This is a genomic window from Amycolatopsis sp. NPDC024027 (assembly GCF_040638975.1).
In the GTDB taxonomy this organism is placed as follows: Bacteria; Actinomycetota; Actinomycetes; order Mycobacteriales; family Pseudonocardiaceae; genus Amycolatopsis.
Genome location: NZ_JBEZYY010000016.1, coordinates 194,942 through 246,860, shown reverse-complemented (window position 1 = coordinate 246,860; position 51,919 = coordinate 194,942). Strand labels below are relative to the sequence as shown.

General features: G+C 71.7%; 44 protein-coding genes and 1 rRNA gene. 32 read left to right on the top strand and 13 right to left on the bottom strand.

Going from position 1 to position 51,919, the window contains the following annotated elements; translation table 11 throughout:
• The 7 genes from rrf to recN all read left to right on the top strand — a co-directional run.
• A 5S ribosomal RNA gene (gene rrf, locus AB0F52_RS33830) occupies positions 1-92 on the top strand; the annotation flags it as partial.
• A gap of 97 nt (positions 93-189) precedes the next feature.
• Complete coding sequence (locus AB0F52_RS33825) at positions 190-2,511, top strand: hypothetical protein (RefSeq protein ID WP_360179851.1); 2,322 nt, start codon at positions 190-192, stop codon at positions 2,509-2,511.
• Entirely contained in the window at positions 2,504-3,475 is a 972-nt protein-coding gene (locus AB0F52_RS33820) for an HAD-IIA family hydrolase (RefSeq protein WP_360179849.1), read from the top strand. Before AB0F52_RS33825 ends, AB0F52_RS33820 begins: the two co-directional genes overlap by 8 nt.
• Positions 3,476-3,492: 17 nt before the next feature.
• Positions 3,493-3,690 carry a hypothetical protein gene (locus tag AB0F52_RS33815; RefSeq protein ID WP_360179847.1) on the top strand — a complete coding sequence of 66 codons (198 nt, stop codon included), beginning with the start codon at positions 3,493-3,495 and terminating at the stop codon, positions 3,688-3,690.
• Between the two features lie 5 nt (positions 3,691-3,695).
• Positions 3,696-4,523 carry a TlyA family RNA methyltransferase gene (locus AB0F52_RS33810; RefSeq protein WP_360179845.1) on the top strand — a complete coding sequence of 276 codons (828 nt, stop codon included), beginning with the start codon at positions 3,696-3,698 and terminating at the stop codon, positions 4,521-4,523.
• Positions 4,520-5,446, top strand: a complete 927-nt coding sequence (locus AB0F52_RS33805; RefSeq protein ID WP_360179843.1) for an NAD kinase — start codon at positions 4,520-4,522, stop codon at positions 5,444-5,446. The genes AB0F52_RS33810 and AB0F52_RS33805 overlap by 4 nt, the downstream gene beginning before the upstream one ends.
• 88 nt (positions 5,447-5,534) lie before the next feature.
• Positions 5,535-7,313, top strand: a complete 1,779-nt coding sequence (gene recN / locus AB0F52_RS33800; RefSeq protein ID WP_360179879.1) for a DNA repair protein RecN — start codon at positions 5,535-5,537, stop codon at positions 7,311-7,313.
• A 102-nt stretch (positions 7,314-7,415) separates the two neighbouring features.
• Here the strand turns inward: recN and AB0F52_RS33795 are convergent, their stop codons facing one another.
• The gene (locus AB0F52_RS33795) at positions 7,416-7,862 is read right to left on the bottom strand and encodes a MarR family transcriptional regulator (protein WP_360179841.1); all 447 of its coding nucleotides are present in this window, start codon (positions 7,860-7,862) and stop codon (positions 7,416-7,418) included.
• 65 nt (positions 7,863-7,927) lie between these two features.
• On the opposite strand from AB0F52_RS33795, the gene AB0F52_RS33790 reads away from it, so the two are divergent.
• The 4 genes from AB0F52_RS33790 (at position 7,928) to AB0F52_RS33775 (ending at position 12,306) form a co-directional block, all read left to right on the top strand.
• The gene (locus tag AB0F52_RS33790; protein WP_360179839.1) at positions 7,928-8,914 is read left to right on the top strand and encodes a zinc-binding alcohol dehydrogenase family protein; all 987 of its coding nucleotides are present in this window, start codon (positions 7,928-7,930) and stop codon (positions 8,912-8,914) included.
• A complete protein-coding gene (locus AB0F52_RS33785) occupies positions 8,911-10,086 on the top strand; it encodes a DUF1266 domain-containing protein (protein WP_360179837.1) in 1,176 nt (391 codons plus the stop codon). Before AB0F52_RS33790 ends, AB0F52_RS33785 begins: the two co-directional genes overlap by 4 nt.
• A gap of 88 nt (positions 10,087-10,174) precedes the next feature.
• A complete protein-coding gene (steA, locus tag AB0F52_RS33780; RefSeq protein WP_360179835.1) occupies positions 10,175-11,359 on the top strand; it encodes a putative cytokinetic ring protein SteA in 1,185 nt (394 codons plus the stop codon).
• Positions 11,356-12,306, top strand: coding sequence for a copper transporter (locus tag AB0F52_RS33775; RefSeq protein WP_360179833.1), 951 nt, complete (start codon positions 11,356-11,358; stop codon positions 12,304-12,306). Before steA ends, AB0F52_RS33775 begins: the two co-directional genes overlap by 4 nt.
• Before the next feature lie 23 nt (positions 12,307-12,329).
• Here the strand turns inward: AB0F52_RS33775 and AB0F52_RS33770 are convergent, their stop codons facing one another.
• From AB0F52_RS33770 to AB0F52_RS33755, 4 genes are all read right to left on the bottom strand, one after another.
• A complete protein-coding gene (locus tag AB0F52_RS33770; protein WP_360179831.1) occupies positions 12,330-12,758 on the bottom strand; it encodes a peptidase inhibitor family I36 protein in 429 nt (142 codons plus the stop codon).
• 105 nt (positions 12,759-12,863) lie between these two features.
• Entirely contained in the window at positions 12,864-14,189 is a 1,326-nt protein-coding gene (locus AB0F52_RS33765) for an alginate lyase family protein (RefSeq protein ID WP_360179829.1), read from the bottom strand.
• A gap of 90 nt (positions 14,190-14,279) precedes the next feature.
• A complete protein-coding gene (locus tag AB0F52_RS33760; RefSeq protein ID WP_360179827.1) occupies positions 14,280-14,987 on the bottom strand; it encodes an aspartate/glutamate racemase family protein in 708 nt (235 codons plus the stop codon).
• Positions 14,984-16,405 carry an NCS1 family nucleobase:cation symporter-1 gene (locus AB0F52_RS33755; RefSeq protein WP_360179825.1) on the bottom strand — a complete coding sequence of 474 codons (1,422 nt, stop codon included), beginning with the start codon at positions 16,403-16,405 and terminating at the stop codon, positions 14,984-14,986. The genes AB0F52_RS33760 and AB0F52_RS33755 overlap by 4 nt, the downstream gene beginning before the upstream one ends.
• A 148-nt stretch (positions 16,406-16,553) precedes the next feature.
• Between AB0F52_RS33755 and AB0F52_RS33750 the strand changes: the two genes are divergently transcribed.
• The 4 genes from AB0F52_RS33750 to AB0F52_RS33735 all read left to right on the top strand — a co-directional run bounded on the left by AB0F52_RS33750 (position 16,554) and on the right by AB0F52_RS33735 (position 20,989).
• Positions 16,554-17,207 carry a GntR family transcriptional regulator gene (locus tag AB0F52_RS33750; protein WP_360179823.1) on the top strand — a complete coding sequence of 218 codons (654 nt, stop codon included), beginning with the start codon at positions 16,554-16,556 and terminating at the stop codon, positions 17,205-17,207.
• A gap of 205 nt (positions 17,208-17,412) precedes the next feature.
• A complete protein-coding gene (locus AB0F52_RS33745; protein WP_360179821.1) occupies positions 17,413-18,573 on the top strand; it encodes an acyltransferase in 1,161 nt (386 codons plus the stop codon).
• An 89-nt stretch (positions 18,574-18,662) separates the two neighbouring features.
• Complete coding sequence (locus AB0F52_RS33740; RefSeq protein ID WP_360179819.1) at positions 18,663-20,363, top strand: CTP synthase; 1,701 nt, start codon at positions 18,663-18,665, stop codon at positions 20,361-20,363.
• Positions 20,360-20,989 (top strand): NUDIX hydrolase, encoded by a 630-nt coding sequence (locus AB0F52_RS33735; RefSeq protein ID WP_360179817.1) that lies wholly within the window; start codon positions 20,360-20,362, stop codon positions 20,987-20,989. Before AB0F52_RS33740 ends, AB0F52_RS33735 begins: the two co-directional genes overlap by 4 nt.
• A gap of 78 nt (positions 20,990-21,067) precedes the next feature.
• On the opposite strand, the gene AB0F52_RS33730 is transcribed toward AB0F52_RS33735, so the two are convergent.
• Positions 21,068-21,589, bottom strand: coding sequence for a DUF1707 domain-containing protein (locus tag AB0F52_RS33730; RefSeq protein ID WP_360179815.1), 522 nt, complete (start codon positions 21,587-21,589; stop codon positions 21,068-21,070).
• A 104-nt stretch (positions 21,590-21,693) separates the two neighbouring features.
• On the opposite strand from AB0F52_RS33730, the gene xerD reads away from it, so the two are divergent.
• From xerD to AB0F52_RS33700, 6 genes are all read left to right on the top strand, one after another.
• Positions 21,694-22,596: a site-specific tyrosine recombinase XerD gene (gene xerD, locus AB0F52_RS33725; RefSeq protein ID WP_103338639.1), complete on the top strand. Its 903-nt coding sequence runs from the start codon at positions 21,694-21,696 to the stop codon at positions 22,594-22,596.
• Positions 22,597-22,742: 146 nt separating this feature from the next.
• Complete coding sequence (locus AB0F52_RS33720; RefSeq protein ID WP_103338601.1) at positions 22,743-23,714, top strand: ParA family protein; 972 nt, start codon at positions 22,743-22,745, stop codon at positions 23,712-23,714.
• The gene (locus tag AB0F52_RS33715; protein WP_360179813.1) at positions 23,711-24,130 is read left to right on the top strand and encodes a cobyrinic acid a,c-diamide synthase; all 420 of its coding nucleotides are present in this window, start codon (positions 23,711-23,713) and stop codon (positions 24,128-24,130) included. Before AB0F52_RS33720 ends, AB0F52_RS33715 begins: the two co-directional genes overlap by 4 nt.
• Complete coding sequence (locus AB0F52_RS33710; protein ID WP_103338603.1) at positions 24,130-25,026, top strand: segregation/condensation protein A; 897 nt, start codon at positions 24,130-24,132, stop codon at positions 25,024-25,026. The genes AB0F52_RS33715 and AB0F52_RS33710 overlap by 1 nt, the downstream gene beginning before the upstream one ends.
• A gap of 362 nt (positions 25,027-25,388) precedes the next feature.
• Positions 25,389-26,057 carry an SMC-Scp complex subunit ScpB gene (scpB, locus tag AB0F52_RS33705; protein ID WP_360179877.1) on the top strand — a complete coding sequence of 223 codons (669 nt, stop codon included), beginning with the start codon at positions 25,389-25,391 and terminating at the stop codon, positions 26,055-26,057.
• Positions 26,044-26,796 (top strand): pseudouridine synthase, encoded by a 753-nt coding sequence (locus tag AB0F52_RS33700; protein ID WP_103338605.1) that lies wholly within the window; start codon positions 26,044-26,046, stop codon positions 26,794-26,796. Before scpB ends, AB0F52_RS33700 begins: the two co-directional genes overlap by 14 nt.
• 17 nt (positions 26,797-26,813) lie before the next feature.
• On the opposite strand, the gene AB0F52_RS33695 is transcribed toward AB0F52_RS33700, so the two are convergent.
• Complete coding sequence (locus tag AB0F52_RS33695) at positions 26,814-27,632, bottom strand: SAM-dependent methyltransferase (protein WP_360179810.1); 819 nt, start codon at positions 27,630-27,632, stop codon at positions 26,814-26,816.
• Positions 27,633-27,699: 67 nt separating this feature from the next.
• Here AB0F52_RS33695 and AB0F52_RS33690 point away from each other — a divergent pair, with 67 nt between their 5' ends.
• Positions 27,700-29,547, top strand: a complete 1,848-nt coding sequence (locus AB0F52_RS33690) for a Xaa-Pro dipeptidyl-peptidase (protein ID WP_360179808.1) — start codon at positions 27,700-27,702, stop codon at positions 29,545-29,547.
• Here AB0F52_RS33690 and AB0F52_RS33685 read toward each other — a convergent pair.
• Genes AB0F52_RS33685 through AB0F52_RS33675 form a run of 3 tightly spaced genes read right to left on the bottom strand, consistent with a single transcriptional unit; the run spans position 29,544 to position 31,633 of the window.
• Positions 29,544-30,737 carry a cation:proton antiporter gene (locus tag AB0F52_RS33685; RefSeq protein ID WP_360179806.1) on the bottom strand — a complete coding sequence of 398 codons (1,194 nt, stop codon included), beginning with the start codon at positions 30,735-30,737 and terminating at the stop codon, positions 29,544-29,546. The genes AB0F52_RS33690 and AB0F52_RS33685 overlap by 4 nt on opposite strands.
• A 7-nt stretch (positions 30,738-30,744) precedes the next feature.
• Positions 30,745-31,227 (bottom strand): cation:proton antiporter regulatory subunit, encoded by a 483-nt coding sequence (locus tag AB0F52_RS33680; protein ID WP_167384818.1) that lies wholly within the window; start codon positions 31,225-31,227, stop codon positions 30,745-30,747.
• A 37-nt stretch (positions 31,228-31,264) separates the two neighbouring features.
• Positions 31,265-31,633 (bottom strand): DUF4267 domain-containing protein, encoded by a 369-nt coding sequence (locus AB0F52_RS33675; RefSeq protein ID WP_360179804.1) that lies wholly within the window; start codon positions 31,631-31,633, stop codon positions 31,265-31,267.
• Positions 31,634-31,724: 91 nt separating this feature from the next.
• Between AB0F52_RS33675 and AB0F52_RS33670 the strand changes: the two genes are divergently transcribed.
• From AB0F52_RS33670 to AB0F52_RS33645, 6 genes are all read left to right on the top strand, one after another.
• Positions 31,725-32,291: a TetR-like C-terminal domain-containing protein gene (locus AB0F52_RS33670; RefSeq protein WP_360179802.1), complete on the top strand. Its 567-nt coding sequence runs from the start codon at positions 31,725-31,727 to the stop codon at positions 32,289-32,291.
• Between the two features lie 90 nt (positions 32,292-32,381).
• Positions 32,382-33,086 carry a (d)CMP kinase gene (gene cmk, locus AB0F52_RS33665; RefSeq protein WP_360179875.1) on the top strand — a complete coding sequence of 235 codons (705 nt, stop codon included), beginning with the start codon at positions 32,382-32,384 and terminating at the stop codon, positions 33,084-33,086.
• A complete protein-coding gene (locus AB0F52_RS33660) occupies positions 33,083-33,742 on the top strand; it encodes a lysophospholipid acyltransferase family protein (RefSeq protein WP_360179800.1) in 660 nt (219 codons plus the stop codon). Before cmk ends, AB0F52_RS33660 begins: the two co-directional genes overlap by 4 nt.
• Positions 33,743-33,758: 16 nt before the next feature.
• A complete protein-coding gene (der, locus tag AB0F52_RS33655; protein WP_360179798.1) occupies positions 33,759-35,258 on the top strand; it encodes a ribosome biogenesis GTPase Der in 1,500 nt (499 codons plus the stop codon).
• Between the two features lie 334 nt (positions 35,259-35,592).
• Positions 35,593-39,498 carry a Pls/PosA family non-ribosomal peptide synthetase gene (locus tag AB0F52_RS33650; protein WP_360179796.1) on the top strand — a complete coding sequence of 1,302 codons (3,906 nt, stop codon included), beginning with the start codon at positions 35,593-35,595 and terminating at the stop codon, positions 39,496-39,498.
• Between the two features lie 80 nt (positions 39,499-39,578).
• On the top strand, positions 39,579-40,994 hold the full coding sequence (locus AB0F52_RS33645; RefSeq protein WP_360179794.1) for a M1 family metallopeptidase: 1,416 nt from the start codon (positions 39,579-39,581) through the stop codon (positions 40,992-40,994).
• 13 nt (positions 40,995-41,007) lie between these two features.
• On the opposite strand, the gene AB0F52_RS33640 is transcribed toward AB0F52_RS33645, so the two are convergent.
• Complete coding sequence (locus AB0F52_RS33640) at positions 41,008-41,844, bottom strand: methyltransferase domain-containing protein (protein ID WP_360179792.1); 837 nt, start codon at positions 41,842-41,844, stop codon at positions 41,008-41,010.
• A gap of 56 nt (positions 41,845-41,900) precedes the next feature.
• Between AB0F52_RS33640 and AB0F52_RS33635 the strand changes: the two genes are divergently transcribed.
• The 4 genes from AB0F52_RS33635 (at position 41,901) to AB0F52_RS33620 (ending at position 48,270) form a co-directional block, all read left to right on the top strand.
• Positions 41,901-42,542, top strand: a complete 642-nt coding sequence (locus AB0F52_RS33635; RefSeq protein ID WP_360179790.1) for a helix-turn-helix domain-containing protein — start codon at positions 41,901-41,903, stop codon at positions 42,540-42,542.
• Between the two features lie 131 nt (positions 42,543-42,673).
• Positions 42,674-44,968 carry a glycoside hydrolase family 95-like protein gene (locus AB0F52_RS33630; RefSeq protein WP_360179788.1) on the top strand — a complete coding sequence of 765 codons (2,295 nt, stop codon included), beginning with the start codon at positions 42,674-42,676 and terminating at the stop codon, positions 44,966-44,968.
• Positions 44,969-45,006: 38 nt separating this feature from the next.
• Positions 45,007-47,292, top strand: a complete 2,286-nt coding sequence (locus AB0F52_RS33625) for a Tat pathway signal sequence domain protein (RefSeq protein ID WP_360179786.1) — start codon at positions 45,007-45,009, stop codon at positions 47,290-47,292.
• A gap of 66 nt (positions 47,293-47,358) precedes the next feature.
• Positions 47,359-48,270, top strand: a complete 912-nt coding sequence (locus AB0F52_RS33620) for a peptidylprolyl isomerase (RefSeq protein WP_360179784.1) — start codon at positions 47,359-47,361, stop codon at positions 48,268-48,270.
• Positions 48,271-48,388: 118 nt separating this feature from the next.
• Here AB0F52_RS33620 and AB0F52_RS33615 read toward each other — a convergent pair whose 3' ends face one another.
• On the bottom strand, positions 48,389-50,134 hold the full coding sequence (locus tag AB0F52_RS33615) for an FAD-dependent monooxygenase (protein WP_360179782.1): 1,746 nt from the start codon (positions 50,132-50,134) through the stop codon (positions 48,389-48,391).
• Positions 50,131-51,882, bottom strand: coding sequence for a maleylacetate reductase and hydroxyquinol 1,2-dioxygenase domain-containing protein (locus tag AB0F52_RS33610; protein WP_360179780.1), 1,752 nt, complete (start codon positions 51,880-51,882; stop codon positions 50,131-50,133). Before AB0F52_RS33610 ends, AB0F52_RS33615 begins: the two co-directional genes overlap by 4 nt.
• Positions 51,883-51,919 lie beyond the last annotated feature (37 nt).

Sequence of the window (51,919 nt, the reverse complement as noted above, 5' to 3'; positions counted from 1 at the left end):
CGCCCGGTCCCATTCCGAACCCGGAAGCTAAGCCTGACAGCGCCGATGGTACTGCAACCGAAGGGTTGTGGGAGAGTAGGACACCGCCGAACTTACCTTCCGTACGGCCCGTTAGGATAGCCAGTTGGCTGCCCTGACGGGCCGTACGCGTATGTCCAGAACAAGATTTTTTCCATGGCAGGAGGCCAGGTGTCCGAGTTCGGTCGACGAGACTCAAGCGATGATGGGTCCGGCCGGTCGGCACGCCGGGACGAAGGCTCCCGGGGCCGATCGGACGGATCCGGGGGAGACCGGCGCGGCGCGCGGCAGGACCGCGGCGGCCGCGACAGCACGCACCAGGGGCGCCCGCGCCGTGACGACCACGGCGTCCGCGGCGGCGGCAAGCCCTTCCGCGGCGGCGACGGTCCCCGTGACCGCGATCAGCGCGGAGGATCCGCAGGTCAGAGCCGCAGCGGCGGCCGCAGCTTCAGCGACCGCGACGATCGCAAGGGCGGCTACGGCAAGCGCGACTCCGCCGGCCGCCCGTCCGGCGGCCGCCCGGGTGGCAGCCGCTTCTCCGATGGCCCGAGCCGCTCCGGCGGCGCCCGCTCCGACGACCGTGGCACCGGCCGGCCGGGGAGCCGGTACGAGGACCGGGGCAACAGCCGTTCGGGTACCCGCAACGACAGCTCGGGCCGCGGCTACGAAGACCGGGGCGGCCGGCCGCAGGGCAAGTCGTCCTACGGCGACCGCAAGCCCCGCTGGGAAGACCGCGGCGGTTCCGCCCGCCGCGACGACGACCGCGGCAGCCGCCCGGGAGGCTTCCGTTCGGACGACCGCGGCCGCGGCGGCCAAGACCGCGACGATTCGCGCGGCGCCCGGACCGGTGGCTTCCGTTCGGGTGGCAGCGACCGTCGTGACAGTTCGAGTGGTGGTTACCAGCGTCGCGATGACCGCGGTGGCAGCACCGGTGGCTTCCGCTCGGGTGGCAGCGACCGTCGCGACGATTCGCGTGGCAGCTACCAGCGCCGCGACGATCGCGGTAGCGGCACCGGTGGTTTCCGCTCAGGTGGCAGCGACCGTCGTGACAGTTCGAGTGGTGGTTACCAGCGTCGCGACGACCGCGGTGGCAGTACCAGCGGATCGCGCTCGGATGACCGCGGTGGCAGCACCGGCGGTTTCCGCTCGGACGATCGGGGCCGTGGTGGCAGCGACCGTCGCGACGATTCGCGTGGCAGCTACCAGCGCCGCGACGATCGCGGTGGCAGCACCGGTGGCTCCCGCTCGGGTGGCAGCGACCGGCGTGACAGTTCAAGTGGCGGCTACCAGCGCCGTGATGACCGCGGCAGCAGCACCGGCGGTTTCCGTTCGGATGACCGGGGCCGTGGTGGCAGCGACCGTCGCGAAGACTCGCGTGGCAGCTACCAGCGCCGTGATGACCGCGGTGGCAGCACCGGTGGCCCACGCTCCGATGACCGGCGCGATGATTCGCGCGGTGAGCGTGGCAGTTACCAGCGTCGCGACGATGACCGTGGTACCCGGACGGGTGCTGCCCGTTCGGACGACCGCGGGCGTGGTGGCAGCGACCGCCGCGACGACTCGCGTGGTGAGCGCAGCAGCTACCAGCGGCGCGACGACTCCCGCAGCGACAGCCGGGACAACCGTGGCGAGCGCACCGGCGGTGGCTTCCGCGACAGCCGCGGCCAGAGTGACCGGCCCCGCCGGGACCCGCGGCCGAAGGTCGGCGCCCCGCTCGACGACGAGGCGCTCGCCAGGGAACTCCTCGAAGCGCCCGAGCTTCCCGAGGACATCGAGTTCTCCGACCTCGACGAGGAAGCCCGCCGCGAGCTGCGGACGCTGCCGAAGGGCTTGGCCGAGACCGTCGGGAAGCACCTCGTCGCCGCCGGTGGCCTGATCGACAGCGATCCCGAGGCCGCCCTCGAGCACGCCAAGTACGCCAAGGCCAAGGCCTCGCGCGTGCCGATCGTGCGCGAAGCCCTCGGCCTGGTCGCCTACCACGCCGGCAACTGGTCCGAAGCCCTCTCCGAACTGCGGGCCGTCCGCCGGATGACCCGCAGCGACGACCACATCGCCATCATCGCCGACGCCGAGCGGGCGCTCGGCCGTCCGGAGCGGGCGCTCGACCTCGCGAAGGAAGCCGACACGACGAAGCTGGGCAAGGCCATCCAGGTCGAGCTCGCGATCGTCGCGGCCGGGGCGCGGCGGGACCTCGGGCAGCTGGACGCCGCCGTCGTCTCGCTGCAGGGTGACGACCTCAAGGCCGAGAAGCGCGACCCGTGGAGCGCGCGGCTCTTCTACGCCTACGCCGACAACCTCGCGGCCGCCGGGCGCAAGGACGAGGCCATCCGGTGGTTCCTCAACGCCGCCGAGGCCGACGCCGAGGACGAGACCGACGCCGCGGAGCGCGCCGCCGACCTGTCGAACGAGAACGCCGACGAAAAGGCCACCAAGGAAAAGAACACCGTGGAAAAGGCCGCCGAGGAAAAGGACACCGAAGCGACCGATGAGTGACGCTCTCCTCGCGGCCTACGACGCGGTCCTCTTCGACCTCGACGGCACCGTCTACCACGGCACCCGGGTGATCCCGGGTGCCCCGGAGACGGTGCGGGCCGCGCGGGAGCACGGCACGCCCGTCCGGTTCGTCACGAACAACGCCTCGAAGGCGCCGGACGAGGTCGTCGCGCACCTCACCGGTCTCGGCATGCCCGCCGAGACCGGCGAGGTGCACACCAGCGCCCAGGCCGGCGTCCAGTTGCTGAAGGAACGGCTCGAGCCCGGCGCCGAGGTCCTCGTCGTCGGGACCGAGTCGCTCGCCGCCGAAGTCTCCGGGGCCGGCCTGACGCCGGTGCGGGAGAACGGCGACGGTGTCCGGGCCGTCGTCCAGGGGCACTCGCCGGACAACACCTGGGCCGCGCTGGCCGAGGCCTGCCTGGCCATCCGCGCCGGCGCGTTGTGGGTGGCCTGCAACGTCGACGCGACGCTGCCCAGCGAGCGCGGCCTGCTGCCCGGCAACGGCTCGATGGTCGCCGCGCTGCGCACCGCCACCGATGTCGAACCGCTGGTCGCGGGGAAGCCGCAGCCGCTGCTGTTCGACACCGCCGCGCGGTCGGCCGGCGCGGAGCGGCCGCTGGTCGTCGGCGACCGGCTCGACACCGACATCGCCGGCGCGGTCGCCGCGGGCATCGACTCCCTGGTCGTCCTGTCCGGCGTGGCGACGCCGAAGCAGCTGATCGAGGCGGTCCCGGCCGAGCGGGCCACCTACCTCGCCCACGACCTCACGGCGCTCACCCAGCCGGCCGAAGACCTCAAGATCGGTCCCCGGCCGGGCTGGACCGTCAGCACCGAGGGCGGCGTCCTCACCGCGACGGGTGACGGCGACGACCTGGACCTGCTCCGAGCTCTCTGCCACACGGCCTGGGAAACCGGCGTCACGGAGCTCGGCGGCGACGCCGAGGCGCGGCTGGGCGACCGCTGACTGATACCGTTTGCACCGTGCAGGACCATCCCTCTCCCGTCCCGGGCCCGCCGCCCGGTTCGTTCTCGCAGCAGACCGACCCGCGGGCCGGCATCGACGAAGCCGTCGCCGGGCTGGCCGACCTGGACGCGCTGCCGCTCGCGGAGCACGTCGAGCGCTTCGACGCCGTGCACACCGAGCTGACGGTCGCCCTGTCCAGCATCGACAAGGTCTGATCAGCGTGCCCAAGCGGGCCCGCCTCGACGCGGAACTGGTTCGGCGCGGCCTCGCCCGCTCGCGCGAGCAGGCCTCCGCCCTGATCGCCGGCGGCAAGGTCACCGTCCGCGGCATGGTCGCGACCAAGCCCGCCACCGGCGTGGAATCCGGCGCGCCGATCGTCGTCAAGGACGAAGACGACCCCGGCTGGGCCTCGCGCGGCGCGCACAAGCTCCTCGGCGCGCTGGCGGCGTTCACGGACCTGAGCGCCGAGGGCAAGCGCTGCCTCGACGCCGGCGCGTCCACCGGCGGCTTCACCGACGTCCTGCTCCGCAACGGTGCCGCGACCGTCATCGCCGCCGACGTCGGCCGGGGGCTGCTCGACTGGCGGATCCGCACCGACGAACGTGTCGTGGTCATGGATCGCACCAACGTCCGCAACCTCACCCCTGAAGACCTCGGCGGCCAGGTCGACCTGATCGTCGGGGACCTGAGCTTCATCTCGCTCAAGCTCGTGCTGCCCGCGCTCGCGGCCTGCGCGCGCGAAGGCGCCGATCTGGTGCCGATGGTGAAGCCGCAGTTCGAGGTGGGCAAGGACCGCCTCGGCAGCGGCGGCGTGGTCCGGGACCCCGAGCTGCGCGCCGGATCGGTGCTCACCGTCATCGACGAGGCCGCGAAACTCGGGCTCGCGCTGCGCGGGGTGACCGCCAGCCCGCTGCCCGGGCCGTCCGGGAACGTCGAGTACTTCGTGTGGCTGACGAAAACCAACGTGGCCGAGTCCACTGTGGACACAGTAGACAGGTCTGAGGCCGAGCGGCTCGTCCGGACCGCCGTCGAGGAAGGGCCCGCATGACCACCGAACGTGAAGTGCTCCTGTTGGTGCACCCCGATCGCGAAGCGACGGGCGAAGCCGCGCGCGAGGTTTCGGCGCGCTTCGCCAAGGCCGGCATCCGGATCCGGGTGACCGAGCACGACGTCTGCGCGCTGATCAGCCCCGAGGAGCACGGCCTCGGCGCGACCTGCACGGTCGTCGACCCGGACGACAACCCCGCCGACGGCGTCGAGCTGGTCTTCGTCCTCGGCGGCGACGGCACGCTGCTGCGCGCGGCCGAGCTGGCCCGGCCGGCCGGCGTGCCGGTGCTGGGCGTGAACCTCGGGCGCGTCGGCTTCCTCGCCGAAGCCGACTCCGACGCGCTGGCCGACACCGTCCAGCGGGTGGTCGACGGCGACTACCAGGTCGAAGAGCGGATGACCATCGACGTCTCGGTCACCCACGACGGCGAAGAGGTCGCCCGCACCTGGGCGCTCAACGAAGCCAGCGTGGAGAAGAGCACCCGGGAGCGGGTGCTGGACGCGCTGATCGAGGTCGACGGCCGCCCGGTGTCCGCCTTCGGCTGCGACGGTGTGCTGTGCGCCACACCGACCGGCTCGACCGCGTACGCGTTTTCGGCGGGCGGCCCGATCATCTGGCCGGACGTCCAGGCGCTGCTGGTGGTGCCGAGCAACGCGCACGCGATGTTCGCGCGCCCGCTGGTCGTCTCCCGCGACTCCGTGATCACCGTCGGGATCGACCCGGACGGCTCGTCCGCGGTGCTGACCTGCGACGGGACCCGGCCCATCGATCTGCTGCCGGGCGCGCGGGTGCGCGTGACCTGCGGCAAGACCCCGGTGCGGCTGGTCCGGCTCTGGGACGGCCCGTTCACCGACCGCCTGGTGCAGAAGTTCTCCCTGCCGGTGAAGAGCTGGCGCGAGCGGCACGCGCGTCCCTGCGACTGACCCGCTCGGCGCAATATTCGAACATATCGGCGACGCGCCGGGGTGGCGGGCGCGCAGAGTGTCGGTGGTGGCCGCTACCGTAGGCGGCGTGCTGGCCGAGATGCGCATCCAGGGCCTCGGAGTCATCGAGGACGCCCTGCTGGAACTGCACGCGGGCTTCACCGTCGTGACCGGTGAGACGGGTGCGGGCAAGACCATGGTCGTCACCGGACTGCACCTGCTGTCCGGGGGCCGAGCCGAGGTGTCCAAGGTCCGGACGGGAATGCTCAAAGCGTTCGTCGAAGGGCGGTTCACCTACGCCGGCGTCGAAGGCGCCGAGCGGATCGTCGTCGATTCGGGCGCGGACGTGGACGAGGACGGCAGCGTGATCGCGCTGCGCGCGGTCGCTGTCGACGGGCGGTCCCGCGCCCACCTCGGGGGCCGGTCCGTGCCGGTCGGCGTGCTCGCGGAGCTGTCGGAACAGCTGATCGCGGTGCACGGGCAGAACGACCAGCTGCGGCTGCTGCGGCCGGCCGAGCAGCGCGCGGTGATCGACCGGTTCGCCGGCGATTCGGTGGCGAAGCCGTTGCGCACGTACCAGGAGATCCGGTCGGAGTGGCTGGCGGTGATCGCGGAGCTGACCGAGCGGTCGACGCGCTCGCGGGAGATGGCCCAGCAGGCCGACCTGCTCAAGCACGGGCTGACCGAGATCGACGCCGTCGCACCGCAGCCGGGCGAGGACGTCGAGCTCACCGACCAGATCAAGCGGCTCGCGGCGGTCGACGAGCTGCGCGCGACGGCGACCGAAGCGCACGTCGCGGTGTCCGGCTCCCCGGACGGCGACCCGGACGCACCGGGCGCGATGGGCCTGGTTTCGGAGGCGCTGCGGCGCCTTTCGACGGCGGAGGACGCCGCGCTGCGGGAGCTGGCGCCGCGGCTGGAAGAGGCGTCGGTGCTGCTCACCGACGTCGGGGCCGAGCTGGGCAACTACGTCGAGACGCTGGACGCCGACCCGGCACTGCTGGAGAAGGTGCTGGCCCGCCAGGCCGACCTCAAGCGGCTGACGCGCAAGTACGCGGCGGACGTCGACGGCGTGCTCGCCTGGGCCGACGACGCCCGGCGCCGGCTGGAAACCATGGACACGTCGGAGGAGGCGCTCGCCGAGCTGGCGCTGCGGCGCGACCAGCTCGCGATCCAGCTGGCCGCGCACGCGTCCGAAGTGTCGGCGGCGCGAGTCGACGCCGCCGCGGCGCTGGCGGCGGAAATCACCAGCGAGCTGTCCGGGCTGGCGATGGGCCAGGCGGCGATCGAGGTGACGGTCGAGCAGCGCCCGGCCGAGCACGGCGACACGCACGCGCTGACCATCGACGGCCGCGCGGTGCACGCGGGCCCGGACGGCGTCGACGACGTCGAGTTGCTGCTGCGCGCGCACGACGGCGCGCCGCCGCTGCCGGTCCACAAGGCCGCCTCGGGTGGCGAGCTGTCGCGGGTGATGCTGGCGATCGAAGTGGTCCTCGCGCACGCGGACACGGTCCAGACACTGGTGTTCGACGAGGTCGACGCGGGTGTCGGCGGCCGCGCGGCGGTCGAGATCGGCCGCCGGCTGGCCCGGCTGGCCCGGACCCACCAGGTTCTGGTGGTGACGCACCTGCCGCAGGTCGCGGCGTTCGCGGACCAGCACCTGGTGGTGGACAAGGGCCACACCGGCGGGGTGACCCGAAGCGGTGTGAAGAACCTGAGCCAGACCGAGCGGGTCAGTGAGCTGGCCCGGATGCTCGCGGGCATGGACAACGAGACGGGCCGGGCCCACGCGGAGGAACTGCTGGCCACGGCGGAGAAGGACAAGACGGAGTTCGAGCCGAAGAAGAAGCGGGCCAAAAAGAAGTAGCTCACCGCCCGGCCGGGGTGGTGGGTCGCCGGGAAAGGTCGCGAATGACTCATTCGCGACCTCGGACGTCCCGAATGAGTCATTCGCGACGCTGCGGACAGGTCAGCGGTCTTCGAGGTCGGTGTTGATGCCGCCGAACACCTTCGCCAGCACGCGCGCCTGCTCACCGGTCATCCGGTCCGCGAAGTGCCGCTGGACTCCGCGCACGTGGGTCGGCCACGCTCGCTCCAGCGCCGCCAGGCCTTCGCCGGTCAGCACCACCAGCGTCGACCGGCGGTTCGCCGGGTCCGGCTCGCGGCGCGCGTAACCCGACGACTCGAGGCCGTCGACGATCCGGGTCAGGCCGCTCGCGCTGTGCACCAAGGCCGCGGCCAGGTCCTTCATGTGCAGCCGCCGGTCCGGGGCCTCCGACAGCTGCACCAGTGCGTCGTACGTGCGGTGCGACATCCCGTGTGCGGCGCGCAGCTCGGCGTCCAGCACCCGCAGCAGCAGCGCCGAAGACCGCAGGAATCCTCGCCAGGCCGCATCGTGCTCTGGGGAAAGGCTCACCCGGGAATACTACTCGCGCGAACAGTTGTTGTGCGGACTGTTCGCTTGCGAAGAAAGGACCCAGGATGCGCGCGGTAGTACTCCGGGAACCCGGTCCCGTCGAAAACCTCGAACTCACCGACCTCCCGCTGCCCGAGGTCAAACCCGGCTGGGTCCGGATCGCCGTCAAGGCGTTCGGTCTCAACCGGTCCGAGCTGCACACCCGGCTCGGGCTGGCCGAAGGCGTCACCTTCCCGCGCGTGCCCGGGATCGAGGCTGTCGGGATCGTCGACGCCGGCGGTGGCTTCACGCCCGGCCAGCAGGTCGCCACCATGATGGGCGGCATGGGCCGCACCTTCGACGGCGGCTACGCCGAATACACGCTGGTGCCCGAAAATCAGGTCATCCCGTTCCGCTCCGGCCTGCCCTGGGCGGTCCTCGGCCAGGTCCCGGAGACGCTGCAGACCGCGTACGGCTCGCTCACCACCGGCCTCGACCTGAAGGACGGCCAGACGCTGCTGATCCGCGGGGGCACGTCCGCGCTCGGGTTCGCCACCGCGACCCTGGCGAAAGACTTCGGCGCCACCGTCTTCGCGACCACGCGGCAGCCCGGACGCATCGAAACCCTGCGCGAACACGGCGTCGACCACCCCCTGCTGGACGACGGGAATGTCGCCGAACAGGTCCGTAAGATCGTGCCCGGCGGCGTCGACGCCGCGCTCGAACTCGTCGGCACCCCGACCCTGCCGGACACCCTGAACGCCACCCGCGTGCACGGGACCGTCTGCTTCAGCGGCATGCTGTCCAACCAGTGGACGATCTCGAACTTCTATCCGATCGGCTACCTTCCCACCGGCGTGCGGTTGACCGCTTATGGTGGTGAGGCGGACGACCTGCCGGCCTCCGTCCTCCAGCGCCACCTCGACCGGATCGCCGACGGCGAAGCGACCCTCGGCCCGGCCAAGGTGTACGCCATGGACGAGATCCGGCAGGCGCACGACGACTTGGAGCACAACCGGACGGCGGGCAAGCTCGTCGTGCTGACCGGCCGAGCGGAGGGAGCCGCCCCGTGATCCTGCCGCCGCCCGCCGATGTCGAAGCCCAGCTCGCCGCCGCGCGGCGGGACGGCGACCTCGACCGCTACCTCGGCCTGCTCGCGGGCGAGGAGCTGTTCGTGCCGATCCGGCGGGTGGACGCCCGCAGCATCCTCGACGAGCGGGCGGAGACCTTCCCGAACGTCTACTTCGAGACCGGCGGCGACGAGTTCCTCCAGGTCTTCAGCCGCGGCGCGCTGCCGGACTTCGGCTCGGACGTCGTCGCCATGAGCGGCGCGCTCGACTGGGCGGTCGACGGCGTCGGGCGGCACGAGCGCGTGGTGTTCAACCGTGGCACCCGCGCGGAGTGGCGGCTGTCGGGGGCGACGCTGCAGCCGTGGCTCGACGCGCACGCGGGCGACGTCACGCCGCTCGAGGAGCAGGTCGAGCGGCTGATCACCGCGCCGTACGGGCACCTCGAGGGGCCGATCGCGCACGCGCTGGCCTGCGGCGCCCACTTGGCCGTGCTCAACGCGGCGCCCTGGAACCTCCTCGACGGCCGCTACCACGACTACGTCGCCGAGGTGCGCAGCCTGCGGGACTGGTGGGGCGTGCCCGACCCGGCCGGCTGGCGCGCGACCATGACCGACCTGGTCGGCGACGGCTACGCGCTGACGCCCGGCAACCTGGTCCTCATGCTGCGCCTGCGGTTCGCCGCCGAGTACGGGCTGCCGGGTGCCGAGTTCGACCCGCTGACCTGGGCGCAGCTGGTGGACCGGTGGTGCGCGGAGAACGACGCCGCGGACCAGGCCGACGAGCTGCGGGACACCGTCCGCCGGGTGTCCCGGTACGAGCGGCGGCTGCGCGCCGACGGTCTGGTCGACCCGGACGGCTGCGTGACGACGGCGCTGTCCTGGGACGTCGGCCGGGCGGTCACCATCGCCCGCGGGGGCTTGGCGGCCGGCTACTGCGACGCGCTGAGCGCCGAGCTGATGGTGCTCGAAGCCGGTTCCCTCGCGCGCCGCTACCACCAGTCATGGGCCGACCTGTCGGCGGGGTACGTCATGGGCCGGGTGCTGGACGCCGGCGAGGACGAGTTCGGCGAGTGGTACCCGGCGGCCGTGCGCGTCCACCACCAGCTCCTTCAGGATCCGGCCAGCCCCTGGCTGAACCTCGATTTCGGCTCGCTGTCGGAGGAGTCCGAGGCCTGACCCGTGCGGGGGAGGTCACCACAATGAGTCACCCCGGCTACGGCGTGGCGTACCTCGTCCCACGAGCAAATTTGTCACCATCGGCCACATGAAGCTCACGGGTCTGCTCACGCGGAATCAAGAACCCCTGCCGGGGATCACCGGGGTCGCCCGGGTCGACCGCCGCACCCGGGAGCTGCTGCGCCGGATCAGTCCCGGCGACATCGTCGTGCTCGACCAGCTGGACCTCGACCGCGCGACGGCCGACGCCCTGGTCGAGGCCGAGGTCGCGGGCGTGGTCAACGCGTCGCCGTCGATCTCCGGCCGGTTCCCCAACATGGGCCCGGAGATCCTCGTCGCGGCCGGCATCCCGCTCGTCGATTCGGTCGGCGGCGAGCTGCTGCGCTCGATCAAGGACGGCACGAAGCTGCGGCTGCTCGACGGCGTCGTCTACATCGGCGAACGGCAGGTCGCCTCCGGCATCGAGCAGACCACCGAGAGCGTCGCCGACCAGATGATCGAGGCGAAGGCGGGGATGTCGACGCAGCTGGAGGCGTTCTCGGCCAACACCATCGAATTCCTGCGCCGCGAGCGCACCCTGATCCTCGACGGCGTCGGCGTCCCCGAGCTGAAGGTGCCGCTGCGGGACCGGCACGTCCTGGTCGTCGCGGGCGGCAACGGGCACGCCGAGGACCTGAAGAAGCTCAAGAAGTACATCGTCGAGCACCGCCCGGTGCTGATCGGCGTCGACGCCGGCGCCGACACCCTGCGCGTGCAGGGCTACCAGCCGGACGTCATCGTCGGCGACCCCACCGGCATCGGCACCGCGACCCTGCGCGGCGGCGGCGAGGTCGTCGTGCCCGCCCAGCCCGACGGGCACGCGCCGGGTGTCGAGCGCATCCAGGACCTCGGCATCGGCGCGGTGACGTTCCCCGCGTCCGGCAACGCCGAAGACCTCGCCCTGCTGCTGGCCGACGCGCACGGCGCGACCCTGGTCGTCACCGTCGGCTTCCAGGCCACGCTGCGCGAATTCCTCGACCACGGCCGGTCCGGTTCGAACCCGTCGACGTTCCTGACCCGGCTGAAGCTGGGCACGAAGCTCGTCGACGGCAAGGCGGTGGCGACGCTGCACCGCAACCGGGTGTCGATCGGCGCGGTCGTCCTGCTCGTCCTCGCCGCCGTGGTGGTGGTCGCCGCGGCGCTGCTGGTGTCCGACGTGGGCTCGGTCTACCTCGACTGGCTCCGGCACACCTGGAATTCGTTCTTCGCCTGGGCCAAGGGATTGTTCACGTGATTTCGCTCCGCTACCACGTAGTTTCCATCGCCGCCTGCTTCCTCGCGCTGGCCGTCGGCGTCGTGCTCGGCTCGACGGCGCTCAACGGCTCGCTGCTGTCCGGGCTGGCGGGGGAGAAGAAGGACCTCGGCAGCCAGGTCGCCGACCTGGAGGCGCAGCGCAACGCGCTCAACGCCCGGCTGGCCGACGCCGACGCCTTCGCCGGCTCGATGGGCCCGAAGGTCGTCGCCGGCGTGCTCGACAAGCGGTCGGTCGTGCTGGTGACCACCGAAGACGCGCGCCCGGCCGACCGGGACGCGGTCAAGCAGCTGATCGGCCAGGCCGGGGCTTCGGTGACCGGTGAGGTGCAGCTGACGGCGGCGTTCCCCGACCCCCGGAAGGCCGACCAGCTCCGCGACGTCGTCACGCGGCTGCAGCCGGCCGGTTCGAAGTTCCCGACCGCGGGCGACTCCGGCACGCTGGCCGGCGCGCTGCTCGGTTCGGTGCTGCTGCTGGACAAGACGACGGCGAAACCGCAGTCCTCGCCGGAGGAGCTGGCGGCCGCGCTGAGCGGCCTCACCGATGGCGGCTTCGTCAAGGCGAGCCAGGACGTCAAGCCGGCGCAGCTGGCGATCGTGCTCACCGGCGCCCAGGCGACCGGCGACGGGGCGGGCGACCGCGCGGCGACGATCGCCCGGGTCGCGACGCAGCTCGACCGCAGTGGCGCGGGCGCGGTCCTGGCGGGCGACGCCGGTTCCGCGGACGGCACCGGCGCGCTGGGCGTGGTCCGGGCGGACACGTCGGCGACGTCGATCCTGTCCACAGTGGACAACGCGGACACGTCGGCGGGCCGGGTGAGCACGGTGCTGGCGTTGAAGGAACAGCTCGACGGCGGCGCGGGCCGCTACGGCGTGGCGGGCAACGCGCAGGCCCCGGCGCCGGGCGTCACCGCACCGGCCGGGAACTGACCCGGCCGGCGCGTTTTCCCGCTTCAGCTGACGAGCTCGAAATCGTGTGAGGCGTTTTCGTTGGTGATGTATTCGAGACCCCCTTCGCCGCCGGGGTTGTAGCTGACGTGCCTGCCGCCGTAATAGCTGTTGTAGTAGATCTTCACCACGTAGCTCCGGGTGTTGTTCCGCGCTGATTTGGCGTGGTTCTTCACGCACAGCCCGTGGCCGGAGCCCGGTCCTTTGAACTCGTAGCAGCCCGGCTGGGTGCTGCCGTAGTTCGGGATCGGCCCGCTGAAGTCCGAGACCGAGCCGGTTTCGTCGGGGCCGTAGTACAAGCAGAACTCGCCCGTTTCACAGATTCCGTTGCGGGCCGTCGCCGCGCTCGCCGCGGGCGCGGCCGCGGCGAGCAGAACGACGGCTCCGCCGGTGGCGAGCACCGCCCGGAACAGACGTTTGCCGGTGGTTCCCAAAGTGACCTCCCGAGTCGCTGGTGGCGCGGGTGCGCCTTGCCGTGACCACGCCTCGGCCGGTCTCCCGGTTGAGGGCCGGCGGGGACGATCACCCGATCGGCCGGTTCACTTCAGGGGCGGGTCGAGCGGGAAGCAGGACACCCGCACCGGCCACGTGTCGCCACCCGCCGGCAACGGCATCTGCTTGAGTGCCTTCGCCGTGTCCGTGTCGTGGGCTTCCTCGGCCGCCGCGTGGAAGATGTCCGCCGCGATCGACTGGTCGAACACGCCGATCTGCTGGTGGGGCCAGACTTCCGCGCCGTGCAGCGCGGCCGGGATCAGCTGGTCGACGACCTTCCGCAACGTCACGCCGTTCGCCGCCCGGTACTTCCAGACGTCGACGCCCAGGTTCCTGCCGACCTCCGCCAGCCGGCCCCACGCCGTCAGGTTGAAGTTGACGTAGTGCCACGACATCGTGCGCGAGAGCTCGAGCGGCTGGCTGCCGTCCGCGGCGAACTGCACCGGGAACCGCCTCTGCTCCGCGTCCACCACGATCTTCTTCGCTTCGGAACGCTTCCCCAGGTAGGCCGAGATCGTCGCGTTCTGCATGTCGAGGAACGTGCCGTGGTTGTTGGTGGCGGCCAGTTCCAGCTTGGCCTGCGGGCTGGTCTGCATCCAGCTCAGGTACTGCGTCAGCCAGGCCTTGATCCCGGAGCGGTCCGTCCCGGTCCAGCCCGGCGCGCCGCCGTCGAGGAGCGCGAACGCGTCCATCAGCTGGCTGAACGACTGGGTGGAGTCGATGATCCCCGTGCCGCTCACGGTGTTGCGGCACGGCACGATCTGCGAATACGCCATGTTCGGGTTCATCCGGGTGGCCGGGTCGAGGAACCACGTCCGGATGTCCAGCGCCGCCCGCTTCGCGTACTTCGCGTCCCCGGTGTAGTACCAGGCCAGCGAGAGGTAGTACATCGCGTCCCAGGCCCACATCCGGTAGGTGTGGTCGGTGATCGCGTCGGCCTCCGGGTTGCGCTGGCCGTCCTTGCTGACGTACGGGCAGCCCTGCGGGTTCTCCGGTGTCTTCGGCTGGCTCGCCCACCAGTAGGGCGCTTGGCTCGTGTAGTCGTGCTTGTCGCCGCTCGGCGGCGCGGACGGCTTGTCCATGACCGACCACGGTCCGGCCGTGAGCGCGGTGTCCGCCTTGGCCAGCACCGCCTTCAGCGCGTCGCGCTGGGCCTTGGTCGCGTGGCCACCGCGGATCGCTTGCTTGACGTTCGCGAGCTTGGCGCCGTCGGTGACGATGGTGTGCGGGGCCCCGCCCCGGCCGGGGGCTCCGCCACCCGGACCCCCGAAAGAATCCGTGGTGTGCGGTGGCGACGCGGCCACCGCCGTCCCGCTCACCGGCACCAGGACCACGCTCACCGACAACGCCAGTGCGCCCAAAACCCTTCGCACTTCGACCGCCTTTTCGGGGACGTCAAATCCCCACTCGTCACCGGGCGGCGGTACGGCTGCGGGGATTCTGACCGGGCGAAGCGGCGGGTGTCAATCAGGCCAGGTACGGCGCTTGTCCAGCGGCTTCGCGTACGACCCCGCGCGGCTCGTCTTGAGTCCCAGCGCCACCAGCGACTCCGCGAGCCGGACGGCGGCCGCGACGCCGTCGATGACGGGAATGTCCAGCATCGTCGCGATCTTCCGGTCCAGCCCGGTCATCCCCGCGCAGCCGAGCACCAGCACCTCGGCCCCGGCGTCCCGCGCCCGGCGGCCCGCGGTGAGCAACGCCGACTCGGTCCGGCGGCCGTCGGTCAGCTCCAGCACGCCGAGCCCGGCGCCGGTGACCGCGACGCAGTTCTGCGCGACGCCGGCGGCGTGCAGGCTGTCCTCGATCAGCCCGCACGTCCGGTCCAAAGTGGTCACCACGCCGTAGCGGCGGCCGAGCAGGCAGGCCAGGTGCGCGGCGGCCTCGGTGATGTCGACGACCGGGACGTCCAGCAGCTCGCGCGCGCCCTCGCGGCCGTGCTCGCCGAACCCGGCGAGCACCACGGCGTCGAACGGCTCGTCCAGGCCCCGCAACAGGTCCAGCACGGCCGCGGCGGACAGGAAGCTGTCCAGCCAGCCCTCGGCCGACTCCGGACCCCAGCGTGGCGTCCGGGCGAGGATCTCGGTGCCGGGGCTCGCGGCCGCGCGGGCCCCGGCTTCGATCTCCTTCGTCATCGCCTCGGTGGTGTTGCAGTTGGTGACGACGATCCTCATCGATGCTTCCTGGAAACCGCGTAGTACAGGGCAGCCGACGACGCCGTGCCGATGAACCACGAGTACGGCGCGGCCGGCGCGAAGTACGGCACCAGCGCGATCACCGCGGCCAGCGCGGCGGTCGGGAAGAACGTCACCAGCGCGCGCGGGTTCACCCGCGGGTACATCCCGCCGTCGACGAACAGTTGCGCGACGTCGACCTCGCCGCGGCGGATCAGGTAGTAGTCGACGATCATGATGCCGAACAGCGGGCCGAGGAACGCGCCGAGGCCGCCGAGGAAGTAGTTGACCACCGCCGGCGAGGAGTACAGCTTCCACGGCAGCACGCACAGGGCCGCGACCGCGCTGATCATCCCGCCGACGGTGAAGCTGATCCGCTTGGGCCAGATGTTGGCCAGGTCGTAGGCGGGGGAGACGAAGTTCGCGACGATGTTGACGCCCATGGTCGCCACCGCGAACGTCAGCGCGCCGACGATGAGCACCGGCGTGTTGTGCACCTTGGACAGCAGCTCGGCCGGGTCGGTGATCGCCTCGCCGAACACCTGCATGCTGCCCGCGGTGACGACCACCGACAGCAGCGCGAACGCCGTCGAGTTGATCGGCAGGCCCCAGAAGTTGCCGCGCCGCACGGTCTTCTGGTCCGGGGCGAAGCGGGAGAAGTCGCAGAAGTTGAGCATGAGCGTGCCGTAGGTGGCCAGGATGAGCCCGGCCGCGCCGAACCACTGCCGGATCTGCTCGCCGGTGGACAGCTGCTTCGGGCTGCTGGTGAAGGAGATGTTCCAGTGCCCGGCGGCGAGGATCCAGCCGGCGAGCGCGATCATCACGACCCAGATCGCCGGGCCGCACCAGTCCTGGAACTTGCGCACCGACTCCATACCGCGGGTCAGGATCAGCGCCTGGACCGCCCACAGCGCGACGAAGCAGATCCAGCCGAGGGCGTGCAGGCCGAGGAAGCCGTGTTCGGTCAGGGGTTTCAGGCCCGGGTCGATGGCGAGCACGAGCAGCGTGATGGCGACGCTCGCGAGGTAGGTCTGGATGCCATACCAGAAGATCGCGATGACCGCCCGGATCAGCGCGGGCAGGTTGGCGCCGAACGTGCCGAAGCTGATCCGCGCCACGACCGGGAACGGCACGCCGGTGCGCTGGCCGATCCGGCCCATCAGGTTCATGCCGGCGTAGATGATGACGAACCCGAACAGCAGCGCGGTGAACACCTGCCACGCCGACAGGCCGAGCACGAACAGGCCGGCCGCGAAGGTGTAGTTGCCGAGGTTGTGCACGTCGGACATCCACAGCGCGAAGATGTCGTAGACCTTCCACCGGCGTTCCTTCGCGGGGCCCAGGTCTTCGTTCCAGAGGCGGGGATCGGGCGGCGGGGTGGTTTCTTGCGAGGGTTCGGTGAGCGGGGCGGCGGTCATGATGGTCCTCCGATCGACGTGCAGGGACGGCGATTTGGGATACCAAACTTTGGAATCCCAAATATCACCCCGGCGTCCGCCCGAGTCAACCCTCCGGCCGATAAACTCGTGTAACGGCCGGTTACGGCGGTGTTGAAGGAGGGGCGCGGTGAACGAGCGGCAACCCCTCGCGGCCACCCGGCAGCGGGTGCGCGAGGAGCTGCGCGAACGGATCCTGACCGGCCGGCTCCGCCCGGGTGACCGGCTGGTGGAGCGCGAGCTGGCCGAGGACCTCGGCGTCTCCCGCGTCCCGGTCCGTGAGGCCATCCGCAGCCTGGAGGCCGAAGGGTTCCTCGTCGTCCAGTCGCCGCGCCGGGTCGTCGTCCGGCAGCTGGCCCGGGTCGACGTCGAGGAGCTGTTCGACGTCCGGGAGGCCCTCGAAGGGCTGGCCGCCGGGCTGGCGGCGGCCCGCGCGGGCGCGGCGGAGCTGAAGCGGCTCGACCGCGTGCTCGCCGACGCCGCCCGCGCGACGGCCCGCGGTGACGCCGCCCGGATCACCGTGCTGAACTCGCGCTTCCACGACGAGATCGTCGCCATCGCGGGCAACGCGCTGCTCACGACCATGCTCCAGCCCCTCGAAGGCCGGCTCCGCTGGCTCACGAGCCAGAACGAGCACTGGGCGGAGCTGCTCGACGAACACCGGCGGCTCTACGAGGCGATCGCGTCGGGGGACGCCGAGCGCGCCAAGGCGTCCGCGGTGGAGCACGTGCGGGTCAATCGGGACGTCACGCTGAGGTCGCTCTTTCCCCAGGTCACAGCTTGATGACGAAGGTCACGCTGCGTACCTGACAACTCACGCGTTAACATGATCGCGGGGCCCTCGCTCCTTGAGCGGCAGTGGCATATCCGACAGTGCGGAACAGCCCGGCCAACAGGCGCTTCCCAGCGGCTTCATGGGAAATTCACAGAATGGGTGGCAAGTCTGACAACGTGAACCACGCCGACGACGGTGCCGGATCGGCGGCACGATGACGACTGCCCAGGCCACGCTCGAGGCCCCCGCCCCCGCTACGAGACCGGGCGGCAAAGCGCCCTACCTCCACCAGATCGACCTCTTCCGGTTGGTCACCTTCGCCTGCGTCATCCTCATCCACGTGGTGGGCGCGACGAACTTCGCGCAGGACGTCGGGGCCAACGCCGTCGAGACGCCGCTGCACTTCACCCGGGAAGCCTTCTTCGCGCTCACCGGGTTCGTGCTGGTGTTCCAGAACCGCCGCCGCGAGTTCACCGCGGGTGACTTCTGGCGGCGGCGGCTCCCGCTGGTCGCCACGCCGTACCTCGCGTGGTCGATGTTCTTCTGGGCGTACGGCCTGGTGACCGGCGAGCAGCAGCCGGGCTCGCTCGAGGCGTCGATGCGCCTGCTGCTCAAGGACCTCGTCACCGGCGGTGCCTGGTACCACCTGTACTTCCTGCTCGTGACGATGCAGGTCTACCTGCTGTTCCCGGCGCTGATGAAGCTGCTTCGGGCGACCGAGGGCAAGCACAAGTGGCTGCTGCTCGGCAGTGGGCTGCTGCAGGTCGGCGTGACGCTGTTCATGACCTACCAGCCGCTCGGCGTGAGCTACGAGACGATCACCCACCTGTACGGCACGATCGTGCCGTACCAGTTCTACACGCTGTTCGGCGCGGTGGTGGCCATGCACTTCGAGACCGTGCACGCCTGGGCCGGGCGGCACCGGCTGCTGCTCGGCGGCGCGGTGGTGGCGGTGCTGGCCGGCACCGAGTGGTACTACTTCCGGACCGTCCACAGTGGAACTTTCCCGCAGGTGGCCAGCGACCCGTTCCAGCCGTACCTGATCCCGTGGTTCCTCACCGTGATCGCGGCGATCTACGCGCTGGCGACGAGGTGGGCGGCGCGCCGCCGGGAAGGCAGCCGCGGGGCCCGGGTGGTCTCGTGGGCGGCGAACCGGTCGTTCAGCATCTTCCTCGTGCACCCGCTCGCCCTGGCGCTGCTCGGGCCGGCGATCCCGCACGTCGCGGAGCGGTTCGGCGCACCGTGGCTGAGCGTGATCATCTACGCGGGGACGATCGCCCTGACCGTCCTGATCGTGGAGGTCCTGCGGCGGCTGCCCGGGAGCCGGGCGCTCACCGGCCGGCCGCGGCTGCGTCCGGTGAAGGTTGCGGCTTAAGTCACCCGGGTGGGTGGCTCAGGTCATATCGGAAGGTTCGGGCATGTCTGAACGCGCGGATCCGCAGCGGTGGGATATGCTGGCGGCCCGTGGGACTTCAGTCACGGGCAACCAAGTACGTTTTTGTCACCGGAGGCGTTGCCTCCTCTCTGGGTAAGGGACTCACGGCTTCCAGCCTGGGTCAGCTCCTTACCGCACGCGGGCTTCGCGTCACGATGCAGAAGCTCGACCCCTATCTCAACGTCGACCCCGGGACGATGAACCCGTTCCAGCACGGTGAGGTGTTCGTCACCGACGACGGCGCCGAGACCGACCTCGACATCGGCCACTACGAGCGGTTCCTCGACCGCGATCTCGACGGCAAGGCCAACGTCACCACCGGCCAGGTCTACTCCGAGGTGATCGCCAAGGAGCGCCGCGGCGAGTACCTCGGCGACACCGTGCAGGTCATCCCGCACATCACCGACGAGATCAAGGCCCGGATCACCGCCGCGGCCGAGCCGGACGAAAACGGCCAGTCGCCGGACGTCGTCATCACCGAGGTCGGCGGCACGGTCGGCGACATCGAGTCGCTGCCGTTCCTGGAGGCCTGCCGCCAGGTCCGCCACGACGTCGGCCGGGACCACTGCTTCTTCCTGCACGTCTCGCTGGTGCCGTACCTGGCGCCGTCGGGCGAGCTCAAGACGAAGCCGACCCAGCACTCGGTCGCCGCGCTGCGCAACATCGGCATCCAGCCCGACGCGCTGGTCTGCCGGGCCGACCGGGAGATCCCCGAGGACCTCAAGCGCAAGATCGGCCTGATGTGCGACGTCGACACCGAGGCCGTCATCGCCTGCCCGGACGCGCGGTCGATCTACGACATCCCGAAGGTGCTGCACGGCGAGGCGCTCGACGCCTACGTCGTCCGCCGCCTCGGGCTGCCGTTCCGCGACGTCGACTGGACGGTGTGGGGCGACCTGCTCGACCGGGTGCACAACCCCAGCGAGATCGTGCGGATCGCGGTCGTCGGCAAGTACATCGACCTGCCGGACGCCTACCTGTCGGTCACCGAGGCCCTGCGCGCGGGCGGGTTCGCCCACCGCGCGAAGGTCGAGATCGTCTGGGTCGCCTCCGACGACGCGCAGACCGCGTCCGGGGCGGCTTCCGTGCTGTCCGATGTGGACGGTGTGCTGATCCCGGGCGGGTTCGGCATCCGCGGCATCGAGGGCAAGGTCGGCGCGATCGAGTACGCGCGCACCCGCGGCGTCCCGCTGCTCGGCCTGTGTCTCGGCCTGCAGTGCATGGTCATCGAGGCCGCCCGGCACCTGGCCGGCATCGAGGACGCGGGCTCGTCGGAGTTCGACGAGAACACCAAGCACCCGGTGATCTCGACCATGGCCGACCAGCGCGACGTCGTCGCGGGCGAGCGGGACATGGGCGGCACCATGCGGCTCGGCGCCTACCCGGCGAAGCTCAAGGCGGGTTCGCAGGTCGCGAAGGCCTACGGCACCACCGAGGTCTCCGAACGGCACCGGCACCGCTACGAGGTGAACAACGCCTACCGCAAGCAGCTCGCGGACGCGGGCCTGGTCTTCTCCGGCACGTCGCCGGACGACCGCCTGGTCGAGTTCGTCGAGCTGCCCGCCGACAAGCACCCGTTCTTCGTCGGCACCCAGGCGCACCCCGAGCTCAAGAGCCGCCCGACCCGGCCGCACCCGCTGTTCAGCGCGTTCGTCAAGGCCGTCGTCGACCGCAAGGTCGCCGAGCGGCTGCCGGTCGAGCTGCCCGAAGCCCCGGTGGCGGCCCGATGACCGCGCCGGGCGAGCACGAGTTCAGCGTCGCGGCCAGCCGGGACGTCCACATCGGACGCGTCGTCGGCCTGCGGATCGACGACGTCGTGATGCCGGGCGGGGACACCGCGGTCCGCGAGGTGATCGAGCACCTCGGCGCGGTGGCGATCGTCGCGCTGGACGAGGAGGAGCAGGTCACGCTCATCCACCAGTACCGGCACCCGATCGGGCACCGGCTGTGGGAGCTGCCCGCGGGCCTGATCGACCACCTCGGCGAGGACCCGGTCGGCACGGCCAAGCGCGAGCTGGTCGAGGAGGTCGGCCTGGCCGCGTCGGACTGGGTGACCCTGGTCGACGTCGCGGCGTCGCCGGGCTTCACCGACGAGGTCGTGCGGGTGTTCCTGGCCCGTGGGCTGTCCGATGTGGACCGCGAGGTGCTCGGCGAGGAGGAGGCGGACCTGGTCATCCGCAAGTTCCCGCTCGCCGAGGCGGTCCGGATGGCCCTGGCGGGCGAGCTGCTCAACGGCGCCACCGTCTCCGGCGTGCTGGCCACCCACGCGGTGCTCACCGGCGTGGCCTCGCCGCGTCCGGCGGACGCTCCGTGGGAGGACCGCCCGACCGCGTTCGCCAAGCGCAAGCAAGCCTGACCCCGGGCTTCGCCGCAGTGAATGACTCATTCCTGTCATCGGACGACAGGAATGAGTCATTCACTGCATTCGGCGAGCTCAGGGACGCAGCGGGCGGCCCTCGGCGTCCGAGCCGCCGTTGACCAGGAGCACGATGCCGTCGATGATCGGCCACAGCACGCCGACGCCGGTGCAGAACGTGGCGAAGAGCTGAGCCACGCCCAGCGCGGTCTGGCCGGTGTAGAACCGGCCGACGCCGAAGGGCAGCACGATCTGCAGCACGCCGGCCACCGTCTTCGACCGGGGCGAGTACGGCAGGGGCATCGACGGCGCGTACGGCACCGGGGCCGGTGGCGCATACGGGTCCGGCCCGTACACCGGCAGCTGCGCGGTGGCCTGCGGGTACAGCGGTGCCGGCGGCGCCCCGAAGAACCCCGGGTGCGGCTGTGGGAGGTCGCGGAACAGCGGCCGCAGGTCGCCCAGGGTGGTGGCCGCGTAGGCGTCGGTCACCCGCGTCTCGTACTCGTCCGGCGTGATGCGGCCCATGCCGAAGTGGTCGGCGAGCAGCCTCGCGGCTTCTTCGCGCTCGGCCGTCCCGATGCGGAGTTCGTCGGACCCCATGGCTCCACGGTAACCGCGTGCCGCCGGGAACGGGGTTTCTCCCGGGTCACGACCGCCGCGCGGCCTAAGGTGACGGCGTGGTAGCCGCGGGCAGCACCGACGGCGTGATCGCCGCGTACCTCGACCACCTGGTCGTCGAACGCGGGACCGCGCGCAACACCCTGGACAGCTACGCCCGCGACCTGCGCCGGTACGCCGCGCACCTGGACGGCCTGGGCGTCGCGAAGATCGCCGACGTCACGTCCGCGCACGTCACGGCCTTCGGTGCCGCCCTGCGTGAAGGCGACGACGAGCACCAGCCCCTGGCCGCGTCGTCGGCCGCCCGGGCCCTGGTCGCCGTGCGGGGCCTGCACAAGTTCGCGCACGCCGAGGGCCTCACCGAGCACAACCCGGCCCGCGAAGTCCGGCCGCCGACGCCGGCGAAGCGGCTGCCCAAGGCGCTGCCGGTCGACGACGTGCTGCGGCTGCTCGAGACCCCGCCGCCCGACGGCGAGCGCCCGCTTCGGGACCGGGCGCTGCTGGAACTGCTCTACTCCACCGGGGCGCGGATCTCCGAGGCGGTCGGCCTGGACGTCGACGACGTCGACGACACCGAGCGCACCGTGCTGCTCGACGGCAAGGGCGGCAAGCAGCGGCTGGTGCCGATCGGCCGTCCGGCGCTCGCCGCGCTGAGCGCCTACACCGTCCGCGCGCGGCCGGCGCTCGCGGCTCACGGCCGGGGCACGGCGGCGCTGTTCCTCAACGCCCGCGGCAGCCGGCTGTCGCGGCAGAGCGCGTGGCAGGTCCTCAAGGACACCGCCGGGCGGGCGGGCATCACCGCCGTCGTGTCGCCGCACACCCTCCGCCACTCCTTCGCCACGCACCTGCTCGAAGGCGGCGCCGATGTCCGGGTCGTCCAAGAACTTCTCGGCCACGCGTCGGTGACGACGACCCAGGTGTACACGCTGGTCACGGTCAACACTTTGCGCGAGGTGTACGCCACGGCGCACCCGCGAGCGTTGGGCTAGACGGCCCTGTAAACGGCGAACAGCCTTGCCAGCCTGCACTGACGGTCGAGTGACATTGACCCGTCGAGTCCGGCGCGTTGCTTTGCCGGGGCTCCGACTCCGGACATAGGCTGCGGCGACGCTGACGAACAAGGAGCTTTCGCGCCATGTCGACACCGAACCAGCCGGCCGTACCGGCCGAGTCCGCCGGGTCGGCGGCGGCGAACCTCAGCCAGGTCACCATCGCCACGCCCGCGATCCACGACGGCGACGAGCAGCCGGAGCGCAACGGCAAGAAGGTGAAGCTCGAGGGCATCGGCCCGACCGGCCGCCCGATCCGCGAGCACCCCGATCCGGCGCCGCTCGACAAGCACGGCCCGGCCAAGATCATGGCGATGTGCAACCAGAAGGGCGGCGTCGGCAAGACGACGTCGACCATCAACCTGGGTGCCGCCCTCGCCGAGTACGGCCGCAAGGTGCTGCTCGTCGACTTCGACCCGCAGGGCGCGCTCGCCGTCGGCCTCGGCATCCAGCCGCACGAGCTGGACCAGACGGTCTACAACGCCATCATGGAGCGCTCGGTCAGTGCCACCGACGTGCTGATGAAAACCCGCGTCGACGGCGTTGACCTGCTGCCGAGCAACATCGACCTGTCCGCGGCGGAGGTCCAGCTCGTCGCGGAGGTAGGGCGCGAGCACACGTTGTTACGGGTCCTGCGTCCGGTCATGAACGACTACGACTATGTTCTTGTCGACTGCCAGCCCTCGCTCGGCTTGCTCACGGTGAACGCGCTGACCGCCGCGGACGGCGTGATCATCCCGCTGGAGTGCGAGTTCTTCAGTCTGCGAGGCGTCGCCCTCCTGATCGACACCATCGAGAAGGTCCAGGAACGCCTCAACCCCAAACTGGACATAGTCGGGATTCTCGCCACCATGTACGACCCGAGAACCCTGCATTCGAAGGAGGTCATGGCTCGCGTGGTGGAGGCATTCGGCGAGACCGTGTTCGACACGGTCATCAACCGCACGGTGCGGTTCCCCGAGACGACGGTCGCGGGTGAGCCGATCACGACCTGGGCGCCCAAGTCGGCCGGCGCGGCGGCGTACCGCCAACTGGCCCGCGAGGTGATCGCTCGGTGAGCAGGCGCGCTTCCCTGCCCGGAGCGTCGGAACTCTTCAGGATTACGACCAGCACCGCCAGCCCCGCCCTCGATCTCCCTCCCCAGGCACCGCCCGAGCCCGTCGAGAAGCCCCAGCCGAAGCCCGCGGGCAACGTCCGGCCCGACCAGCTCGCGCGCAGCGCGGCCCCGCACGGCTCGGGCCGGACCAAGCACGACGCGAAGATCACCGTGTACGTCTCCGGCGACGAGCTCGTCGCCATGGAGCAGGCCCGGCTGACGCTGCGCGCGAAGCACGACCTGGTCGTCGACCGCGGCCGGCTGGTGCGTGAAGCGGTGGCGGTGCTGCTGGCCGACTTCGACCAGAACGGCGAGGAATCGGTGCTGGTGCAGCGGCTGCGGGTGGTCGGCTCAGACGGCGGCGAAACCGAGGACTGATGGACGAGCCGGCACCGGCTCCGGAGGTCCCCGAAGAGCACCAGACAGTGCACGGCGGGATGATCCCCGAAGGCGTCAACACCGAAGAACTGAGCACGTCGAAGTTCAAGGTGCGGCTGGCCAACTTCGAAGGACCGTTCGACCTGCTGCTGCAGCTGATCTCGCAGCACCAGCTCGACGTCACCGAAGTGGCGTTGCACCGGGTCACCGACGACTTCATCGCGTACACCCGCGCGCTGGGCACCGACTGGAACCTCGACGAGACCACGGAGTTCCTGGTCATCGCGGCGACCCTGCTCGACCTCAAGGCGGCGCGGCTGCTGCCGTCGGCCGAGGTGGAGAACGAGGACGACCTCGCCCTGCTCGAGGCCCGCGACCTGCTGTTCGCGCGGATCCTGCAGTACCGCGCGTACAAGCAGGTGGCGGCCCTGTTCGGCGAGCTGGAACAGAACGCGCTGCGGCGCTACCCGCGGTCGGTGGCGCTGGAGGAGCGGTTCATCGGGTTGCTGCCCGAGGTGATGCTGGGCGTGACGCCGCAGAAGTTCGCCGACATCGCGGTGGCCGTGTTCCGGCCGAAGCCGCCGCCGACGGTGTCGATCGCCCACATCCACATGGGCCGCATCTCGGTGCGCGAGCACGCGGCGATCCTGCGGGTGATGCTGGCCGAACGCGGCCAGGCGACGTTCGGCGAGCTGGTCGACGACTGCGAGCACACGGTGGAGATCGTGGCACGCTTTCTGGCGCTGCTGGAGCTCTACCGCGAAGCGACGGTGCAGTTCGAGCAGAGCGAGGCACTGGCCGAGCTGCACGTCCGCTGGACGGGCGGCTCGAAGGAAGAAGCCTCCGCGGCGGCCGAGCTGGACCGCACCGCCGGAGACGAAGAGGAGTACGGGTGAATCCCGAGAACGACGAAGTGGCCGAGGCGCCGCGGGCACCGGAGCCGCCCACGGGCGAGCCGGAGGAGGCCGCGGCGGAGCTGGCCCTGGACGAGGCACTCTCCGGCGAGCCGGTGACCGAGGACGGCGACCCGGTGGAGCCGCTGGTCGAGGACGACGCTGCCGCTGAGCGGGATGCGCCCGCTGAGCCGGAAGCTGCTGCTGGGTTGGGCGAGGATGCGCCCGCCGAGCCTGAAGCCGTTGCCGACCCGGACCAGCCTGCGCCGGCTGAGCCGGAAGCCGCTGCTGCGCCGGAGGAGCCTGCCGAGGAGGCCACCGCTGCGCTGGAGGAGCCTGTCGAGGAGGCCGCCGCCGAGGCGGAAGTGCCTGTCGAGGAAGCCGCCGCCGAGGCGGAAGTGCCTGTCGAGGGAGCCGCGGCCGAGCCCGGCCCGGCCGATCCCGAGTCCGGCTTGGTCGCCGCCGGGGATGCCGATGCCCTGCCGGACGTCACCTCCGACGAGGCCCTCGAAGCCGCCCTCGAAGCGCTGCTCCTGATCGTCGACTCGCCCGCCGGCGAAGAACTCCTGGCCGACACCCTCGGCCAGCCCAAGTCGCGGATCGTCGTCGCGCTGCGGACCATGGCGCAGAAGTTCACCGACCGGGCGTCCGGGATCGACCTGCGGCGCGTCGGCGAAGGGTGGCGGTTCTACACTAGGGACGTCTATGCCCCGTTCGTGGAGAAGCTCCTGCTGGACGGCCAGCGGTCGAAGCTGACCCGGGCCGCGCTGGAGAGCCTCGCCGTGATCGCGTACCGGCAGCCGGTGACCCGCGCCAGGGTCGCCGCGGTGCGCGGCGTGAACGTGGACGGCGTGATCCGGACGCTGCTCGCGCGCGGCCTCATCGAAGAGATGGGGACCGATCCCGAGACGACCGGCACGCTGTACGTGACGACCGAGCTGTTCCTGGAGCGACTGGGGCTGTCGTCACTGAACGACCTGCCCGCCATCGCTCCGTTGCTACCCGAAGTGGACACCATCGATGACATCCAGTGAACACCCCGACGGCGTCCGGCTGCAGAAGGTGCTGTCGCAGGCCGGGGTCGCCTCCCGGCGCGCGGCGGAGGACCTGATCGTCGCCGGCCGGGTCGAGGTGGACGGCGAGGTCGTCACCGAACTGGGCCGCCGCGTCGACCCGGACGCCGCGATCATCCACGTCGACGGCACCCGCGTGAACCTGCGCGACGACCTGATCTACCTCGCCCTGAACAAGCCCAAGGGCGTGCACTCGACGATGTCGGACGACCGTGGCCGCCCGTGCGTCGGCGACTACCTGCGCGGCCGCTACGAGGAGACCCCCGGCGTCGTGCACGTCGGCCGGCTCGACGAGAACACCGAGGGCCTGCTGCTGCTGACCAACGACGGCGACCTCGGGCACCGGCTGATGCACCCGTCGTACCGGGTGCTCAAGACCTACCTGGCCGAGGTCGACGGCCTCGTCCCGCGCGGGCTCGGCAAGGAGCTGCGCAAGGGCTGGGAGCTGCCGGACGGCATCGTCAAGGTCGACCAGTTCCGCGTCAAGGACATGCACTCCGGCAAGTCGCTGGTGGAGCTGGTGATCCACGAGGGCAAGAAGCACATCGTGCGCCGCCTGCTCAAGGACACCGGCCACCCGGTGCTCAAGCTGGTCCGCACCGCGGTCGGCGACGTCCAGCTCGGCAACCAGCGCGTCGGCTCGATCCGGCGGCTGACGAAGGGCGAGGTCGGCGCGCTTTACCGCAACGTCGAACTCTGACCCGCTTTTCGCGGGCGTCACCGCACCGCGGTGACGAAGCCACCGGCGGTCGCGTCGTCGTCCGAGGGCCGGCCGTAGGCAGTGGCCAGCTCGGCGCGGGTGACCGTCGACGGCGCCCAGCCGTGGGCGGCCAGCCACTCCGGTGCCCGGCCGCCGAGCCCGCCCCGCCACAGCGAGGTGACGTGCTCGCCGCCCGCGGCCGCCTTCGCGCGGGCGATCAGGCTGTCCGGCGGGGTGCCCGGCCGGTGCTCGAACGCGAGCCGGCTGCCCGGCGCGGACAGCTCGCCGACGGTGGTCAGCAGCCGCTCGGCCTCCTCGCGCGTCAGGTACATCAGCAGGCCTTCGGCGAGCCACGCGGTCGGCGCGGCCGGGTCGAACCCGGCGCCGCGCAGCTGGGCCGCCCAGTCTTCGCGCAGGTCCGCGGGCACGACGACGCGTTCGCACGAAGGTTCGGCGCCCTGCTCGTCGAGCACGTCGTCCTTGAAGGCCAGCACTTCCGGCAGGTCCAGCTCGAACAGCCGGGTGCCGACCGGCCAGGCCAGCCGGAACGCCCGCGCGTCCAGCCCGGCCGCGAGCAGCACGACCTGCGGGCAGCCGCTGCCGAGCAGGTGGTCGTCGTAGAAGCGGGTGCGGATCACGACCTGCGGGTAGAACATCGCGCCGAGCCCGGCCTGCGGTCCCTCGGGTGAGGTGCCGGGCAGCGCCGAGCGGCCCGCTTCGAAGAACGCGGCCGCGTACGGGTCGTCGAACAGGCGGTCCGGGCGGCGGCTTTCGTAGGCGCGCAACGCGGCGACGCCGATGGCCGTACGGCTCACCGCGGGCAGGAACTCGGTCACGATTTCCAACGTACGCCCGACTTTCCGCCGTAGCAGGCTCCGGCCCCGGCTCGCTAGCGTGACCGGTATGCGACTCGGTGTGGTGTGCGGCGTCCTCGCGGTGCTCCTGTCCGGCGCGGTGGCCCCGGCCGCCGCGGCGGCGCCGTCTGCGAGCGAACCGGTCTACGACTACGCGAAGGCGGTCCGCGAAACCGTCTGGGTCGACATCGGCCGCGACGGCGACGGCGACGGCCGTTCGGACCGCGTCGCCGCCGACATCGTCCGGCCGGGTGAAGCAGCGGCGTCACGCGTTCCGGTGATCATGGACGCCAGCCCGTACTACTCCTGCTGCGGGCGCGGCAACGAGAGCGAGCTGAAGTCCTACGACAGCGCCGGGAAACCGGTGAAGTTCCCGCTGTTCTACGACAACTACTTCGTGCCGCGGGGCTACGCCGCGGTGCTGGTCGACCTGGCCGGGACGAACCGGTCGGCCGGCTGCACGGACATCGGCGGCGCCTCGGACGTCGATTCGGCCCGCAAGGTCGTCGACTGGCTGAACGGCCGCGCGACCGGCTACACCGCGAAGACCGGCGGCAGCGCGGTCACCGCGGGCTGGAGCACCGGGAACGTCGGGATGATCGGCAAGTCCTACGACGGCACGATCGCCAACGGCGTCGCGGCGACCGGCGTCGCCGGGCTGAAGACCATCGTCCCGATCTCGGCGATCAGCTCCTGGTACGACTACTACCGCTCCGACGGCGCGACGTTCGGCTTCAACCCGGACGGGCTGGCCCAGACGGTCGAAGCGCGCAACAGCGGGCAGAACTGCGCGGCGCAGAACCAGCTCCTCCGGCAGGGCGCGACGGCGAACGGCGACTACGGGCCGCTGTGGGCGGCGCGGGACTACGTCACGAACGCGCGGAACGTGCGCGCCAGCGTGCTGCTGTCCCACGGCGTCAACGACCTCAACGTCAAGACCATCCACTTCGGACAGTGGTGGGCCGGGCTGAACGTCGAGAAGAAGATCTGGCTGTCGCAGACCGGGCACGTCGACCCGTTCGACTACCGGCGCGCGGACTGGGCCGACCTGCTGCACCGGTGGTTCGACCACTACCTGCTCGGCATCGACAACGGCGTCCAGAACGGGCCGGCGGCCAGTGTCGAGCGGCAGCCGGACCAGTGGGCGGACCAGAGCGCGTACCCGGCGGCCGGGGCGGTGGGGACGACCCTGCGGCCGCACGCTTCCGGCTCGCTCGGCACGGGAGCGGCGTCCGGCACGGCGTCGTTCACCGACAACCCGGGCATCGGCGAGGACACCTGGGTGACCGATCCGGGCAGTGCGGCGCTGACCTACTCGACCGGGACGCTCGCGGCCGACCTGCAGGTCTCGGGAACTTCGTCGGTGACCGTGACGGCGACGCCGAGCACGTCGTCGGCGCGGCTGTCGGCCCTGCTCGTGGACCTCGGCCCGGCGACGATCCGCAACTTCGCGGGCACCGGCGAGGGGATCAAGACGGGAACGTCGGAGACCTGCTGGGGCGCGTCGACGTCCGGGGACGACGCTTGTTACCGCGTGGCGACGGCGGACGTGAAGAAGGTGAGCTACACGATCCTCAGCCGCGGCTGGGCGGACCTGGCGAACTACGCGTCCCTGTCCCAGGAACGACCGCTGACGCCGGGGACGGCGTACACGATGACGTTCCGGCTGGCGTCGACGGACCACATCGTGCCCCGCGGCCACGCACTGGCGCTGATCATCGGCGGCACGGACGGCAGCTTCATCCGCGGTCCGGCCCAGCCGGGCCGGGTGACGCTGGACCTGGCGAAGACCTCGGCATCGGTGCCGTTGGTGGGCATCCCGCCCGCGGCGACGACCCACCCGGTCGTCACCGGCGGCGAACACGTGCCGTCGGCGGCCCGGGCGGAGCTGCGCTAGTTCGCCTCGGCCGGCGCCCTCTTAGGGGTCGTTTTCCGTTGCAGGGCGCGGGCGATCGGCTCGACGACCCGGGCCGCCGTGGGGCCGAGGATCGCCATCAGCAGGACGTACGCCGTGGCCAAGGCCGCCAGTTCGCCGGTCACCGCGCCCGCCGCCACCGCCAGGCCGGCGATCACGATCGAGAACTCGCCCCTCGCGACCAGGGCCGCGCCGGCCCGTGCGCGGCCCAGGCGGCCGATGCCTTGGCGGCGCGCCGCCCACCAGCCGGTGCCGACCTTGGTCAGCGTCGTCACCACCGCCAGCACGATCGCCCAGCCGAGCACCGGCGGGATCGACGCCGGGTTCGTGTTGAGCCCGAAGACCACGAAGAACACCGCGGCGAACAGGTCGCGCAGGGGTTCCAGCATGCGCGTCGCGTTCTCCGCCGTGGAGCCGGAGATCGCGATGCCGAGCAGGAACGCCCCGACCGCCGCCGACACCTGCATCGCCGAGGCCAGCCCGGCCACCAGCAGCGCCGCGCCGAGGACCTTGAGGAGGAACACCTCGCGGTCCGGGCTGTCGACGGCCGCCGAGACGTACCGGCCGAACTTGAGCGCGACCACCAGCACCACGGTGATCACCAGCAGCGAGATGCCGACGGCTTCCAAGCCGCCGAGCAGGGAGACGCCGCCCAGCACCGCGGTGAGGATCGGCAGGTAGAGCGCCATCGCGAGGTCCTCGAACACGAGGATCGAGAGCACCACCGGCGTCTCGCGGTTGCCGAGCCGGCCGAGGTCGCCGAGCACCTTGGCGACGATCCCCGACGACGAGATGTACGTGACGCCCGCCATCACCATCGCGCCGACCGGGCCCCAGCCCAGCAGCAGCGCGACGGCCGCGCCGGGGGCGGCGTTGAGGACGATGTCGAGCAGGCCCGCCGTCCACGAGCGGCGCAGCCCGGTGAACAGCTCGGCCGCGGAGTACTCCAGGCCGAGCAGCAGGAGCAGCAGCACGACGCCGATTTCGCCGGCCAGGTGGGTGAAGCCGCCGATGTCGGTCAGCGGGATCAGCCCGCCTTGCCCGAAGCAGAGGCCGCCGAGCAGGTAGAGCGGGATGGGGGAAAGGCCGATCTTGCCGGCCAGGCGGCCGAGGACGCCCAGCACGAAGAAGACCGCCCCCAGTTCGATCAGGGACAGCGCGGTGTGGTCCATCGGCCGCTCAGCCGTACTTGAGGATCTTGGCGGCGGCTTCGAGGCCTTCGCTCGTGCCGACCGCGACCAGCAGATCGCCCCCGGTGAACGTGAAGTCCGGCGTCGGCGACGGGTGCACCTGGCCGGCCCGCGCCACCGCGACCACCGAGACGCCGGTGCGGGTGCGCATCGCGGTGTCGCCGAGCGTCCGGCCGTCGAACGGGCCGGACGGCTTGATCGGCAGCTGCCGGGTGCTGATCCCGGGCAGGTCCCGGTGCTCCTCCGTCAGCTGGGCGACCAGCTGCGGCGCGCCGAGCAGGTTGGCCAGCGCGCCGGCCTCGTCCGCGGTGAGCGGGATCGAGGCGGCGCAGGCATCGGGATCGTCCGATTTGGACACGATCAGCTCGATGTGGCCGTCCCGCTGGGTGACGACGCCGATGCGGCGGCCGGTACGGGTGGCGAAGTCCTTCCGGACCCCGATGCCGGGCAGGGGAGTTACTTCGACGTTCACCCAACCACCGTAACCCAGGTGTCCGATTCGCGGGATTTCAGCCGAGCAGCAGAAGCAGGCCCGCGACGGCCATCACGGCGGCGGTCAGGCCGTGGACGCCGAAGGCGATGGCCTTCTTCCCGCGGTGGCGCAGGACGATCAGCATGTCGAAGACGGGCCAGAGGGCCGCGACGAGGATGACCCAGCCCAGCGCGTGCGGGTCGCCGTAGATCATCAGGGTCAGCGGGACCAGGCCGGCCCCGATGTCGCGGCCGCCCTTGACGTTCAAGAACGTGTCGGCGTTCTCGGGGACCTCGGTGAAGCCGAAGCCGGGGGCGATCTTCCGCGGCGCGAAGAGGTAGTTGAGGCCGACGTAGATGATCCCGAGCGAGACGATCCCGACGAGGATGTAGCCGGTGACGAGCATGGTGTTCCCTCCAGTTTTCTAGCGTTGCTAGGATTGCTAGCAACGCTAACCTAGCGGCGCTAGTTTGTCTAGCAGTGCTAGCATGTGACGTATGACCCAGCGACAACGGCGTGTGCGCGACCGGACCGAGCGGGGGCAGCGGATCGTCGCCGCGGCCCGGGAGCTCGCCGAGGCGGAGGGCTGGGACGCGGTCACCACCCGGCGGCTCGCGGGCCTGATCGAGTACAGCCAGCCGGTGCTCTACAGCCACTTCCCGGGCGGCAAGGACGCGATCATGACCGCGGCCGCGTTGGAGGGCTTCGCCGAGCTGGCCGCGGCACTGGCCGGAGCGCGCGAGGGTGGGCTGGCCGGAATCGCGGGCGCGTACATCGAGTACGCCGAGGCGAAACCGGCGCTCTACGACGCGATGTTCACCCTCGCGTCGGAGCTGCGGTTCGCCCAGGACGACACCCCGGAGGTGATGAAGGCGAACTTCGCGGAGCTGCTCGCGGTCATCGAGCCGGTGGCGGGGGAGCAGGACGCCGGTGTGCTGACCGAGGTGTTCTGGAGCACGCTGCACGGCCTGGTGACGCTGGATCGCGGCCGTCGGCTGTCACCGGAGAACCGTGACGAGCGCCTCGCGCTGGTGGTGGCGCGCTTCGGCACGCGGGGCGACTGATCTCCTCCGGGGCCCGACCGGCAGAATGGACGCCGAGCCGACCGAGACGAGAACGCAAGGAGAGTGCTGGTGACGGGAGCCCTACGTGGTGTGGTCGCGCTGGACGGCCCGTCGGGGACCGGGAAGACCACCGTCGCCCGCAAGCTCGCCCAGCGCCTCGGGGCCGGCTACCTCGACACCGGTGCGATGTACCGGATGGTCACCCTCGCCGTGCTGCGCGCCGGCGTCGACCCGGCCGATGCGAACGCCGTCGCCGCACTGGCCGACCGGGCCGAGTTCACCATCGGCACCAGCCCCGACCGGCCCGAGATCCGCCTGGCCGGCGCGGACGTCGCCGCCGACATCCGCGGGCCCGAGGTCACCAAGGCCGTCTCGCCCGTTTCCGCCGTCCCGCACGTGCGGGACCTGCTCGTCGCGCGGCAGCGGCAGATCATCGACGACGTCGTGGCGCACCGCGGCGGGATCGTCGTCGAGGGCCGGGACATCGGCACCGTCGTCGCGCCGGACTCGCCGCTCAAGGTCTTCCTGACCGCCTCGGCCGATGTCCGCGCGTCGCGCCGCAGCACCCAGGACACCGCGGCCGGGCGGCAGTCGTCGGTCGCCGACGCCCGGGCGAGCGTCGAGCGCCGCGACCACCTCGACTCGACCCGCGCCGCCTCGCCGCTGCGCGCGGCCGAGGACGCCGTGCCCGTCGACACCTCCGAGCTGTCGATCGACCAGGTGATCGTCGCTCTCAGTGAGCTGGCCAGCCATCGCGGTCTGCTGGCGGGGTGCAACGCCGAGGTCGTGCGATGACCGCTGACGGACTCCCGCAGGGATCCGTCGGCAGGCTCCACGACGCCGGGCGGGTCTTCGCCCGGTACTATCTGCGCTCGGCCTTCCGCATCCGGGTGCACGGCCGCGAGCGCGTCCCCGCCACCGGGTCGCTGCTCGTGATCGCCAACCACAGCTCCATGATCGAGCCGCAACTGATCTTCGGAATGCTTCCGCGGCGTTCGGCGTTCCTGGTCAAAGCCGAGATGTTCGGTGGGATCGTCGGCAAGTTCATGCTGGCGATCGGGCAGATCCCGCTCAAGCGCGGCGAGATCGACCGCAAGCCGCTGCTGACCGCGGTCGGCGTCCTGAAGGACGGCGGAGTCGTCGGGATCTTCCCCGAAGGCACCCGCGGTACCGGGGACGTCGGCGCGGCCGAACGCGGCGCGGCCTGGCTGGTCCGGGCCTCCGGCGCGACCGTGCTCCCGGTCGCGACGCGGGGCACGCTCAAGCCGGCCGACGGCAAACGACGGTTCCGGCCGCGAGTGGACATCCTCGTGGGCGAGCCGTTCTCGCTGAAGGTCGGTCCCGGGAAGACCGGGCTCGACCAGGGCACCGAAGAGCTGCGCGGTGAGCTCGCGGCGCTCGTGAAGACTTTGGACGATTGGCGTTCCGAAAACGGATTCGGCTCGCCATAAGGGAAATTGGGTTCTGATGGCAGTGTATGATCCCGCCTCCGCGGGAAAGAGTACGTCGGCGGAGTTGGACAGCGTCGGCGAAGTCGACGGCACCTGGTCGGAAGAGACCGAGTTCGCCGCGCTCGACGCGCAGATCGAGGCAGCCGAGCTGGCCGAGGAGGCCGCGCTCGCGCAGCCGGTGCTCGCCGTCGTCGGCCGCCCGAACGTGGGCAAGTCGACGCTGGTCAACCGCATCCTCGGCCGGCGCGAAGCTGTCGTGCAGGACGTGCCGGGCGTGACCCGCGACCGCGTCGCCTACGACGCCTACTGGGGTGGCCGGAAGTTCACCCTGGTCGACACGGGCGGCTGGGAACCGGACGCGACCGGGCTGCAGGCGTCCGTCGCCGCCCAGGCCGAGCTGGCCATGCAGACCGCGGACGCGGTCCTGCTGGTCATCGACGCCTCGGTCGGCGCCACGGCCACCGACGAGGCCGTCTCCAGGGTGCTGCGCCGCTCGAAGAAGCCGGTGCTGCTGGCCGCCAACAAGGTCGACGACGACCGCCTGCTCGCGGACACCGCGTCGCTGTGGTCGCTCGGCCTCGGCGAGCCGCACCCGGTCAGCGCGTTGCACGGCCGCAGCTCCGGCGACCTGCTCGACGCCATCCTCAAGGCCCTGCCCGAGTCGCCGCGCGAGGGTGGCGCCGCGACGTCGGGGCCGCGGCGCGTCGCGCTGGTCGGCAAGCCGAACGTCGGCAAGTCGAGCCTGCTCAACAAGCTCTCCGGAGAGGAGCGTTCGGTCGTCGACTCGGTGGCGGGCACCACCGTCGACCCGGTCGACTCGCTGGTCGAGCTGGACGGTGACACCTGGCGGTTCGTCGACACGGCGGGCCTGCGCAAGCGCGTCAACTTCGCCGCCGGTGCCGAGTACTACGCCTCGCTGCGCACCAAGACCGCGATCGACGCGGCCGAGGTCGCGATCGTGCTGCTCGACGCGGCCGAGCCGCTGTCCGAGCAGGACCTGCGGGTGCTGACCATGGTCGTCGAGGCCGGCCGTGCCTGCGTGCTGGCGTTCAACAAGTGGGACCTGGTCGACGAGGACCGCCGCTACGCGATGGTCCGCGAGCTGGACCGCGGCCTGGTCCGGGTGCCGTGGGCGGAGAAGGTCAACATCTCGGCGCTGACCGGCCGTTCGGTGCGCAAGCTGGCGCCGGCGCTGCGCACGGCGCTGGCCTCCTGGGACAAGCGGGTGCCGACCGGCCAGCTCAACGCGTGGCTGTCCGACCTGATCGCGGCCACCCCGCCGCCGGTCCGCTCCGGCAAGCAGCCGAAGGTGCTGTTCGCGACGCAGGCCGGCATCCGCCCGCCGACGCTGGTGCTGTTCACCACCGGCTTCCTCGAGGCGGGCTACCGCCGGTTCATCGAGCGCAAGTTCCGCGAGCAGTTCGGCTTCACCGGCAGCCCCGTCCGGGTGAATGTGCGGGTCCGGGAAAAGAAGGCGAGGCCCAAGGTCGGCGGAAAAGCCGCCCGAACCCGGTGATTTCCTGACCCGTTTCGGACGACACGCGTACTTGGATGGACGACACGCGTACCGGGCCGGACGACACGACGAATCGTCGGCGATCCGGCGTGTCGTCCGGCCAGGTACGCGTGTTCGCCGTCTGGGTACGCGAGTCGTCCGGTCCGGGGTGAGGTCCGACACGCTAGCGTGATCCAGGGGATATCTTTCCTTCACCTGCGGGTATGGTGAAAGGTCGTTGCGGGCGCCTCAATCGGAGAGCAAGCCCGGTGGAGGCTCCCGAAAGGTGAGTGGTGGGCTTGCGCGCCCGTGGTTCGTCCCTGCACGTCTTCAGCACGGTCGAGGTGCACGTCCGATGACCGTCACCATCGAACCCGCCGAGTCCGCCCCCGAAGTGGCCGCCCGAGTGACGCTGGCCCCGGTCGCCGACCGGGCCCTGTTCTGGTCGGGCCCCGGCGCCGGCGAGCGCACCCTCCTCGACGTCCTCGCCGCCACCGCCGAGCGGCACCCGAACGCCGCCGCGATCGACGACGGCACCACCACCCTGACCTACCGGCGGCTCCTCGAGGAGATCGACGCCTACGGGCGTCGCCTCCAGGGCTACGGCGTCGGCCTTGGCGACCGCGTCGGCATCCGGATCTCCTCCGGCACCGCCGAGCTGTACATCGCCATCCTCGCCACGCTGTCCGTCGGCGCCGCGTACGTGCCGGTCGACGCGGACGACCCGGACGAGCGCGCCGAGCTGGTCTTCGAAGAGGCCCAGGTCGCGGCGGTCGCCACCGACGGCAACATCAACGTCCACAGCACGCCGGGTGGCCGCGAAGGCACCCCCGGCCCGGCCGACGACGCGTGGATCATCTTCACCTCCGGCTCCACCGGCAAGCCCAAGGGCGTCGCGGTCACCCACGCGAGTGCCGCCGCCTTCGTCGACGCCGAGGCCGAGCTCTTCCTCACCGACGAGCCGATCGGCCCCGGCGACCGCGTCCTGGCCGGGCTGAGCGTCGCCTTCGACGCCTCCTGCGAAGAGATGTGGCTGGCCTGGCGGCACGGCGCCTGCCTGGTCCCGGCGCCCCGCGCGCTGGTCCGCACCGGCGTCGACCTCGGCCCGTGGCTGGTCGCGCAGCGGATCACCGTCGTCTCCACCGTGCCGACGCTGGCCGCGCTGTGGCCCGCCGACGCGCTCGAAGACGTCCGCCTGCTCATCTTCGGCGGCGAGGCGTGCCCGCCGGAGCTGGCCGAGCGCGTCGCCGTCGAAGGCCGCGAAGTCTGGAACACCTACGGCCCGACCGAGGCCACCGTCGTCGCCTGCGCCGCGCAGCTGACCGGCGAGGGCCCGGTCCGCATCGGCCTGCCCCTGGCCGGCTGGCAGCTCGCCGTGGTCAACGACGAGGGCGAGCCGGTCGCCATGGGCGAGACCGGCGAGCTCGTCATCGGTGGCGTCGGCCTGGCCCGCTACCTCGACGCGGCCAAGGACGCCGAGAAGTTCGCGCCGCTGCCGTCGCTGGGCTGGGAGCGGGCCTACCGCTCCGGCGACATGGTCCGCGCCGAAGAAGACGGCCTGCTGTTCCTCGGCCGGCTCGACGAGCAGGTCAAGCTCGGCGGCCGCCGCATCGAGCTGGGCGAGGTCGACGCCGCGCTGCAGGCCCTGCCGGGCGTGCAGGGCGCGGCCGCCGCGGTCCGCCGCACCAAGGCGGGCAACCAGGTCCTCGTCGGGTACGTCGTCCCTGCCAGTGAGAGCTTCGACCTCGACCAGGCCGCGACGCGGCTGCGTGAGCACCTGCCCGCCGCGCTGGTCCCGCTGCTCGCCGTCGTCGAGGACCTGCCGACCCGCACCTCCGGCAAGGTCGACCGCGCCGCGCTCCCGTGGCCACTGTCCACAGTGGAGGCTTCTGGGCTGACCCCGACCGAGACGTGGCTCGCCGAAGGCTGGGCCGAAATCCTCGGTGTCTCGGTCGACAGCCCGAAGGCGGACTTCTTCACCCACGGCGGCGGCAGCCTGACCGCCGCCCAGGTGGTCGCCCGCATCCGCACCCGGCACCCGCAGGTGTCGGTGGCCGACGTCTACGCCCACCCCAAGCTGGGCGCGCTGGCCACGATGCTGGACGCGCTGAGCAGCCAGGCCACCGAACGCCGGGAGATCGCGCCGACGAAGCGCCGTGCCGGGGTGGTCCAGACGCTGCTGATGGTCCCGCTGATGGGCCTCGTCGGCCTGCGCTGGGCGACGCTCGCCGCCGCGCTGTCGAACGTCCTGTCGCTGCTCGGGTTCGCCTGGGCGCCGACGCTGAGCTGGGCGTGGATCGGCCTGGCCTGGGTGGTGCTGTTCAGCCCGGCGGGCCGGATCGCCATCGCCGCGGGCGGCGCGCGCGTGCTGCTCTCGGGCGTGCGCCCGGGTACGTACCCGCGCGGCGGCAGTGTCCACTTGCGACTCTGGACGGCCGAGAAGCTCGCGGAGTTCTCCGGCGCGGACAGCGTCGCCGGCGCGTCCTGGATGACGACGTACGCGAAGGCGCTCGGCGCGCGGATCGGCAAGGACGTCGACCTGCACTCGCCGCCGCCGGTCACCGGCTTCCTCAAGCTGGGCCGCGGTGCCGCGATCGAGCCCGAGGTCGACCTGACCGGCCACTGGGTCGACGGCGACGTCGTGCACATCGGCAAGGTCCACGTGGGCGCCGAAGCCCGTGTCGGCGCGCGCAGCACGCTGTTCCCGGGTGTCCGCGTCGGCAAGGGCGCGGAGATCGCGGCCGGGTCGACCGTCCGCGGCGTGGTCAAGGCCGGTCAGCACTTCGCCGGTTCGCCCGCGGCGCCCGTCGGGAAGGACGGCAAGGACGCGAAGGACGCGCTGAAGTGGCCGTCGAGCCGCCCGCCGCGGTCGCACTTCTGGGCCGTCGTCTACGGCGTGACCTCGCTGGCTCTCGGCTTCCTGCCCGGCGTGGCCGCGCTGGCCGGGGTCGCCGTGCTCGGTTACGCGATCGTCGGCGCGCCGACGCTGCTGGACGCGTTCACCCGCGCGCTGGTCTTCGTGCCGGTCGCGACCGCCGCGTACTTCCTGACGTACCTGCTGCTCGTGCTCGTCGGCGTCCGGTCGCTGAGCATCGGCATGGTCGAGGGCTACCACCCGGTGCACGGCCGCGTCGCGTGGCAGGTCTGGGCCACCGAACGCCTGATGAGCATGGCCCGCGAAGGCCTGTTCCCGCTGTACGCCAGCCTGTTCACACCGGTCTGGCTGCGGCTGCTCGGCGCGAAGGTCGGCCGCAACGTCGAGGCCTCGACCGTGCTGGCCCTGCCGAAGATGACCAAGGTCGACAGCGGCGCGTTCCTGGCCGACGACACCATGGTCGCCACCTACGAGCTCGGCCACGGCTGGCTGCACGTCGCCCCGGCGCGGATCGGCAAGCAGGCCTTCCTCGGCAACTCGGGGATGACCGCGCCCGGCCGTTCGGTGCCGAAGCGCGGCCTGGTCGGCGTCCTGTCCTCGACGCCGCTGAAGGCGAAGAAGGGCTCGTCGTACCTCGGGATGCCGCCGCTGCCGGTCCGCCGAGCGATCGGCGACGCCGACACGAGCCGCACCTACACCCCGGCGCTGCACCTCAAGGCGGCGCGGGCGCTGGTCGAGCTGTGCCGGATCGTCCCGGTCATGTGCGGCGTCGCGCTGACCGTCGTGGTCGCCTTCGGCCTGCTGTGGACGGCGACGGCGTTCGGTTTCGGCGTCGCCGCGCTGCTGGCCGGGCCCGCGCTGCTGGCCGCCGGGATCGTCGCGGCGCTGACCGCGACCGTCATGAAGTGGCTGCTGGTCGGCAAGTTCCGCGAGGTCGACCACCCGCTGTGGAGCTCCTTCGTCTGGCGCAACGAGCTGGCCGACACCTTCGTCGAGGCCCTTGCGGTGCCGTGGCTGATCGGCTCGATCGGCGGCACGCCGCTGCTGAGCGCCTGGCTGCGCACGATGGGCGTCAAGATCGGCCGCGGTGTCTGGCTCGAGACGTACTGGCTGCCCGAGGCCGACCTCGTCGAGCTGGGCGACGGCGCGACGATCAACCGCGGCTGCGTCGTGCAGACGCACCTGTTCCACGACCGGATCATGAGCATGTCCCGGGTGACCCTCGGCGAAGGCGCGACGCTCGGCCCGCACGGCATCGTGCTGCCGGGCGCGGGCATCGGCGCCCGGACGACGGTCGGCCCGGGCTCGCTGGTGACCCGCGGCGACGAGGTGCCGGCCGACACGCGCTGGCTGGGCAACCCGATCTCCGCGTGGCCGGGTAAGTAACGAATGCAGGACCAGGCGCGCCGGACTCACCCGTCCGTGCGAGCCTGGTCCCAGCACGCACGACGAAAGGTTCGCCACGGGTGATTTCGAAGGCTCCCGCTCCCGCACCCGGCGCGGACACCTCCGGCGACCCCTACCTGCCCGCCCACGGCAACGGCGGCTACCGGACCCGGCACTACGACCTGAACCTCGACTACAAGGTCGCGCCCAACCGGCTGTCGGCGTCCGCGGTGATCACCGCGGAAGCGACGCAGGCGCTGTCCCGAGTCAGCTTCGACTTCGGCGAGTTCCGGATCAACCGCGTGCTCGTCGACGGCAAGCCCGCGAAGTACCTCAAGCGCGGCGCGAAGCTGCACGTCAAGCCGGCGAAGTCGATCCCGGCGGGTGCACTGTTCACCGTCGAGGTCCACTACGTCGGCAACCCGCGCCCGGTCGGGAGCCGCTGGGGTGACGTCGGCTGGGACGAGCTGACCGACGGCGCACTGGTGGCGAGCCAGCCGGTCGGCGCGCCGTCGTGGTTCCCGTGCAACGACCACCCGTCGGACAAGGCGGCCTACCGGGTGAGCGTGACGACGGCGTCTCCGTACCTGGTCGCGGTCACCGGCACGCTGGTCGAGCGCACGACGTCGGCCAGCACCACGAGGTGGGTATTCGAGCGGCGCGAGCCGACGGCGACGTACCTGATGAGCGTCCAGATCGGCCGCTACGACGAGGTCGAGCTGACCGGCCGCGGCTGGTTCCCGCACACGGGCGTGGGGCTGCGCCGGCTGAGCCTCGGCATCGGGCGCGCGACCGGCCAGGTCGAGTCGATCTTCGAAACGGTGCCGCAGCGGGCCGCCGTGCCCCCGCGGCTGCGTCGCGCGTTCGACCGCGACTTCGGGCGGCAGGGTCGGATGATGGAGTTCCTGCAGCGGCTGTTCGGCGCGTACCCGTTCGGCGAGTACGTCATCGTCGTCACCGACGACGACCTCGACGACCCGATCGAGGCCCAGGGCATGGCGATCTTCGGCGCCAACCACGTCGACGGCCGCCGCACCCACGAGCGGCTCGTGCTGCACGAGCTGGCCCACCAGTGGTTCGGCAACAGCCTGACGGTGGCCGACTGGCGCCACATCTGGCTGAACGAGGGCTTCGCGACGTACGCCGAGTGGCTGTGGTCCGAGGAGTCGGGCGGCATGTCCGCCGCGGCGCTCGCCCGCAGCTGGTACACCCGCATCAAGGCCAAGCCGGCGGACGTCCGGATCGCCGACCCGGGGGTGGCCCGGATGTTCGACGAGCGCGTCTACAAGCGCGGCGGGCTGACGCTGCACGCGCTGCGGGCCGAGATCGGGGACCCGGCGTTCTTCGCGTTGCTGAAGTCGTGGGCCGAGGAGCACCGGCACGGGCTGGTCACGACGGCGGCTTTCGTCGCCGCGGCCGAGGCGCACGCCGGGCGCTCGCTGAGTGCGTTCTTCACCCGCTGGCTGGAGACGCCGGCGCTGCCGCCGCTTCCCTGAAGCGGTCCGCCGGTCAGGGGCGGGTCGCGCGCACCAGCCAGACCGCGCCGGTGATCCGGACGCCTTCGGGAGTTTCGTACGCCTCGAGCCCTTCTCGCAGCTGTTCCCGCGTCCGTTCGACGACGTCCGGGGTGAGGCCGGCCAGGTTCACGCGCACCGGGCCCTGACCGAGGATGAACTCGGCCGCATCGGCGGCGTCCCGGCCGTAGTCCATCGGTGCGGTGACCGGTTCGACCTCGACCGTGCCGAACCCGGCCGCTCCCAGCACCTCGCGGATCCGCTCCGGGTCGACCAGGGAGCCCATGCCGCGCGACGCGGGCGACGGTGCGCGCAACAGCGGCTTGAGCGCCGCGGTGGCGCGGGCGTAGTCGCTGTCGGGGCCGCCGCCCTGCGGGCCGAGGAACACCAGCCGGCCACCGGGCCGCAGTGCGCGCCGGATGTTGGCGAACGCGGCCACCGGGTCCCCGAAGAACATCACCCCGCCCCGGCTGATCGCGACGTCGAAGCCGGCGCCGGGGAAGGGGTGGACCTGCGCGTCTCCCTGGTCGAACCGGACGTTGCCGATGCCCTCGGCGGCCGCGTCGGCGCGGGCGCGTTCCAGCATCGGAGCCGAGAGGTCGACGCCGACGACGTGTCCGCTGGCGGCCCGCCGCGCCGCCAGCAGCGTGACGTGGCCCGTGCCGCAGCCGACGTCGAGGACGTGGTCGTCGGGGGCGATCGCCGCGGTGCGGAAGAGGCTGTCGTTGAAGGCGCCGACCATGGCGTTGTACCGGGCGCGGTGGCGTGCCCAGTGCACGCCTTCCCAGCCGTTCCAGGCTTCGGCGGCTTCGGCGTTGGCGACCGCGTGCATGAGTGCCTCCGGGGATCGACGTTACTAGAGTCAAGCTCTAGAGTTACACTCTAGTCATGGAGCAGCGCAAGGACGGGCCGAAACGGACTCGCAACGCCACGCAGACCCGGCGGCGGATGCTGGACGCGGCGCGCGAGCTGTTCGTGCGCAAGGGCTACGGCGCGACGACGCTCAAGGAGATCGCCGAACAGGCCGGCGTCGCCGTGCAGACGATCTACTTCACCTTCGGCAACAAGCGGGTCCTGCTCAAGGAACTGGTCGACGTGGCGATCGCCGGCGACGCCGAGCCGGTGGCGACGATGGACCGGCCGTGGTTCCGGGAGGCGCTCGCCGCCCCGGTCGCCGAATCCCAGCTGTGGCTGCACGTCCGGGGCACGCGGGAGATCCTCGAGCGCGTCGCCCCGATCGTCGAGATGCTGCGCGCCGCCGCCGCGGCCGATCCGGCGCTCGCCGGGCAGTGGGACGACGGCGACCCGCGCTTCACGGTGCACCTCGAGGCCGCGCGGGCGCTGGTCGCCAAGCCCGGCGCCCGCGCGGGGGTGACCGCCGAGCAGGCGGCCGACCTCCTGTTCGGGCTGCTCAGCCCGGAGCTCTACCAGGTGTTCGTCCGCGACCGCGGCTGGTCGTCCGAGCGGTGGGAGAAGTGGGCGGGCGACACCCTGGCAGCCCAGCTCTGTCGCCGGGACAGCGAGGACTGACCGTCATTCATCGGATGTATATGCCGCTTTCCGAGTGAACTCCTCTGGCCTTTTGGGCACCTCTCTGCAAGTATGGCCGCACGCCGCCGCATGATCTCGCCGAAACGTAGTATGAATTCGGAGGATGCTTCATGGACGCAGTGTCCCGGCGGACGGTGCTCCGCTCTGCCTCGGTCCTGGCCGGGGCTGCCGCCTTCGGGGGCCTGTGGGCCCGAGCCGCCCCACCTGCACTCGCCACCGGTGGGAATCCCCACCGCGATGTCGCCGCCGACGCACGGATGATCTGGCAGCGGCTGCCGAAGAACTGGCAGGAAGGCCCGTTCCTCGCCAACGGCTACCTCGGCGCGCAGGTCTACGCCGGCAAGACCTCGCAAGAACTCAAGGTCATGCTGAGCCACACCCAGGTGCAGGACCAGCGGATCCAGTGGGAAGCCGGGATCGGGCTCTCGCGGCTGCCCATCGGCTTCCTCACGCTCACCCTCGCCGGCGCGATCACCGCCGTCGACTGGACCCTCGACCTCTACAACGCGGAACTCGGCGGCACCATCACCACGACGCGGGGCTCGGTCGCCTTCTCCGCCGTCGTGCACAACGACCTGAGCGTGCTGCTCGTTTCGCTGACGCCGAGCGCGGGCGAAACCGGCGCCACCTGGGCGTTCCAGCCGCTGGAGTCGGCGACCACCCGGACCGTCCGCAAGCCGCCCGAGTACGTCGCCAACCCGGCGCCCGAGACCGGTGACGGCTACTGCTCCCAGCCCATGCTCGCCGGCGGCGGGTACACCACCGCGTGGCAGGAACGCGCGATCGGCACGCGACGGCTGTTCGCCGCCGCCGTCGCCTACAGCTTCCCGGGCACCACGCACACCGCCGACGCCCGCGCGGCCGTCCGGAAAGCGCTTGCCGCCCCGCCGGACGCGCTGCTCGCCCGCCACCGCCGCTGGTGGAACGACTACCACCGGCGCAGCTTCGTTTCGGTGCCCGACAAGCAGGTGCAGCGGTTCTACTGGATCCAGCTGTACAAGATCGCGGCCGCCACCCGCGCGGACGGGCCGGTCGTCTCCGAATGGGGGCCGTGGTTCCCCGAGGTCGGCAACAGCTGGACCGCGGTCTGGTGGAACCTCAACGTCCAGGTCACCTACCCGATCGTCAACAGCAGCAACCACCCCGAACTCGACGCCGTCACCGAGACCTTCCGGCGCGACCACGCGAACCTCGAGGTGTCCGTCCCGCCCGCGTACCGCGACGGCGACACGTTCGCCCTCTCGCACCCGGGCGACTGGCGGCTGCGCCCCGGCGGCACGCGCTCGGTGGGCGTCCCCGGGACGACGTCCAAGACCGACCAGACCGGGAACCTGCTGTGGGGCCTGCACAACGTGTGGCTGTCCTACCGGCACCACCTGGACAAGCGCGTGCTGCGCGATGTCCTGTACCCGACGCTGGCGAAAGCGCTGAACTTCTACCGCCACTTCCTGTTCACCGGCCCGGACGGCTCGCTGCACCTGCCGCTGACCCGGTCGCCGGAGTACGCCGACGCGCCCGACTGCACCTACGACCTGTCGCTGATCCGATGGGCGGCCCGCACGCTCGTCGAGTCCGCCCGCCTCCTGTGCCTCGACGAGCCGCGCGTGCCGATCTGGCGGGAAATCGGCGCGAAACTCGTGCCCTACCACGAGGATCCCGCGAACGGCGTGCTGATCGGCGACGGCGTCCCCCTCGCCGCCTCGCACCGGCACTTCTCGCACCTGCTCTGGCTGTACCCGCTGCGGGAGAAGGTCTGGGACGCACCCGGCGACCGCGACCTCATGACGCGCACCTTCACCCACTGGGCCGCCGACCAGACGGCGTGGCACGGCTACAGCTACGCGGCGGCGTCGTCGATGAACTCGGTGATGGACGCCCCCGAAGAAGCGTTGCGCTACTTGAAGTTCTTCCTCGACCGGAACATCGTGGCCGACACCGAACTGACCGCGAACACGATGTACCGCGAAGGGTCCAATTTCGCGATCGAGAGCCCGATCACCGCCGCCCAGTCCGTGGTGGACATGCTGATGCAGGGATCCGGCGGGGTGCTCAAGGTCTTCCCGTCGGTCTCGGCGACCTGGCGCGACGCCTCGATCGCCGGGCTGCGCGCGGAAGGCGCGTTCCTCGTGGACGCCTCCCGCCGCGACGGCCGGACCGAGTTCGTCCGCGTGCGCAGCGAAGCCGGTGAGCCGCTGGTTCTCCAGCACGGTGTCGCCGGGGACGTCGACGTCCGCGACGAGCACGGCCGCCGGCTGCCGTGGCGGCCGGCCGGGCCCGGCCGGATCGCGATCGCGCTGCGCCGCGGCGGCACCGCCGTCGTCACCCCGCGGGGCGGGCGGCCGGACTTCGCGCCACGGGACGTTCCCGCGCTCGGCCCCGCGCCGGCGTGGGGCCTGCCGAACTGAACCCGCTTTCGACATTCGTTTTCGACAAGGAGGTCGGAATGGACATCCCCCGCAGGACCGTGCTCGGCGGAGCGCTCGCCGGGCTCGCCGCCGCCGGCATGACCCCCGCGTTCGCGTTCGCCGAAGCGGCCGCGGCACCCGGAAGCGACGACTTCGGCTGGGCCGGGTTCCTGGGCACCGCGGACCTGTACTGGCGGCGGCTGCCGAAGACCTGGTACGAAGGCCCGTTCCTGGGCAACGGGTTCCTCGGCTCCGGCATCTACGCCGAACCCGGGCAGAACGCGCTCCGGTTCAACGTCCAGCACAGCCAGGTCCAGGACCACCGCCCGGAGTTCGGCTCGCTGTTCGGCCTGGCCCGGCTGCCGATCGGGTACTTCACGCTCGAGCCGGTCGGCGCGATCACCGCGATCGACTGGCGGATGGACCTGTGGAACGCCGAGCTGACCGGCACGATCACGACCGCGGCGGGCAGCCTGAGCCTGCGCGCGATCGTCCACACCGGACAGTCGCTGCTCGCCGTCGAAATCCGCCCGTCCGAAGGCGAACGCGGGTTCGAGTGGGTGTTCCACCCGGCGGTCGCGGTCAGCCCGCGTGCCGACCCGGTGTGGAACAAGCCGCCGCCGGCGGGGTACACCGCGAACCCGCCGGTGCAGCTGTCGGCGAGCGGTGACGCGCGGCTGGCCGTCCAGCCGCTGCTGGCCGGTGGCGAGCACGTGACGGCGTGGCGTGAAGTCACGCGCGGCGGTGCCCGCACTCTTTACACGTCGGTGGCGTGGTCGCACCCCGAGAAGACGTCGGTGACGCGGGCACTGGGCACGATCCGCCGGGCGCCGGAGTTCGGCGCGCTCACCCAGGACCACCGGCGCTGGTGGCACGACTACTACCGGGCGAGCTTCCTGTCCATTCCGGACACCCGGCTGCAGAGCTTCTACTGGATCCAGCTGTACAAGGTGGCTTCGGCGGCCCGGCGCGAGGCGCCGGTGATGGCGACCTCGGGGCCGTGGCTGGAGAACACGCCGTGGCCGGCGACGTGGTGGAACCTCAACGTCCAGCTCGAATACTGGCTCATCCAGGGCTCGAACCACCTCGAGCTGGACGCGGTCAGTTATGCGCTGGACAAGTATCGCGCCAACCTCGCCAGCCAGGTGGCGCAGCCGTACCAGGCCGATTCGGCGGGGATCCCGCGGACGACCGACATGACGCTGCTCAACGGCCTTTCGAACGCCACCAGCGGGTTCCCGGTCGGGATCCCGGGGCAGGACACGCCGACGCCCGAGGTCGGCAACCTGACCTGGGCGCTGCACAACGTGTGGCTGTCCTACCGGCACACGATGGACCGGAAACTCCTGCACGGCACGCTGTTCCCGTTGCTGTGCAAGGCGATCAACTACTACCTGCACTTCCTCGCGCCCGGGCCGGACGGGAAGCTGCACCTGCCGCCGACGTTCTCGCCCGAGTACGGCGTCAACGCCCCGGACTGCAACTACGACCTCTCGCTGATCCGCTGGGGCTGCAAGACGCTGCTCCAGACCGCGCCCGGCGACCCACTGGCGCCGAAGTGGCGGAACGTCCTGGCGACCCTGGTGGACTACCCGGCCGACGCCAACGGCTACATGATCGGCGCCGGGGTGCCGTTCGCGAAGTCGCACCGGCACTACTCGCACCTGCTGCAGATCTACCCGCTCTACGACATCACCTGGGAGCAGCCGGAGCACCGGGCGATCATCGAGACGTCGCTGAACCACTGGGTCGGCTTCGAAGGAGCGCTGCAGGGCTACACGTTCACCGGGGCCGCGTCGATCTCGGCGCAGATGCTGCGCGGCGACCAGGCCGCGTTCTACCTGGGCGAGCTGCAGCGGCGGTACATCCAGCCGAACACGATGTACAAGGAGTCCGGGCCGGTCATCGAGACGCCGCTCTCGGCGGCGAAGTCCCTGCAGGACATGCTGGTCCAGAGCTGGGGCGGAGTGGTCCGGCTGTTCCCGGCGGTGCCCGCGGCCTGGGGCGATGTCGCGCTGCGGGACTTCCGCACCGAAGGCGCGTTCCTGCTCAGCGCGTCCCGCACCGGCGGGAAGACGCGCTGGCTGAAGGTGCACAGCGAGGCCGGGGCGCCGTGCGTGCTGCGGCCGGGCATCGACGGCGAACTCGCGGTGACGGACGCGCGGGGCCGGGCCCGGCGCTGGTGGCGGCTGGCCACCGGGGACGTCCAGGTCGAACTCGGGTGCGGTGAAGACGCGTTCCTCTACCGGAAGGGGGATCGGCCGGACTTCGGCGTCCGGCCGGTCGCGCCGGGCGGGACGAGTGCGCCTTGGGGTCTGCCGTGATCGGCGTTTTCGCCCGGGACGGCGGCCCGCACGGCAGAATGGTGCTCTCCGACGACGGGAGCGTGGATGAGCGAGCCGGACGGCGGACCCGGGCAGGGCCGGCCGCCGTACCACTACCCGCAGTGGCGGCCACCGGTGCCGCCGAAGCAGACGTCCCCGGCCGCCGTGGTGCTGATCGCCGGGTCGGCCGGGGTCGTCGTCCTGATGGTGCTGGCCTTCCTGGCCTGGGGGTATCCCGGGTTCCTGCGTGAGCTGAACGGGCAGGCGGAGGTCGCGCCGGGGCACCGGCCCACCGCTCCGGCGACGGTCGTGACCCCGCCGCCGACGGGGCCGAGTACTCCGGTGACGCTGCCGGGTGGCCGGGCCCCGATGCCGAAGCGGGCGAAGCCGCTGGCCGACCCGGTGACGTGCGCGTTCACCCCCGACTCGGTCTCGCCGGCGCCGAAGAAGGCCGCGCTGCCGCCCGACGGGCCGGCGCCGTCGACCGGGACGGCCGAGGTGCGGGTGGCGACGACCGCGGGCGACCTCGGGCTCACCCTGGACCGCGCGCTGGCGCCGTGCACCGTGGTGAACTTCCTGAGCCTGGCGAAGCAGGGCTTCTACGACGGCACGTCGTGCCACCGGCTGTCGGTGACCCCGGGATTTCAGATGCTCCAGTGCGGCGACCCGGTCGGCGACGGCACCGGCGGTCCGGGCTACACGATCCGCGACGAGGTGTTCCCCGAGCTGACCTACGGCCGCGGCGTCGTCGCGATGGCGAAGACGTCCGCCCCGGACTCCGGTGGTTCCCAGTTCTTCCTGGTCTTCGGCGAGATCGGCATCCCGCCCGAGTACACGGTGTTCGGCAGCATCGACGACCCCGGCCTGGCGACCCTGGACCGGGTCGCCCGCGGCGGAATCGACCAGTCCAAGCCCGGCATCGGCGACGGCAGCGGCCCGCCCAAAACCCCCGTAACCCTCACCCACGTCACCTCTTGACCGTGCGGCAAGAGGCCTCTCGCGTGATTGAGCGGGCATCTCGCGTGATTGGCGGGGCATCGGACGAGATGCCTCTCCAGACACGCGAGATGCCTCGGCAAGCACGCGAGATGCCCCTTCAGTCACGGGCGAGGAGGTGGCGGAGGGCCTGGAGGAGGGTGGGAGCGGGGGTGGGGGACTGCGTGGGGTGGCGGTAGGCGACGTAGCCGTCGGGGCGGATCAGGAGGCAGCCGTCCTCGTCGATGCCGCTCAGGCGGGACCAGTCGCCGTAGGCGTCGCGGGCGCCCGGGTCGCCGATGCGGACCGTCCGCAGGTCCAGGCCCAGCTCCGCGCCGGTCTTGGCCGCCGCGTCGCGCCACGGCGTGCCGGTGAGCCCGGTCAGGACCGTCCAGCGGCCGCCGCCGACAAGGTCCAAAGTGGACACGCGACGGCCGTGCGGCCCGACCAGCCACGCGTGCGGCAGCTTCGCCCCCGGCTCGGTGCTCGGCCGGTGGAACAGCTCGGGGTCCCGGTCGGGACCAGGAGCTGGACCGCCGTCGGGCAGCACGGCCCCGGACACGTACCGCTGGTCCAGCTCGACGCCGTGGGCGTTGAACTCGTAGTGCTTGAGCTCGATCGCCTGCTCCAGCTCACGCCGTTTCCGCGCCCCCTCGGCCGTGGGGGCGAGGCAGGTCTCGAGCCCGGCCGTGATGCCGTCGGCGTCGGTGCCGCCGGAGATCCCGAGCGCGGCGAAGATCGGCCCGAACTGGTCGCGGCTGAGGTTCGCCCGGTCGACGATCTGCTTGCCCACCGGCGCCCGTTCGGCGGTGTAGCTGTCCAGCAGTCCCTCGCCCGCCTCGCCGCGCAGCACCATCGCGAGCTTCCACGCCAGGTTGTAGGAGTCCTGGACGGACGTGTTCGAGCCCAGCCCGTTGGACGGCGGGTGCCGGTGCACGGCGTCCCCGGCGCAGAACACCCGGCCGGCGCGGTACTCGGTCGCGTAGTTGTGGTTGACCGTCCACAGGGACGTCGAGGTGATCTCGACGTCCAGCGAAGGATCGCCGACCAGGTCGCGCACCAGCCGCGTCGCTTCCCCGGCGTCGACCGCGGGCGGCGGCTGGGCGATGTCGTAGCCCCAGGTCAGCAGCCATTCGTTCCACGGCCGCACCATCCGGACCAGGCCCATCCCGATCCCGCCGAGGTGCGCGCCCGGCCGCATCACCCAGTACAGGACGCTCGGCCGGTGCGCCACGTACCGCGCGAGGTCGGCGGTGAAGGTGATGTTCATGCTGCCCGCCTTGCCGGTCTGCCCGGCGATGGGCAGCCCGGCCTGCTCGGCGACGCGGCTGCGGGCCCCGTCCGCGCCGATGAGGTACTTGGCGCGCAACGTGAACTCGTCGCCGCGCACGCGATCGCGGAAGCGGGCGGTGACCCCGGAATCGTCCTGGGCGAAGGAAAGGAACTCCGTGTCCAGCCGCAGTTTCGCGCCGCGCGCGGCGGCTTCGCTCACCAGGATCGGCTCCAGGTAGGTCTGCGGCAGGTCGATCATGTGACACGGGCTGGCGGCGGCGTATTCGGACGCCGACCGGTCGCCGGTGCCCCAGCTGGCGATCCGGCCGATCTCCGGCCCGGTCAGCGACGTGCAGAGCACGGTGTCGCCCATCAGCTCGGGCGGTGTCCCGGCGGCCAGGGCCTTGTCCTCGACGCCGAGGTCGCGCAGCACCTCCATGGTCCGCTGGTTGGTGATGTGGGCGCGGGGCGTGTTGGCCGTCCAGCCGTACTTGGTGGCCAGCACCGTGGGCACGCCGTAGGTGGCGAGCAGCAGCGCCGCGGCGCCGCCGGCCGGGCCGCTGCCGACCACGATGACGTCGGTGTCGTAGCTCATGCGTCGCTCCCCGAGATGCGGAAGGTGAAGTCGAGCCGGCCTTCGGAGAAGTCGACGATCAGGCCGTCCTTGACGCCGAACACGGTGTCCGAGTCGAGGTACTCGCCGCCGGCGACGAACAGCTGCGTGATCAGCGTGCGGTAGCCGGGTTTGGCGATCATGAAGTGCACGTGCGGCGCCCGGTAGGGGTGCCGCCCGACGGCGTCGAGCAGCTGCCCGACCGGGCCGTCGGCCGGGATGGGATACGCGCTCGGCACGATCGTCCGGAAGCGGAGCCGTCCTCCGGCGTCGGTGCGGAAGCGGGCGCGCAGCACCGGACCGTCCACTTCGGGCAGCTGGACGTCGTAGAAACCGTCCTCATTGGACTGCCAGACGTCGACGATCGCGTCCGCGACCGGCGCGTCCGCGGTGTCGACCACGCGGATGTCCGCCGACAGGGGAGTGCCGGGCAGACCGTCCGCGAGGTCGGCGCCCTGCGGGGTCTCCGGCGGGCCGTCGACGTAGAACGGGCCGAGCACGGCCGACGGCGTCGTGTCCGGCGTGCGCGAGTTGGTCAGCACGTCGACCACGCTCGACACGCCGAGGGTGTCCGACAGCAGGATGAACTCCTGCCGCGTGTCGGTGGTGATGTGCCCGGCGCGGGTCAGGAAGCCGATCGCGTACTCCCACTCGTCCTGGGTCAGGCCGGTGCGGATCGCGTACCCGTGCAGCGTCTCGACCAGGTCGGTCAGGAGCAGGCGGACTCGGTCCGGCGCCCCGGCGAAGCTGTCGACCACCTGCTTCGTGAGCGCCTTGAGGCTCGGCGGCATCGCGGGGCGGACGCCGTGCAACGCGGCGCGCAGCAGGTCCGCTTCCGGCTCGCCCTCGATGTCCGCTTCGGTGAGCCCCAGCTCGGCCAGCGAATGCGGGATCGGGAGCGACGCGGCCAGTTCGAACACCTCCGCGGCGTCGTCGAGGCCCTGGTGCGCCATGACGTACGGGAGGAGGACGGCGTGCGTCTCGGCGTGCGGCAGCCCGAACTTGCCGCCGACGTGGTGGCAGAGCCGGTGGTGCAGGCCCATCGACACGGCGTCGAGGCACGTCCCCGCGAGCCACGCCCCACGCAGCGCGTCGGTGCGGGCGTCCACATCGGACGGATCGGTGGCGATCCGCGGCAGGGCGTCCATGAGCAGCCTCGTCGCCTCCGCGGCGAGCAGGTCGGTCATCGGGTTGGCGTCCGGGGCGTAGCGCGCTTCGACGGCGTGGGCGAGCGCGTTGAGCCCGCTCGCCGCCGACACGGGGACCGGCAACGAACGGGTGAGCCCGACGTCGTAGAGGACGGTCTCCGGCCGGACGGCCGGGGTCCGCCGGGTGGTCTTGCGGCCGTCGGCCGTCTCGCCGAGGACGGACGTCAGCTCGGAACCCGCGTACGTCGTCGGGACGATCAGCTGCGGCAGGCCCGTCCGCAGCGCGATGGCCTTGGCCAGGCCGGTCGCCGAGCCGCCGCCGATCGCGACGACGCCGTCGACGTCGTTCTCCGCGGCGACCTTGAGCGCGCGTTCGGTGACGTCGACCGGGGTGTGCATGGTGGCGTCTTCGAAGCGCGCGGCCAGCCGGGGCCCGAGCGCCGCCGCGGCCCGGTCGCCGTGGCGCGGGCGGCCGATCAGCAGGACCCGGCCGAGCCCGAGGCGGTCCGCCTCCGCGCCGAGGGTGTCGAGCGAGCCGAAGACCACCCGGACGGGGTTCGCGGCGTAGCTGAACGAGGTCATGCGAGGCAGTATCAAGCCGCAAACCGGCCCGGTCCTG

What these genes read in the sequence shown, in the direction of transcription:
- AB0F52_RS33685 (WP_360179806.1), bottom strand. Translation starts at nt 30,737, where the DNA reads ATGGACCACACCGCGCTGTCCCTGATCGAACTGGGGGCGGTCTTCTTC.
- AB0F52_RS33760 (WP_360179827.1), bottom strand. Translation starts at nt 14,987, where the DNA reads ATGAGGATCGTCGTCACCAACTGCAACACCACCGAGGCGATGACGAAG.
- AB0F52_RS33730 (WP_360179815.1), bottom strand. Translation starts at nt 21,589, where the DNA reads ATGGGGTCCGACGAACTCCGCATCGGGACGGCCGAGCGCGAAGAAGCC.
- AB0F52_RS33735 (WP_360179817.1), top strand. Translation starts at nt 20,360, where the DNA reads ATGACCGCGCCGGGCGAGCACGAGTTCAGCGTCGCGGCCAGCCGGGAC.
- AB0F52_RS33610 (WP_360179780.1), bottom strand. Translation starts at nt 51,882, where the DNA reads ATGACCTCGTTCAGCTACGCCGCGAACCCCGTCCGGGTGGTCTTCGGC.
- AB0F52_RS33820 (WP_360179849.1), top strand. Translation starts at nt 2,504, where the DNA reads ATGAGTGACGCTCTCCTCGCGGCCTACGACGCGGTCCTCTTCGACCTC.
- AB0F52_RS33640 (WP_360179792.1), bottom strand. Translation starts at nt 41,844, where the DNA reads ATGCACGCGGTCGCCAACGCCGAAGCCGCCGAAGCCTGGAACGGCTGG.
- AB0F52_RS33690 (WP_360179808.1), top strand. Translation starts at nt 27,700, where the DNA reads ATGCGACTCGGTGTGGTGTGCGGCGTCCTCGCGGTGCTCCTGTCCGGC.
- AB0F52_RS33630 (WP_360179788.1), top strand. Translation starts at nt 42,674, where the DNA reads ATGGACGCAGTGTCCCGGCGGACGGTGCTCCGCTCTGCCTCGGTCCTG.
- AB0F52_RS33650 (WP_360179796.1), top strand. Translation starts at nt 35,593, where the DNA reads ATGACCGTCACCATCGAACCCGCCGAGTCCGCCCCCGAAGTGGCCGCC.
- AB0F52_RS33635 (WP_360179790.1), top strand. Translation starts at nt 41,901, where the DNA reads ATGGAGCAGCGCAAGGACGGGCCGAAACGGACTCGCAACGCCACGCAG.
- AB0F52_RS33720 (WP_103338601.1), top strand. Translation starts at nt 22,743, where the DNA reads ATGTCGACACCGAACCAGCCGGCCGTACCGGCCGAGTCCGCCGGGTCG.
- AB0F52_RS33620 (WP_360179784.1), top strand. Translation starts at nt 47,359, where the DNA reads ATGAGCGAGCCGGACGGCGGACCCGGGCAGGGCCGGCCGCCGTACCAC.
- AB0F52_RS33625 (WP_360179786.1), top strand. Translation starts at nt 45,007, where the DNA reads ATGGACATCCCCCGCAGGACCGTGCTCGGCGGAGCGCTCGCCGGGCTC.
- AB0F52_RS33755 (WP_360179825.1), bottom strand. Translation starts at nt 16,405, where the DNA reads ATGACCGCCGCCCCGCTCACCGAACCCTCGCAAGAAACCACCCCGCCG.
- steA (WP_360179835.1), top strand. Translation starts at nt 10,175, where the DNA reads ATGAAGCTCACGGGTCTGCTCACGCGGAATCAAGAACCCCTGCCGGGG.
- AB0F52_RS33660 (WP_360179800.1), top strand. Translation starts at nt 33,083, where the DNA reads ATGACCGCTGACGGACTCCCGCAGGGATCCGTCGGCAGGCTCCACGAC.
- AB0F52_RS33805 (WP_360179843.1), top strand. Translation starts at nt 4,520, where the DNA reads ATGACCACCGAACGTGAAGTGCTCCTGTTGGTGCACCCCGATCGCGAA.
- AB0F52_RS33615 (WP_360179782.1), bottom strand. Translation starts at nt 50,134, where the DNA reads ATGAGCTACGACACCGACGTCATCGTGGTCGGCAGCGGCCCGGCCGGC.
- AB0F52_RS33710 (WP_103338603.1), top strand. Translation starts at nt 24,130, where the DNA reads ATGGACGAGCCGGCACCGGCTCCGGAGGTCCCCGAAGAGCACCAGACA.
- AB0F52_RS33700 (WP_103338605.1), top strand. Translation starts at nt 26,044, where the DNA reads ATGACATCCAGTGAACACCCCGACGGCGTCCGGCTGCAGAAGGTGCTG.
- AB0F52_RS33675 (WP_360179804.1), bottom strand. Translation starts at nt 31,633, where the DNA reads ATGCTCGTCACCGGCTACATCCTCGTCGGGATCGTCTCGCTCGGGATC.
- AB0F52_RS33790 (WP_360179839.1), top strand. Translation starts at nt 7,928, where the DNA reads ATGCGCGCGGTAGTACTCCGGGAACCCGGTCCCGTCGAAAACCTCGAA.
- der (WP_360179798.1), top strand. Translation starts at nt 33,759, where the DNA reads ATGGCAGTGTATGATCCCGCCTCCGCGGGAAAGAGTACGTCGGCGGAG.
- AB0F52_RS33745 (WP_360179821.1), top strand. Translation starts at nt 17,413, where the DNA reads ATGACGACTGCCCAGGCCACGCTCGAGGCCCCCGCCCCCGCTACGAGA.
- AB0F52_RS33670 (WP_360179802.1), top strand. Translation starts at nt 31,725, where the DNA reads ATGACCCAGCGACAACGGCGTGTGCGCGACCGGACCGAGCGGGGGCAG.